The sequence below is a fragment of the Bacillus sp. G16 genome (assembly GCF_021282335.1).
In the GTDB taxonomy this organism is placed as follows: Bacteria; Bacillota; Bacilli; order Bacillales; family Bacillaceae; genus Bacillus; species Bacillus inaquosorum.
The window spans coordinates 170307-227114 of record NZ_JAJSOZ010000006.1 but is presented as its reverse complement, the minus strand read 5'-3'; the positions used below and the strand labels follow the sequence as shown (position 1 = coordinate 227114).

Sequence of the window (56808 nt, the reverse complement as noted above, 5' to 3'; positions counted from 1 at the left end):
GCCATTAGAAGAAAGCGCCAGCCTTCAAGCCGAATGCAAAAACCATGAGGTGACGTATATTTCTTTGGTTGCGCCGACAAGCGAAAGCCGTTTGAAAACCATTATTGAACAAGCCGAGGGCTTCGTCTACTGTGTATCTTCTCTAGGTGTGACCGGTGTCCGCAATGAGTTCAATCCATCTGTGTATCCGTTCATCCGGACAGTGAAGGATCTTAGCGCTGTGCCGGTTGCTGTAGGGTTCGGTATATCAAACCGCGAACAAGTCATGAAGATGAATGAAATTTGTGACGGTGTCGTAGTGGGAAGTGCGCTCGTCAGAAAAATAGAAGAATTAAAGGACCGGCTCATCAGCGCTGAAACGAGAGATCAAGCGCTGCAGGAGTTTGAAGATTACGCAACGGCGTTTGGCGGCTTGTACAGTTTAAAATGAGGTGACTGGATTTGCGTATCAAAGAACATTTAAAACAGCTGAAGCCTTATCAGCCTGGTAAGCCGATTGAAGCAGTGAAATCAGAATATGGCTTGGATAAAGTTGTGAAGCTTGCTTCAAACGAGAATCCGTACGGCTGTTCAGAAGCTGCAAAAGAGGCGCTTCATCATGAAATTCAACAGCTTGCGCTTTATCCGGACGGATATAGCGCCGCTTTGCGCACAAGGCTCAGTGAGCACCTCAATGTCAGCGAAACATCACTTATTTTCGGAAATGGTTCAGATGAAATCATTCAGATCATCTGCCGGGCATTTTTAAACGATAAGACGAACACGATTACTGCTGCTCCGACTTTCCCGCAATATAAACATAATGCGGTCATTGAAGGTGCTGAAGTTCGTGAAATCGCACTTCGGCCCGACGGCTCACATAATTTAGACGCCATGCTTGAAGCGATTGACGAACAGACACAAGTCGTTTGGATATGCAGCCCAAATAACCCGACAGGCACTTATACATCAGAAGGGGAATTACTCGCATTTCTGGAGCGCGTTCCATCTCGTGTCCTCGTTGTTCTAGACGAAGCATATTATGAATATGTAACAGCAGAGGATTACCCGGAGACTGTGCCGCTCTTAAACAAGTACTCCAATTTGATGATATTACGGACATTTTCAAAGGCTTACGGTCTGGCTGCGCTCAGAGTCGGATACGGAATTGCTGACGAGAACCTGATTCGCCAGATTGAGCCGGCAAGAGAGCCGTTTAACACGAGCCGTCTAGGCCAGGCTGCTGCGATCGCAGCGCTTGATGATCAAGTGTTTATTGCTTCCTGTGTCGAGCAAAATAAAGCAGGCCTTCAGCAATATTATGATTTTGCGAAGACTCATGGTTTAAAGTGCTACCCTTCACAGACAAACTTTGTGTTAATTGACTTTAACCGTCCGGCCGATGAACTGTTTCAGGCTCTGCTGGAAAAAGGTTATATTGTCCGGTCGGGAAATGCATTAGGTTTCCCGACATCACTCCGGATTACGATCGGAACAAAAGAGCAAAATGAAGAAATTCTTGCAATTTTAGCTGAAATTTTGTAAGAGGTGATCAAATATCACCTCTTTAGTCTATAAATCAGGTGATGACATATGAACCAAATCAAAGATACAATATTGCTCGCCGGTCTCGGATTGATAGGCGGTTCGATTGCGTTAGCGATCAAAAAAAAGCATCCCGGCAAACGGATTATCGGAATCGACATCTCTGATGAACAGGTGGTTGCCGCTTTAAAATTAGGTGTGATAGACGAGCGTGCTGATTCGTTTATTAGCGGTGCGAAAGAGGCGGCTACAGTAATCATTGCGACGCCTGTCGCGCAAACGATGCTTATGCTTGATGAGCTGGCTCATTCAGGAATTGAACATAAGCTTTTGATTACCGACGTAGGAAGCACAAAGCAAAAAGTGGTTCATTACGCAGACAAAGTGCTGCCTAGCCGCTATCAATTTGTCGGAGGGCATCCGATGGCAGGTTCACACAAATCAGGAGTGGCCGCTGCGAAGGAGTTCCTGTTTGAAAATGCATTTTATATTTTAACGCCAGGCCATAAAACGGACAGACAAGCGGTAGAGCAGTTAAAAAGCCTGCTGAAGGGGACGAATGCCCATTTTGTGGAAATGTCGCCAGAAGAGCATGATGGCGTTACAAGCGTGATCAGTCATTTTCCGCATATTGTCGCAGCAAGCCTTGTTCACCAAACCCATCATTCGGAAGAGATTTATCCGCTTGTTAAGCGTTTTGCTGCCGGCGGGTTCAGGGATATTACAAGGATTGCATCAAGCAGCCCGGCAATGTGGCGGGATATTCTATTACATAATAAAGATAAAATTTTGGACCGTTTTGATGAGTGGATTCGTGAAATCGAGAAGATCCGGACATATGTAGAACAAGAAGATTCGGAAAATCTATTTCGTTATTTTAAAACGGCCAAGGATTATCGCGACGGGCTGCCGCTTCGGCAGAAGGGCGCGATACCTGCATTTTATGATTTATACGTGGATGTTCCCGATCATCCGGGTGTGATTTCCGAGATAACGGCTATCTTAGCTGCGGAGCGCATCAGTATCACGAATATCCGTATTATTGAAACACGAGAAGATATTAACGGGATTCTAAGAATCAGTTTTCAGTCTGATGACGACCGCAAACGGGCTGAACAATGCATTGAAGCCCGGGCGGAATATGAAACTTTTTATGCTGATTGAGGTGGAAAATAATGAAAAGAGAAAAGGTGCAGGCCTTAAACGGAGAAATACACATTCCTGGTGATAAATCCATTTCACACCGCTCCGTCATGTTCGGTGCATTAGCGAAAGGCACAACAACTGTTAAAAACTTTCTGCCGGGAGCGGATTGTCTGAGCACGATTGATTGCTTTAGAAAAATGGGTGTTGAAATTGAGCAAAACGGAAGCGATGTAGTGATTCACGGAAAAGGAATCGATTCCTTGAGCGAGCCAGAAAGCCTTTTAGATGTCGGAAATTCAGGTACAACGATTCGCCTGATGCTCGGCATTTTGGCGGGCCGTCCATTTTACAGCGCGGTAGCTGGAGATGAGAGCATTGCGAAGCGCCCGATGAAACGTGTCACTGAGCCTTTGAAACAAATGGGGGCTAAAATCGACGGCAGAGCCGGCGGAGAATTTACACCGCTGTCAGTGAGCGGCTCTTCATTAAAAGGAATTGATTATGTATCACCTGTTGCAAGCGCGCAAATTAAATCTGCTGTTTTACTGGCCGGATTACAGGCTGAGGGCACAACAACCGTCACAGAGCCTCATAAATCTCGGGACCATACTGAGCGGATGCTTTCTGCATTTGGCGTTAAACTTTCTGAAGATCAAACGAGTGTTTCCATTGCAGGAGGCCAGAAACTGACAGCTGCAGATGTTTTTGTTCCTGGAGACATTTCTTCAGCGGCTTTTTTCCTTGCTGCGGGCGCAATTGTTCCAAACAGCAAGATTGTATTGAAAAACGTAGGTTTAAATTCGACTCGGACAGGTATCATTGACGTCCTTCAAAACATGGGGGCAAAACTTGAAGTCAAACCGTCTGCTGCCGACAGTGCAGAGCCTTATGGAGATTTGGTCATAGAAACGTCATCTCTAAAAGCGGTTGAAATCGGAGGAGATATCATTCCGCGTTTAATTGATGAAATCCCTATCATCGCGCTTCTTGCAACTCAGGCGGAAGGAACTACCGTTATTAAGGATGCGGCAGAGCTTAAAGTAAAAGAAACAAACCGCATTGACACCGTGGTTTCCGAGCTTCGTAAGCTGGGTGCTGAGATTGAACCGACAGCAGATGGAATGAAGGTTTATGGCAAACAAACACTGAAAGGCGGCGCAACAGTGTCCAGCCATGGAGATCATCGGATCGGAATGATGCTTGGTATCGCTTCCTGTATAACGGAGGAGCCAATTGAAATCGAGCAGACAGATGCCATTCATGTTTCTTATCCAACCTTCTTCGAGCATTTAAATAAGCTTTCAAACAAATCCTGAAGTTCTTGCTTCAGGATTTGTTGTGCAGATTGAATGTGAGAATCATAATGCGAGGGAAAAAAACATAGCTTGTCTTAAGAGGGAAAAGAAAAACGAAAAGGGGGGGGATGCGCTTTACTTACAAGCCGGCAGGTCATAGAGCTGCTTTACTGTACAGAGGGCGATCTTCCTTTTTTCATTTTCTATCTCAAGATCTTTTGGTAAACTAATAAGACTCAATAATTCCCTGCCGTACAGCAAGCATCTTATTTGCCGGGGACATTCGTCTGAATTATGATAAGATTAACCCGAACAAATAAAGCTTTTTTGTATGGTTGATGTTGTATAGGAAAAGAAAGGACCGGTCCGATTTGAATACATTGATTCAAGAAGCCATAAAATTAGTTGAAGCAGGTGAAACAGAAAAAGGCCTCAACACTCTCTCGAAGGCTGAAAAACAGCTCCATGATGAAGATAAAGCCATCGCTGCCCAGCTTTATTACGAGTGGGGCAATGTAGAAAAAGCAATTTCACTGATCAGTGATTTACATGATTTATATCCAAATGAAACAGAACTGACGAATTTTTACGCTGAACTTTTAATAGATATTGACGAAGAAGAAAAAGCCCTTGCTGTGCTGGAAACCATTCCGGAAACAGATCCATCATACCCGGAAAGTTTGCTGCTTATGGCGGATCTTTATCAAATGCAGGGGTTATTCGAAGTCAGTGAGCAAAAGCTTTTACAGGCAAAGTCCATTCTGGACAATGAACCCGTTATTGATTTTGCGCTGGGCGAACTTTATTTTACTCAGGGAGCTTATGCAAAAGCGGTTCAATATTTTAAAACAACGGCTGAGGAGCAGAGTGAGATCGGAGGCGTTAATGTCCATCAAAGACTGGCAGAATCGTTAAGTGCCTCAGGTGAATTTGAGGATGCCATTCCGTGGTACGAGAAAGCTGTTGATGAGAATCCTGATCCTAATACGATTTTCGGCTATGGGTTTACAGCCCTACAGGCGGGGCTTGTTAAAACAGCTATTAAGCAGCTGTCTGATTTAAAGGAGCTTGATCCATCTTATTCTTCACTTTATATGCCGCTATCGAAAAGTTATGAAGCTGAAGGAATGTATGAAGAGGCATTAAAAACGGCAAAAGAGGGTATCAGATATGATGAATATAACAAAGAACTTTTCCTCTATGCCGCAAAAATGGCCTTGAAAATCGGGAAGTCAGAAGATGGGAAAAAGCTGCTTCAGGAGGCGCTTGCGCTTGATCCGGGCTTTGTTGAGGCACTTCATACACTTCTTGCCGTGTATCATAATGAAGAGGATTATGAACAGATCATTGATCTTATTCAAGAGGTGCGCGGCTACGGGGAAGAAGATCCGAAATACAATTGGTATCTTGCGAGCGCATATACCGAATTAGAGCAATACGAGGAAGCAAAACAATCCTTTGAGGCTGCCTTTCTTCACTACCGTGAGGACAGAGATTTCTTATATGAATACGCAAGCTTCCTATTAGAAGAAGGACTTCAAAAAGAAGCACTGCCGCTTTTGAAAAAGGTTCTCGAGATTGACGGAGCCAATGAAGAGCTGGAAGAAACGATTTTGCGAATCGAGGATGAATTTTCTAGATAAGCAGGAATATTCACCATTCGTGTGGAACATATAAGTATATAGATTATACGAACGATAGAGGAGGGAATTACATGCAGACCCCTGTTTCTGTCAATGAGAAAAAGGATTTTATCCGTTGGTTTTTAAACCATTATCAGTTAAAGCGCCGAGAGTGCGTTTGGATCTTGAACTACTTAATGAGCCATGATTCTCTCATGGAGAAGGTTCATTTTGTGGAGCAGGCAGAATTTTGCCCGAGAGGCATTATAATGTCAACACATTGTGTTGAAGAAGTTCCGTTTCGGTTCTATAAAGAGAATGTCATGACAACCGACGCGGAAAAATCTTTTCATGATATTAGATTAAATAAACAGCAGGATTTGTTTATCCAGCTTAATTTCCGTTCAGCTTACAGCTCACCTGAGTATGCGGCGGTGCTGGAGTCTAACCCTCATATTCCGAAGGATCTGTTTGAGAACAAAAAAGATCAGGGGTTGGCTGAACAAATTTTAGAGCACGCTATTTCCACATTCCAAAGAGAAAAATTATTAAAAGACATTGACGACGCGCTAGATCGTCATGATAAAGAAGCATTTGAACAATTATCGCGCCAATTGAATCAGCTCACATAATATGACCAGCCTTGCAGCGTATTGCAAGGCTTGTGGTCGTAAAGGGGGAGAACGATGAGGTGGAGAATCACTGATGCCAAGGACTATTTACAAGCTAAAGATTACATTGATACCGCTGTCATTCCATTAATTAACATAAAAGTAGGTGCGCATTTCAAAATAACGGCAGAGAAAGGAGAATTCACACAGCTTCTGTCAGATGAACTAGAAAGGCAGTTAAAGGGACGGGTATATTTACTGCCCCCTTATACATATGTTGATAGAAATGAAAAAACCGTTCAAGGACTTAAGGACCTGCGGGAAGAGCTTATATCAGAATTTCCGCATGTTGTACTGCTCACGTCTGACGAAAATTGGAATAGTGAGGATGCGTTAGGCAAAATCATTGTGACACCGTCTGTTCCGTTAGAGCATTTAAATGACTCTTTAAAAAGAAAAATATTAGATGAACGTACTGCTGAAATTTTGAACGTTTTGTTACAGTTGTGGAGCACCTCGTAAAAACACTTACATTTCCTTATGAACAATATTTTGGCTATATTGACCTTGCTGAGAGATTCATATATTATGAGGGTGTCTAGAGTTATTGCAATATTTTCTATTTTAGTCAGTTTGCAGGGGTGACCTAGAGGGGGGAGAAGAGATGGGCGGAAAACATGATATATCCAGACGTCAATTTTTGAATTATACGCTCACAGGCGTAGGGGGTTTTATGGCGGCTAGTATGCTCATGCCTATGGTTCGCTTTGCACTCGACCCGGTATTAAAATCGACAGGAAAGCAGGACATGGTTCAGGTTGTCAGCGTAGATGAGCTGACAAAAGAGCCGCAGCGTTTTGATTTCAAAATTAATCAAGTCGATGCCTGGTATGAGTCAGAAGAGTCAAGATCAGCCTGGGTCTTCAAAAACGGGGATGAAATTGTAGCACTTTCGCCAATTTGTAAGCATTTAGGGTGTACGGTGAACTGGAATAGTGATCCTAAAAACCCGAATAAATTCTTTTGTCCATGCCATTACGGACTCTATGAAAAGGACGGCACCAATGTCCCGGGCACGCCGCCGCTTTCGCCTCTTGATCATTATGAGCAAGAAGTAAAAGACGGCTTCCTGTATCTTGGAAAAGCAAAGCCTAAGGGGGAAGGGTGACATGCTGAACAAAATTTATGACTGGGTAGATGAGCGGCTTGATATTACACCGATGTGGAGGGATATTGCCGATCACGAAGTACCGGAACATGTGAATCCCGCCCATCATTTCTCTGCGTTTGTGTATTGCTTTGGGGGACTGACGTTTTTTGTAACCGTTATCCAAGTGTTATCTGGAATGTTTTTAACGATGTACTATGTGCCTGATATCAAAAATGCCTGGGAATCGGTATATTATTTGCAAAATGAAGTGGCATTCGGCCAGATCGTCAGGGGAATGCACCACTGGGGTGCGAGCCTGGTCATTGTGATGATGTTTTTACATACACTGAGGGTCTTTTTCCAAGGGGCGTATAAAAAGCCGCGCGAGCTGAACTGGATTGTCGGTGTGCTGATCTTTTTTGTCATGCTCGGGCTTGGCTTTACAGGCTACTTGCTTCCTTGGGACATGAAGGCTCTGTTTGCAACAAAAGTCGGGCTGCAGATCGCTGAAGCCACGCCTTTGATCGGGACGCAAGTCAAAACACTCCTTGCGGGGCACCCGGATATTGTAGGCGCCCAAACGCTGACTAGGTTTTTTGCGATCCATGTATTCTTTCTTCCTGCCGCATTGTTCGGGCTGATGGCTGCACATTTTATTATGATCCGGAAGCAGGGGATTTCAGGACCGCTTTAAACTCTTGATCTGCGAATAAAAGGGAGGGGATGACATGCACCGGGGCAAAGGGATGAAATTTGTAGGCGACTCAAGGATACCGGCTGAAAAAAAGCCGAATATACCGAAGGATTATTCGGAGTATCCCGGTAAAACAGAGGCTTTCTGGCCGAATTTCTTGTTGAAGGAATGGATGGTTGGAGCTGTCTTTCTGATCGGTTTTCTTGTTTTGACGATTGTGCATCAGCCGCCTTTGGAGCGGATGGCGGACCCGACTGATACAGGTTATATTCCGCTGCCGGATTGGTATTTTCTTTTCTTATACCAGCTGTTGAAGTATGAATACGCCGCCGGGAGTTTTACAGTCGTCGGCGCCATGATTATGCCGGGACTCGCTTTTGGCGCCCTGCTTTTGGCGCCATTCCTTGACAGAGGAACAGAAAGAAGGCCGTGGAAGCGCCCTGTTGCTGTCGGTATGATGCTTCTGGCCATTTCTGCTGCTGTGTTTTTGACGTGGCAGTCAGTTGCTACTCATGACTGGGCCAAGGCAGAAGAACAGGGGAAAATCACAAAAGAAGCTGACATTGACACCAATGCAGAGGGATATAAGGTATTTAAGGAGCAGGGCTGTATTTCTTGCCATGGGGATAACCTCCAAGGGGGAGCGGCCGGGCCTTCATTGGTTGACAGCGGACTGAAACCGGAAGAAATCAAAAAAATCGCTGTTGAAGGGAAAGGCAAAATGCCGGCGGGTGTGTTTAAAGGGAATGATAAGCAGCTCGAAGAACTTGCGAAATTCATTTCTGAAACAACCGCAAAATAACGTATTGTGAATTGCGAAATGGAAGGATATACTTTTATTATCAAAAGCTGACCCGGCGTCAGCTTTTTTATATGGACATATTATTTTTTACAGACTGAGAGTTGATATGATGTGAAATGGTTTCAATATGTATTAGGACAGCGGACGGTGCTTATTCTGGTCTTAGCCATCAATTTTCTGGGAACGGTTTACGGATACTACTGGTATTTGCCGCAGCTTCTGGAGACACCGGCCCGTTTCCTCGTTTTTGTTCCGGACAGTCCGACAGCAACGTTTTTCTTTCTATTTGTGCTGCTCGCCTTTATCATGAAACGGAACGCCCCGCTCTTTGAGGCGCTTGCGCTAGTCACCCTCGTAAAGTATGGCCTATGGGCGGTCGTTATGAATTTTCTTGTACTAGCTGTAACAGGTGACTTGCCGTGGGAGGGCTATATGCTGATTGTCTCGCATTTTGCAATGGCAGTCCAAGGCGTATTGTACAGTCCGTATTTTCGTTTTTCTTTTTGGCATCTTGCAATTGCTGCCGTCTGGACGCTGCATAACGATGTCATTGATTACTTGTTTGAAATGATGCCGAAGTACTCTATGCTTTCTGATTATATGACTGATATAGGGTACGGAACATTTTGGCTGAGCATCTTTTCAATCGGGCTGGCTTACTTTCTTGTGGTCTCGAAAAAGCAATCAAAGCTTGAGCTGATGTAAAGACAATGTTGGTCTATCCTTGTCCCTTTCTTCATATTCTGTAAGGAGAGAGAGTGGGAGGGACCTGCATGAAACGAAAGCTTACGATCTGTTTGTTGCTTGCTCTTATTTTTTATAATGGAAATGCCAAGGCTGCAGAGCGGGGAAGCCTCGAAGAATTGAACGATTTATCCGATACGGTCTTTCAAATGACCCGCCAGTCGAAATATGAAGAGGCGCTGCAAGTCCTTGCTTACTTTGAAAAAACACTAAAATCCGCTGAAAAAAAACAGCAAGACCCCATGCTAACCGGAGCCCAAATCCGTCAAATCACACTGGGCTATAACGATATGGTACGGAGTTTAAAGCAGGCTGATACATCTGATACACAAAAACTCAGAGCAGCCGCGCAGTTCAGAATGCTGATGGATGCGGTGGAGAATCGGTCTGATCCGCTTTGGGGATCACTGGAAAAACCGATTATGGAAGCCTTTGCTGAACTGAAGCAGGATGTCCAAAAGAATGAAAGTACGAGCTTTCATGAAAAATGGAATGAATTTATCAGTTTATATGATTTGATTTATCCAAGTCTTACAATCGATGTATCAGAGGATCAGCTTGAAACAGTGGGAAAACATATAGACGTCATTGAGCAAGAGGAATTTCAGCAAATGACTGAGAGCACGAAGCTTGAACGGCTTTCTCTTCTTCAGCATGATCTGAAAAATGTATTTGACAGGGTGGAGGAGGATGATGCCGATCCGTCTTTACTCTGGGTGATCATCACAACCGGCAGTATTATCATTACGGCTCTCACCTATGTCGGCTACAGAAAGTACAAAGCGGAGAAAAACAAGCTGAAAAAACGGGACTACCCTAAATGAGCATGAGGGGCGGCGGCAGCCGCCTTTTTTCTATTAAATGTCAGCGGGGAAGCGGATTTTTATTTTCATCAAGCGTAAATCCTTCTCCGAGTACATCGTGGACATCACTTACTGCCACAAAGGCATGAGGATCAACGGAGTTAATCACACTTTTCAGCATCACCAATTCGTTTTTCGGCACCACACAATAAAGTACATCTATATCCTCTTTTGTATAGGAACCTTGTCCTTTCAAAATGGTGACGCCTCGTTCCATTTCTTCAAGAATCTTTTTCTGGATCAGGTCGTTTTTCGAAGAGATGATGGTCGCCCCTTTAGCAGCGTATCCGCCTTCCTGAATAAAATCAATTAATCTTGCCGCTACAAATACAGCCACCAGGGTATACATCGCTTCTTTATAGGAGAGGTAAGTAAGCAAAGACAAAATGATGACGCAGGCATCGAAAGCGAACATCGTTCTGCCCATCGGAATCCCAAAATACTTATTGACCAAACGGGCAATGATATCAACTCCGCCTGTCGTACCGCCGAACTTAAAAATAATGCCTAATCCGGCTCCGATAAACACGCCGGCAAATAAAGCAGCGAGCGCTAAGTCATGCTGAAGAGGCATATGTATTTCATATCGCTGAAAAATGCTGAGGAACAGAGACAATGCTACAGTGCCTACAAGGGTGTAAACAAACATTGTCCTGCCAAGCAAACGCCAGCCGATAAAAAAGATCGGAATATTCAAAACCAGGTTCGAGATAGAGGGACTGATGTGGAAAAGGGCATAAAGCAAAAGTGTAATACCTGTAAAACCGCCCTCAGCCAGATTGTTCTGCATATTGAAATGAACCAAGCCAAATGAAAAAATCGCCGCTCCGATTAAAATAAAAAATATGTTTTTTAATCTAATTTCTCCAAGCATCACACAAAACCCCTTTTCCTTCCATTAGATAGCGTTTATATTATAGTGGATGAAAAAGAAAACAGCAAACGTGCTTAAACATTTGTCAAACGTATCTGAATTAGCTAACATGTAAGAGGATGATAGGAGGTTTCGTGCAGTGAGTGATAAAACAATGAAAGACATACAGGCTGAAGTGGACCGTTACATCGGCCAATTTAAAGAAGGATATTTCAGCCCGCTTGCCATGATGGCGAGGCTGACCGAAGAACTGGGCGAGCTTGCCAGAGAAGTCAATCATCGTTATGGAGAAAAACCAAAAAAAGCGACTGAAGATGATAAAAGCATGGAAGAGGAAATGGGCGATGTGCTGTTTGTATTGGTTTGTTTAGCCAACTCTTTAGATATCTCTTTAGAGGAAGCCCACGACCGAGTCATGCATAAATTTAATACGAGAGATAAAGATCGCTGGACCAGAAAAGAAGAAGGAAAGTAGAGGAGATTAAGATGTCAAACGAAACAATTAAAGTAGTCATTGCAGGACCGCGTGGAAGAATGGGGCAGGAAGCTGTTAAATTGGCGGAACGAACACCTCATTTTGACCTTGTCGGGGCCATAGACCATACATACGACCAGCAAAAATTATCTGATGTGATGTCTGTTGAGTCAGATGCCCTGATTTACACAGATATCCATGCCTGTTTTACAGAAACACAGCCGGATGTCTTAATTGATTTGACTACGCCTGAAATCGGAAAAGTACATACAAAAATTGCATTAGAGCACGGAGTTCGTCCGGTTGTCGGAACAACCGGATTCTCAGAAGCTGATTTAAAAGAGCTCACATCTTTAACAGAAGAGAAGGGAATTGGAGCCATCATCGCTCCAAATTTTGCGCTTGGTGCGGTACTGATGATGAAATTTTCGAAAATGGCTGCAAACTACTTTGAGGATGTTGAGATTATTGAGCTTCACCATGACCGGAAGCTTGACGCACCAAGCGGAACGGCGCTTAAAACAGCAGAAATGATTTCAGAGGTTCGTAAAGAAAAGCAGCAAGGACATCCGGATGAAAAAGAAATTCTTCCAGGAGCAAGAGGAGCGGAGCAAAACGGTATCCGCTTGCACAGCGTCCGTCTTCCGGGACTGATTGCACACCAGGAAGTCATGTTCGGCATGGATGGTCAAACGCTTCAGATCCGCCACGATTCCTATAACCGCGCTTCTTTCATGTCAGGTGTTAAATTGTCAGTCGAACAAGTCATGAAGATTGATCAGCTTGTGTACGGACTGGAAAATATCATTGATTAGACAGGGGGAGAAATGATGAAAATTGCTTTGATCGCGCATGACAAGAAAAAACAGGATATGGTTCAATTCACGACTGCCTATCGGGATATTTTGAGTCATCATGATCTATACGCAACCGGAACAACAGGGTTGAAAATTCAAGAGGCGACAGATCTTCACATTGAACGTTTCCAATCCGGCCCTTTAGGGGGAGACCAGCAAATCGGTGCGCTGATCGCAGCCAATGCACTCGATCTTGTCATCTTTTTGCGCGACCCGCTGACCGCGCAGCCGCATGAACCGGATGTCTCGGCATTAATCCGTTTATGTGATGTGTATTCCATCCCGCTCGCCACAAATATGGGTACTGCGGAAATTCTTGTCCGCACACTTGATGAAGGTGTTTTTGAATTCCGCAATCTTCTTCGGGGAGAAGAGCCGAATGTATAATGCTGACGTTCTTGCTTTTGGCGCCCACAGTGATGATGTCGAGATCGGAATGGGCGGCACAATAGCGAAGTTTGTCAAACAGGGGAAAAAAGTTATTATATGCGACTTGACCGAAGCGGAACTCTCTTCAAACGGAACGGTTAGCTTACGTAAAGAGGAAGCAGCGGAAGCAGCCCGAATATTAGGTGCAGAAAAAAGAATTCAGCTGACGCTTCCAGACCGCGGCCTGATGATGAGTGATCAGGCAATTCGGGCGTTAGTCAGTGTCATCAGGACCTGCCGGCCAAAAGCAGTCTTTATGCCGTATAAAAAGGATCGCCATCCCGATCACGGCAATGCGGCAGCACTGGTGGAAGAAGCAATCTTTTCCGCCGGAATCCATAAATATAAAGACGAAAAAAGCCTTCCCGCGCATAAAGTTAGCAAGGTTTACTATTATATGATAAATGGTTTTCATCAGCCGGATTTTGTTATTGATATCTCGGATACAATAGAGGCCAAGAAACAAAGCCTTAATGCCTACAAAAGCCAGTTTATACCGTCAAAGGATTCAGTTTCAACACCTCTGACAAATGGTTATATCGAGATCGTTGAAGCGAGAGAAAAGCTTTACGGTAAAGAAGCGGGAGTGGGGTATGCCGAAGGTTTCTTTTCCAAACGGATGCTGATGCTTGATCATGATGTGCTTGGGGGCGAACAATGAAAAAACTAAAAATAGGGATCACATGCTATCCGAGCGTCGGAGGCTCAGGTATCATTGCGACAGAACTGGGGAAGCAGCTTGCTGAAAAAGGACATGAAATCCATTTTATCACGTCAAGCATTCCGTTTAGACTGAATACATATCATCCCAATATTCATTTTCATGAAGTTGAGGTTAATCAATATGCTGTTTTTAAGTATCCGCCGTATGATTTGACATTGGCAAGCAAAATCGCCGAGGTGGCGGAACGGGAGAATTTAGACATTATCCATGCTCACTACGCTCTCCCGCATGCGGTTTGCGCCTATCTTGCAAAGCAGATGCTAAAACGCAATATTGGCATTGTGACCACTTTGCATGGTACGGATATCACGGTGTTAGGGTATGACCCGTCTCTAAAAGATCTGATCCGTTTTGCCATTGAGGCATCAGACAGGGTGACAGCTGTCTCCTCAGCGCTTGCAGCTGAAACATACGATTTAATTAAACCGGAGAAAAAAATCGAAACGATTTATAACTTTATAGACGAGCGCGTGTATCTGAAGAAAAACACAGCGGTGATTAAAGAGAAACATGGTATTTTACCAGACGAAAAAGTCGTCATCCACGTGTCTAACTTCAGAAAGGTCAAACGTGTGCAGGATGTCATCCGTGTGTTCCGGAATATCGCCGGCAAAACGAAAGCAAAATTGCTTTTAGTCGGAGACGGCCCGGAGAAATCGACAGCCTGTGAGCTTGTCAGAAAATATGGATTGGAAAACCAAGTCTTAATGCTTGGAAATCAAGATCGTGTTGAGGAGCTTTATTCCATTAGCGATTTGAAGCTGCTGCTGTCTGAAAAAGAAAGCTTTGGCCTTGTCCTGCTTGAAGCGATGGCTTGCGGGGTGCCTTGTATCGGAACAAACATTGGCGGTATCCCGGAGGTTATTAAGAATAATGTGAGCGGATTTTTGGTGGATGTCGGCGATGTTGCAGCCGCAACAGCCAGCGCGATGCGTATTTTAGAAGATGAACAGCTAAGCAAGCGGTTTACAGAGGCGGCAATGGAAATGCTCAAAAATGAATTTTCTTCACAAAAAATTGTCAGCCAGTATGAACAGATTTATGCCGATTTAGCAGAACCGGAGTGATCACATGGAACAAGTTTTTATCAAAGCGCTTCCCGTGCTCCGCACCTTAATCGAAGCGGGCCACCAGGCTTATTTTGTCGGAGGCGCAGTTCGTGACAGCTATATGAAACGAACGATCGGAGATGTCGATATCGCGACTGATGCGGCTCCTGATCAAGTAGAACGGCTGTTTCAGCGAACAGTTGATGTAGGAAAAGAGCACGGGACCATTATTGTGCTCTGGGAAGATGAAACCTATGAAGTCACTACATTCCGGACTGAATCAGAGTATGAAGATTATAGAAGGCCATCAGATGTGCAATTTATCACATCTTTAGAAGAGGATTTAAAACGCAGAGATTTGACGATTAATGCGATGGCCATGACAGCTGACGGGCAGGTGCTTGATTATTTTGGCGGTAAGAAAGATATTGATCAGAGGCTGATTCGAACCGTCGGAAAGCCTGAGGACAGATTTCAAGAGGATGCGCTTCGCATGCTGAGAGCCGTACGCTTTATGAGTCAGCTTGGCTTTACGCTTTCACTTGAAACAGAAGAAGCGATCACGAAGGAAAAAACACTCCTATCCCATGTTTCAGTAGAGCGAAAAACTATAGAGTTCGAAAAGCTGCTGCAGGGAAGAGCGTCCCGCCAAGCGCTTCAAACGCTCATTCAAACGGGGCTGTATGAGGAACTTCCTGGTTTTTACCATAAACGAGAGAACCTGATTGCGGCGAGTAACTTTCCATTTTTCTTTTTAACATCCCGTGAGGAGCTTTGGGCTGCGCTTTTAATTGACCTTGACATAGACTTGAAAGATGCGCCGCTTTTCCTGAAAGCCTGGAAGCTCCCGGGAAAGGTGATGAAGGAAGCCATTCACATTGCCCATACGTTTGGCCAGAGCCTTGACGATATGTCAATGTACAAGGCTGGGGAAAAGGCACTGCTTTCAGCAGCCAAAATAGCGCAGCTTCGGGAAAATGAAAAACTGGATGAAGAAAAACTGAAAGACATTCAAAACGCTTATCAAAGCCTGCCGATCAAAAGCCTCAAGGATCTTGATTTCACGGGTAAGGATTTGCTTGCGCTTCGAAACCGGCCTGCTGGAAAATGGGTGTCGGAAGAATTACAGCAGATCGAGCAGGCAGTTGTGACGGGAAAGCTCTCCAATCAAAAGAACCACATAGAGGAGTGGCTGAAGACATGCGGTCAACATTAAGAAAAGATCTTATTGAATTATTTTCTCAGGCCGGAAATGAATTTATTTCCGGCCAAAAAATCAGTGATGCCCTCGGCTGTTCCAGAACTGCTGTGTGGAAGCATATTGAAGAGCTTCGGAAAGAGGGCTATGAAGTAGAAGCCGTCAGAAGAAAAGGATATCGGCTCATCAAAAAGCCCGGGAAACTCAGTGAAAGCGAAATTCGCTTCGGACTGAAAACGGATGTGATGGGCCAGCATCTTATTTATCATGACGTTCTTTCGAGCACGCAAAAAACGGCGCATGAGCTTGCGAATGATAACGCACCGGAAGGCACCCTCGTGGTGGCTGACAAACAAACAGCCGGAAGGGGTCGAATGTCTAGGGTGTGGCATTCTCAAGAGGGAAACGGCATTTGGATGAGCCTGATTTTGCGGCCAGACATTCCGCTCCAAAAAACACCGCAGCTTACACTGCTTGCTGCAATAGCTGTTGTGCAGGGAATAGAAGAGGCAGCAGGCATCCAGACGGACATTAAATGGCCTAATGATATTTTGATTAACGGAAAAAAAACAGTCGGCATCTTAACAGAAATGCAGGCCGAGGAAGACCGCGTACGTTCAGTCATCATCGGGATGGGCATTAATGTTAACCAGCAGCCGGACGATTTTCCAGATGAACTGAAGGACATCGCGACAAGCCTCAGCCAAGCTGCCGGAGAAAAAATTGACCGGGCCGGCGTCATCCAGCATATTTTACTTTGCTTTGAAAAACGGTACCGGGATTATATGAATCACGGTTTTACACCGATTAAGCTTTTATGGGAAAGCTATGCGCTGGGAATCGGCGCTAATATGAGGGCCAGAACGTTAAACGGAACATTTTACGGGAAGGCGCTAGGTATAGATGATGAAGGCGTTCTTTTGCTAGAAACGAACGAAGGCATTAAAAAAATCTATTCTGCCGATATTGAATTGGGTTAATGTGTTGGTACAAGCCCGTTGATTTTGGTATACTTCCATTGGGCAGTATCGCCTGCGAACTGCACCTATTATAAAAATAGATAGACATTGCAGCAGTCTGCCTTGATCCAAAAAAGGACTGGGACAGAGGGATGAAACTCGCCGAACTTTAGAAAGTGAAGAATCCTTCTCGTTGTAACGGAAGGTTTTTTGGCTTGTAGAAGAAAACGGCAGCTCATCTCCTCTAAACATGAGGAGGAGAAAACATGATGAAAACAAAATTGGATTTTCTAAAAATGAAGGAGTCTGAAGAACCGATTGTGATGATGACCGCTTATGATTATCCAGCGGCTAAGCTGGCTGAACAAGCGGGAGTCGACATGATTTTAGTCGGTGATTCACTCGGAATGGTCGTCCTCGGCCTTGATTCAACTGTCGGTGTGACAGTTGCGGACATGATCCATCATACAAAAGCGGTTAAAAGGGGCGCGCCGAATACATTTATCGTAACGGATATGCCGTTTATGTCTTATCACCTGTCTAAGGAAGATACGCTGAAAAATGCGGCGGCGATCGTTCAGGAAAGCGGAGCTGACGCGCTGAAGCTTGAGGGCGGAGAAGGCGTGTTTGAATCCATTCGCGCATTGACGCTCGGAGGCATTCCGGTAGTCAGTCACTTAGGCCTGACACCGCAGTCAGTCGGTGTATTGGGCGGATATAAAGTACAGGGCAAAGACGAACAAAGCGCTAAAAAATTAATAGAAGACAGTATAAAATGCGAAGAAGCAGGGGCTATGATGCTTGTGCTGGAATGTGTTCCTGCAGAACTCACAGCCAAAATTGCCGAAATGCTAAGCATACCGGTCATCGGAATCGGGGCTGGTGTGAAAGCGGACGGACAAGTTCTCGTTTATCATGATATTATCGGCCACGGTGTTGAGAGAACACCTAAATTTGTAAAACAATATACGCGAATTGACGAAACAATCGAAACAGCAATCAGCGGATATGTCCATGATGTAAGACATCGTGCTTTCCCTGAACAAAAGCATTCCTTTCAAATGAACCAGACAGTGCTTGACGGCTTGTATGGAGGAAAATAAGATGAGACAGATTACAGATATTTCACAGCTGAAAGAAGCCATAAGACAATATCAATCAGAGGGGAAGTCAGTCGGATTTGTTCCGACGATGGGGTTTTTGCATGAGGGGCATTTAACCTTGGCAGACAAAGCAAGACAAGAAAATGACGCCGTCGTTATGAGTATCTTTGTGAATCCTGCGCAATTCGGTCCTAATGAAGATTTTGAAGCATATCCGCGCAATATTGAGCGGGATGTGGCCCTTGCAGAAAACGCCGGAGTCGATATTCTTTTTACGCCTGATACTCATGACATGTATCCTGGTGAAAAGAATGTCACAATTCAAGTTGAAAGACGCACAGACGTTTTATGCGGTCGCTCAAGAGAAGGCCATTTTGACGGGGTTGCAATCGTACTTACGAAGCTGTTCAACCTTGTGCAGCCGACCCGCGCCTATTTCGGTTTAAAGGATGCACAGCAGGTGGCTGTTGTTGATGGCTTAATCAGCGATTTCTTCATGAATATTGAATTGGTTGCTGTCGATACGGTCAGAGAGGAAGACGGCTTAGCCAAAAGCTCCCGCAATGTATACTTAACAGCTGAGGAAAGAAAAGAAGCGCCTAAGCTCTATCAGGCACTTCAAACAAGTGCGGAGCTGATCAGAGCAGGTGAAAGAAATCCTGAAGCGGTGATAAAAGCTGCGAAAGAAATCATTGAAACGACAAGCGGCACCATTGACTATGTAGAGCTTTATTCCTATCCGGAACTCGAGCCTGTGAACAACATAGAAGGAAAGATGATTCTGGCTGTTGCAGTTGCTTTTTCAAAAGCGCGTTTAATAGATAATATCATTATTGATATTCGAGAAATGGAGAGAATATAATATGTATCGCACGATGATGAGCGGAAAGCTTCACAGGGCAACCGTTACGGAAGCAAACCTAAACTATGTGGGAAGCATTACAATTGATGAAGACCTCATTGATGCAGTGGGAATGCTTCCTAATGAAAAAGTGCAAATTGTAAATAATAATAATGGAGCACGTCTGGAAACGTATATTATCCCTGGTAAACGCGGAAGCGGCGTCATCTGCTTAAACGGTGCAGCCGCACGTCTTGTGCAGGAAGGCGATAAGGTCATTATTATTTCCTACAAAATGATGTCTGATCAAGAAGCGGCAAGCCACCAGCCGAAAGTGGCTGTTCTGAATGATCAAAACAAAATTGAACAAATGCTGGGGAATGAACCAGCCCACACAATTTTGTAGAAGAAAAGCCCCCTTTATCGGGGGTTTTCTTTTAAGATTTTGAGAGTAAAACGGTTTTGCCGCTCCATTTCCGCACAAAACGTGTTACACTTTTGTCGTATGCAAGAATTGAGGTGTCCATTTTAATGAATAAGCAACGGTTCGTTGTTATAGATGTAGAAACAACAGGGAATTCGCCGAAGAAAGGCGATAAAATCATACAAATCGCAGCGGTTGTAATCGAAAATGGACAAATTACTGAGCGGTTTTCAAAATACATTAATCCAAATAAATCCATTCCTGCTTTTATTGAGCAGCTTACTGGAATCTCCAATCAAATGGTAGAGCATGAACAGCCGTTTGAAGCTGTGGCTGAAGAAGTGTTCCATTTGCTTGATGGCGCTTATTTTGTCGCCCACAATATCCATTTCGACCTTGGATTTGTCAAGTATGAGTTACATAAGGCGGGCTTTCAGCTTCCGGATTGTGAAGTGCTGGATACTGTCGAGCTCTCCCGGATTGTTTTTCCAGGGTTTGAGGGATATAAGCTGACCGAATTAAGCGAGGAGCTTCAGCTGCGGCACGATCAGCCGCATCGGGCTGACAGCGACGCTGAAGTCACAGGGCTTATTTTTTTGGAAATCCTTGAAAAGCTGCGGCAGCTTCCTTATCCGACATTAAAACAGTTAAGAAGGCTTTCGCAGCATTTTATCAGTGATCTGACGCATTTGTTGGATATGTTCATTTATGAAAACAGACATACCGAAATAACGGGCTATGCGCGCTTTTCTTCCTTTTCTGTCAGAGAACCTGAATCTATCGATGGACGTGTCAATGAAGACGGGAACTTCTCATTTGAGATCGAAAATTGGGAAGCGGGAAATGAAAAAGCGCTGTCTGAGTTAATGCCTGGGTATGAAAAAAGAGACGGCCAAATGATGATGATGAAAGAGGTGGCTGAAGCGTTTGCTAATCGTGAGCATGCGCTGATTGAAGCTCCTCCGGGAATTGGAAAAACGATTGGCTACCTTATTCCGGCTGCGCTTTTTGCCAAAAAATCAAAAAAGCCGGTTATTATCAGCACGTATTCAACTCTTTTGCAGCAGCAGATTTTGACCAAGGATTTGCCGATTGTCCAAGACCTGTTTCCATTTCCGGTAACAGCGGCAATTTTAAAAGGGCAATCGCATTATTTATGCCTGTATAAATTCGAGCAGGTCCTTCATGAAGACGATGATAATTATGATGCCGTATTGACAAAGGCACAGCTCCTCGTTTGGCTGACAGAGACAAACACAGGAGATGTAGCGGAACTAAATTTGCCTTCAGGCGGAAAATTGCTGTGGGACAGATTGGCTTATGACGATGACTCCTACAAAAGAAGTCGCAATGAGAGTGTAACCGGCTTTTATGAGCGGGCCAAACAGATTGCCATGCGTTCCGATTTGGTGATCACCAACCACTCTCTTTTGCTGACCGATGAAGGCAGCCAGAAAAAAAGGCTACCGGAAAGCGGTACATTTATTATCGATGAAGCACATCATTTTGAACGGGCTGCAAGCGAACATTTAGGGAAAAGAGCCACGTACATAGAATTGCATTCTAAATTGAGCAGAATCGGCACTCTGAAGGAGCAGGGACTTCTAAAAAAGATGAGACAGCTATTTCAGCGAAACAGCCTGCCGGTTGATTCATTTTTCGAATTGGAAGAGTGGATTCAGCACATTCAAGCAGAAAGTGATGCTTTCTTCAGCTCGGTGCATTCTTTTGTCAAACGAAGAAAACCTAAAGAAGACTTAAACCGTCTAGTCTTTAAGGTGAACAAAGAAAGCCAAGATAAAAGCTGGCCGATTTTAACGGATGGAGCGGAGAGGCTTTGTTCCATGCTGACACATTTGCAGCAGCTTTTTGAGGCACAGTCTGCCCTGATGGAAAAACACCTCACTAGTATGAAGAACAAAACCGTCTTTTTAGCCGATGAATATCAAAGAAGCATGAAAGGTTTGCAGCGTTACTGTCAAACGTTGCAGAAGCTGTTCTTTGAGTCTGATGACAATGAAGCGGTTTGGATTGAAATAGACGCAAAGGGAGCAAAAAATGCGGTGGCCATTTACGCACAGCCGCTTGAACCTGGTGAACTTCTGGCTGATCAGTTTTTCGCGCGCAAAAATAGTGTGGTGCTAACATCTGCAACTCTTACTGTCGAAGGTTCTTTTCAATTTATGATTGAACGACTGGGACTGGGTGACTTTTTCCCGCGGACCATGAGAATTGAGTCGCCTTTTTCTTACGATGAGCGTATGCGTGTGATGATTCCAAAAGAAATGAAATCAATTCAAGATACGGGGCAAACTGAATTTATACAGGATACGGCCCGTTATATCGAATTAATGGCAAAGGAAAAACAGCCCAAAATCCTTGTGCTGTTTACATCCCATGATATGCTGAAAAAGGTTCATCAGGTGCTTAAGCAAGCGATAAGTGCTTCCGGAATTCAGCTCTTGGCACAAGGAATTACAGGCGGAAGTCCCGGCAAGCTGATGAAAACTTTTAAAACATCCAGTCAGGCGATCCTGCTTGGCACAAATCACTTTTGGGAAGGCGTTGATTTCCCTGGTGATGAGCTGACAACAGTAATGATCGTGAGGCTTCCATTCCGGTCCCCTGATCATCCGCTTCATGCTGCGAAATGTGAGCTTGCCCGCAAAAAAGGGCTGAATCCGTTTCAAACAGTATCACTTCCGGAAGCTGTGTTGACCTTTAGGCAAGGAATCGGCCGTTTGCTGCGGACAGCGGGGGACAAAGGGACGATTGTCATATTGGACAGACGGATTAAAACGGCTGGTTACGGCCGGCTGTTTCTTGATGCCCTGCCGACAACCTCCGTATCTGAAATGACAGACAGCGAGCTTGAGGCTTATGTTGCAGGGAAAAATGAATAAAAGCCGCATAAAGCGGCTTTCCGGTGTGGGAGTAGGATGGTGTTTTATTTAAAAGCGGTTTTGCCGCTCTGTGATACTAGTATGGCGTGTCCTGAAATGGAGTATGACTAACAATATTTGTTCAAACTGGAGGATGAAATAATGGAAAGCAAAATCGAAATTCTTTCAACAATTAATGTAGAGCATTCTGATGACCTGTATAAAATTGTAGACACACTGAATCGGACACTGAAAAGAGACAATCTGATGTTCGGCCTTGCGCTGGATGAAGAAAACAAAAACCAAGCCGTTTTTACCATTTATCGTACGTAGGTGAGAAGATGAGAAAAAAAGCATTAATATTTACCGTCATTTTTGGTATTATTTTTTTAGCAGTACTTCTTGTCTCGGCAAGCATTTATAAATCGGCCATGGCACAAAAGGAAGAGGGGCACGAAGCAGCAGCTGCTGAAGCTAAAAAAGAAACCGATCTCACCAGCGTTGATCAAGTCGAAACATTTGTCGGAAAAGAAAAATATTATGTCGTAAAGGGAACGGACAAAAAAGGCAGCAAATTATATGTCTGGGTTCCTGCTGATAAAAAAGCAAAAATTCTCTCAAAAGAAGCAAAAGAGGGAATCTCGGAAGACAAAGCGGCGAAAATCATACAGGATGAAGGGCTGGTTTCAAAGCAAAAAGAGGTTCACCTGGCAAGAGAAGGAAATGTCCTGCTTTGGGAAGTAACGTACTTAGACAAAGAAGGTCAATACAGTTTAAGTTATGTGGACTTTACAACTGGAAAGATTCTCAAAAATATCACGCCTTAAGACGAATTAGGGGGAGTTCAAGTTGAAACTGGCAAAAAGAGTATCCGCATTAACACCATCTACCACACTGGCAATCACAGCAAAAGCGAAAGAACTGAAAGCGGCAGGCCATGATGTCATCGGCCTAGGGGCCGGCGAACCAGACTTCAATACACCGCAGCACATTATTGATGCGGCTGTGCGTTCAATGAACGAAGGTCATACGAAGTACACGCCATCAGGTGGTCTGGCTGAACTAAAAAACAGCATTGCAGAGAAATTTAAACGTGACCAGAATATTGAATACAAACCGTCTCAAATTATTGTCTGCACTGGTGCCAAACATGCTCTGTACACCCTTTTCCAAGTGATTTTGGATGAAGGAGATGAAGTCATTATTCCAACGCCTTACTGGGTAAGCTATCCGGAGCAGGTGAAACTCGCTGGCGGAAATCCTGTTTATGTAGAAGGGCTTGAGGAAAATCATTTCAAAATTTCTCCTGAACAGCTGAAAAATGCGATTACAGAAAAAACAAAAGCGATCGTCATTAACTCTCCAAGCAACCCGACTGGTGTCATGTATACGGAAGAAGAGCTGTCTGCGCTTGGTGAAGTGTGCCTTGAACATGACATCCTGATTGTGTCTGACGAAATTTATGAAAAACTTACATACGGCGGAAAGAAACACGTTTCCATAGCACAGCTGTCTGACAGACTGAAAGAGCAAACGGTTATTATTAACGGCGTGTCGAAGTCACACAGTATGACGGGCTGGAGAATCGGTTATGCGGCTGGGTCTGAAGACATTATTAAAGCAATGACTAACCTAGCAAGCCATAGCACGTCAAACCCGACATCAATCGCCCAGTACGGAGCAATTGCTGCCTATAACGGGCCTTCTGAGCCGCTGGAAGAAATGAGAGAAGCATTTGAACATAGATTAAACACAATCTATACAAAGATCATAGAAATCCCTGGGTTCAGCTGTGTGAAGCCGGAAGGCGCTTTTTACTTGTTCCCGAATGCAAAAGAAGCAGCTCAATCTTGCGGTTTCAAAGATGTAGATGAGTTTGTTAAAGCGCTTCTTGAGGAGGAAAAAGTTGCGATTGTTCCTGGATCCGGATTCGGCTCTCCTGATAATGTCCGTCTTTCTTACGCAACATCGTTAGAACTTCTTGAAAAAGCAGTTGAAAGAATCAAACGATTTGTAGAAAAACATAGCTAACAGATCAAAAAGCGGCTGACAGAAAAGCCGCTTTTTATCTGCATTGACCCGGTTAGTTAAGAGCGGGTATAATAAAGTGATGATAATAGAGTTCGGGGCAATGAGCTTCCGAATGTCTTTCTTGTTTTGGAGGGAAATATGTTGAAAACAACAATCAACCAGGTGTACAAGCACGTAGGTGAGGAAGTAACGATCGGAGCTTGGGTCGCTAATAAGCGTTCAAGCGGGAAAATCGCATTTTTACAGCTGCGGGACGGTACTGGCTTTATTCAAGGTGTCGTAGTAAAAGCGGAAGTGGAAGAAAGCATTTTCCAAACAGCTAAATCAGTGACGCAGGAAACGTCACTCTATATAAAAGGGATTGTCAAAGAGGACGAGCGTTCTCCGCTTGGTTATGAACTAGCTGTGACAGGTATTGAAGTCATTCACGAAGCTACTGATTATCCAATTACGCCAAAAGAACACGGTACGGAATTTTTGATGGATCACAGACATTTATGGCTGCGTTCAAAACGCCAGCATGCGATCATGAAAATCCGTAATGAAATCATTCGCGCGACTTACGAATTCTTTAATAACGAAGGCTTCGTAAAAGTGGATCCGCCGATTCTGACTGGAAGCGCACCTGAAGGAACAACAGAGCTCTTTGCGACAAAATATTTTGATGAAGATGCTTACCTGTCTCAAAGCGGTCAGCTCTACATGGAAGCAGCGGCAATGGCTTTAGGAAAAGTATTCTCCTTCGGGCCGACTTTCAGAGCGGAAAAGTCTAAAACAAAGCGCCACTTGATCGAATTCTGGATGATCGAACCGGAAATGGCGTTTGTAGAATTTGAAGAAAACCTTCAAGTACAGGAAAATTACGTTTCTTTCATTGTGCAATCTGTTCTTAAGAATTGCAAAATTGAATTAAACACATTAGGAAGAGACACATCAAAACTTGAGCAAATTAAAGCTCCGTTCCCAAGAATTACGTATGATGAAGCGATTGATTTTCTGAAAGAAAAAGGCTTTGACGATATCGAGTGGGGAGACGACTTCGGAGCGCCTCATGAAACAGCGATTGCCGAACACTATGACAAACCGGTTTTCATCACTCGCTACCCGACTTCCTTAAAACCGTTTTATATGCAGCCGGCTTCTGACCGCGAGGATGTCGTGCTTTGTGCTGACCTGATTGCGCCGGAAGGCTATGGTGAAATTATCGGCGGATCTGAACGGATTCACGATATGGAACTTTTGGAAGCGCGTCTTAAAGAACATGGACTGGATTCTGACGCGTATAAATGGTATGCTGAACTTAGAAAATATGGATCAGTTCCTCATTCCGGCTTCGGCCTTGGATTAGAGCGGACAGTAGCTTGGATCAGCGGAGCGCCTCACGTTCGTGAAACCATTCCGTTCCCAAGACTATTAAACCGTCTGTATCCGTAATACATTCAAATGAAACAAAAAAAGAGTCTCCTGCAAGGGAGACTTTTTACAGTAAAGGGGATATCGCGATCCTTTACAGTAAGAGGTGTAACGATGAAAAAACATCAATTTATTGATATGCAGGAACAGGGGACGTCAACAATTCCCAATCTTCTGCTCACGCATTATAAACAGCTCGGGCTTAATGAAACAGAACTTATTCTGCTGCTAAAAATTAAAATGCATTTAGAAAAAGGATCTTATTTTCCTACACCGAATCAGCTGCAGGAAGGTATGTCAATTTCTGTTGAGGAATGCACAAACAGATTACGGATGTTTATTCAAAAAGGTTTTCTGTTCATTGAAGAATGCGAAGACCAAAACGGCATCAAATTTGAGAAGTATTCGCTTCAGCCTTTATGGGGGAAGCTGTACGAGTTTATACAGCTTGCACAGAATCAAACACAGGAAAGAAAAGCAGAAGGGGAACAAAAAAGCCTTTATACCATTTTTGAGGAAGAGTTCGCCAGACCACTATCACCTTTAGAGTGTGAAACACTGGCTATCTGGCAGGACCAGGACCAGCATGACGCACAGCTGATTAAACACGCGTTAAAAGAGGCTGTACTATCAGGAAAACTCAGTTTCCGCTACATTGACCGGATTTTGTTTGAGTGGAAGAAAAACGGGCTGAAAACTGTGGAGCAGGCAAAAATCCACAGCCAAAAATTCCGGCGGGTACAAGCAAAGCAGAATGAACCGCAAAAAGAGTATAAAAGGCAGGTTCCTTTTTACAATTGGCTTGAACAATAAAGTGAAAAGGTGACAATCGTGTTAAATCTAAAACAAATTGAATTCTGTTTAGACAAAATAGGCGACATGTTTCCCCACGCGGAGTGTGAACTGGTTCATTCCAATCCTTTTGAATTAGTGGTGGCAGTCGCTTTATCTGCGCAATGTACAGATGCACTTGTAAACAGAGTGACCAAAACATTATTTCAAAAATATAAACGGCCGGAAGACTATTTGGCTGTTTCACTGGAAGAGCTTCAGCAGGATATTAAATCAATCGGTTTGTACCGTAATAAAGCGAAAAATATTCAAAAACTGAGCAAAATGATTATTGAAGATTACGGCGGAGAAGTGCCGAGAGACCGTGATGAGCTTGTCAAACTGCCAGGTGTCGGAAGAAAGACCGCCAACGTCGTGGTATCCGTTGCCTTTGGCGTGCCGGCCATCGCCGTGGATACCCATGTGGAGAGAGTCAGCAAGCGTTTGGGAATCTGCCGGTGGAAGGACTCGGTGCTGGAAGTTGAAAAGACGCTGATGCGCAAGGTGCCAAAAGAAGACTGGTCCGTTACGCATCACCGGCTTATTTTCTTCGGCAGATATCATTGTAAGGCGCAGTCTCCGCGCTGTGCGGAATGTCCGCTGCTTTCTCTGTGCAGAGAGGGGAAGAAGAGAGATAAAAAAGGACTGGTGAAACGATGACGCAAGCAAAAGAAGTGTTGGCTTCCTATGAGCAATACTTGCGCAGTCTTGGCCAGATGAGCTCCTCGGATATGAAAGAAGCCTTGCGAATCAACCCCGTGTATATTGATTTCTGCACGGAATTTAAAGGCGTTTTGCCATGGGAGGACAGCGGCAAGTACGTTCCGCATTTATTTGAAGTGTGGGATGACATCAAAGCATCACTTCTCCCAGTCTTTCAAACACGAAAATCGAGATGTGACCAAAACGAAATGCTAAAGGGCATTGTGTGTTTGCTGGCTTCGTTTCACTGGACAGCAGGCGAGCGGGTGAAGTCGCTCGATTGGTTAGAACTGACGAAGAAATCATTTCCCGTAAAGCCGATCAATTGGGCTGAACGGGTGGAGTTTATTCTCCTAAAGCCGACTCAATACCATTGCTTTATTCAGCTTGATGAGCTGTTTACTGAAATGAAGAAGCATTTTTATAAATATCATGCGATGAATCGATAAAAACCTCCCCTTAAAAGGGGAGGTTTTTTCTAAAAGAAAAAAGCCATCACCCTAAAGGTGATGGCTTTTTGTTTAATTTGTTTTTTCAGTTGTTGATGATGAGTTCGTTTGTGTTTTGTCGGTAGTGTCTGTTTTGTTTTTATTTGGATCAGACCCTGATGAATCATTTGTATCTGGGTTCGAATTATCATCCGACGTATCCTGATTGTTGCTATTGTTGTTGCTGTTATCGTTAGATTGGTCTTGGTTACTGTTGTCGGACGGATTGGTGTTCGTGTTGTCTTGTTTTTTGTCTTGATCGTTTGTTGAATCATCTGTCTGATCTTGATCCGTCTGGCTGTCATCTGTTTGAGAATCGTCAGTTTGTGTGTCATCCTGAGTCTTCTCATCATCTTGATTTTCATCATCCGTTTGTTGCTGATCTTCTTTATCTTCGTCGTCTTCAGCTTTCGGCACTTCATAGGATGTGGAAGCTGTACTTTTGCCATCATCACTGACGGCTGTCACTTCGAATTTGTATACAGATCCTGGCTGCACGCCTGAAATGACTGCCTCTTTTGCAGAGCTGTTTTGAATTTCTGAGTAGCTGCCGCCATCAACAGATTGCTTAACAGCAAAGGTCGCATCTCCGTCGTAATTCCAGCTTAATGTCAATGATTGATTGTCTTTATCATATTTCACACTTAAACCAGACAGTTTTTCTGTTTCTTCTTTTTCTTCTTTCTCATATGTTTTAGAAACAGTAGAAGGAGCTGTGCCTTTTACAAAGTACTCTGTGAGCTTTTTATCGCTTGGCGTATTAGGTCCTGCCAGTTTTGCAGGGTTAGAGCCTTTTTCTACAGTGGCTTCCACTACGCTGTCAGGCTTCTCGAATGATCCGCTTCCGTCATCGACATCGGCGATGAGTTGGGCGAATAGACGTTTTGCAACTTGCTGTTCTGTATGATTTAAAGATTTTTTTCCTATCTTATTTTGAGAATCTACACCTGTCCATACAGCAGCGGTATATTGAGGTGTATATCCTACAAACCATGAATCTGGTACACCGCCTGATGCGATATTGTATTTTTGTATAGTCGCTTCATCAAAGTTTGTTGTACCTGTTTTACCTGCGACTTCCACTCCCGGTACTTGAGCAAGCTGTCCAGTACCGGTCTTAACAGCTGTTTTCAGCATATCTGTAATCATAAAGGCTGTATAGTCACTCATCGCTGACTTTGACTTAGGTGTTAAATCAAGCTTTGTTCCATCGTTGAATTCAATTGACTTCACAAAATGCGGTTCATTATAAGTTCCGTTATTTCCGAATGCACTGTATGCTCCTGCCATAGTCAGCGAAGAGACACCTGGGTTGTCGTCGCCGAATCCTCCGATAGAATACGATTCATACACTTTTTCTTTATTTAATCCGAGCCCCAATCCATTAGCAAAATCAACTGCCGCATCTTTTCCAACTGCTTGGAATGCTTTTAAAGCCGGAATGTTACGAGATTGGGCAAGTGCTTCACGCATAGACATGAGTCCTTTATACGAGCGGTCAAAGTCACGGATAGGTGTTCCATCTGAATACGTGTAAGCCGAGTCGTCTATTTGCTCGTAAGTAGACCATTTTTTGTTTTCAATAACTGGCCCATAGTCTAAAATTGGTTTAATAGTAGAACCAGGCTGAGTTTTTCCTTGAGTAGCATAGTTGAAGCCGCCAACCGTAGAATCTCTTCCGGCACCAATCGCACGGACTTCTCCGGTTTTTGTATCGAGAAGCGTCACGCCGCCCTGCATGCCTTCAGTAAATCCGGCAGTGTCTCCGTCCATTAATTCATCTAGTTTGTCTTGTGCTTTTGTATCTAATGTCGTATAAATCTTTAATCCGTCAGCAGATGGATCGACATCAGATTTTTCATCAATTTCTTTCATGACTTCTTCAACAAACGCGCTGTATTTGTTTGAACTTGCTTTTTCATATTCCTTCTGTGACACAACGCCTTCGTCTTTCATCGCCACATTTTTCGCTTTGTTATATTGAGAATCAGAAATAAATCCTTGCTTTTTCATCAGACTGAGTACGATGTTCCGTCTTTTTTCCGCTTTATCCGGGTTTTTAACGGGATTGTACGCTGTCGGGCTTTGCGGCATACCCGCAAGTGTCGCAGCTTGTTCTACAGTCAATTTGCTTAAATCTGTGACGCCGAAAAATTCTTCCGCCGCTTTTCCGATTCCGTATGCTCTAGGAGAAAAATAAATCCGGTTTAAATACATTTCTAAAATTTCATCTTTAGAGTAATTGCGCTCCAGCTGAATTGAAAGCCATACTTCCTGCACCTTCCGTTTCAGTGTCTTCTGATGTGAAAGAAGGGAGTTCTTGACGACCTGCTGGGTGATCGTACTTCCGCCTTCAGCTCCGAAGCCGTCTTTAAAGTTGGCAACTAAGGCGCCTCCGATACGGACAGGATCAATCCCGTGGTGCTCATAAAAACGCGCGTCCTCTGTCGCGATAAAGGCTTCTTTTACAACATCGGGAATTTCATCTATCGAGACGTAGGTCCGTTTTTCGGCACCGACTTCAGCGATTTCTTTTCCATTTTTATCGTATATTGTTGATGAATAAGGCGTCTTCAATTTGCTTTCGTCTAGTGAAGGCGCATCTGAAACCATGACGGCAAATGTAACGGCACCGCCGACTACGCCTAAAACAAACAGAATGAGTAAAGTGAAAAGAGTCTTTTTAAACAATCCGCCTTTTTTTCGTTTCTTGCCTTTTTTCGGTGAAGGACTCGATTTGCTGTTCGCTTTTCGTCGAGCTTCACGGCTGTTAAATTGATCTGACATAAACATCTCAACCTTTCGTTAATCAACCTTTCGCACTAGATGAAGGCGAAAAATAAAGCTGTTCAATAATACTAATATAATCAATTCTAGGTGCGTATCCAAGAGAAATCGGATACGCAGCTTCCTCTAACTCATCTTTTCGAATTGATTTTCTGCCGTTTTTTTCTTTTCTGTCCCAGAAATAAAACAGCTTATCGGCTTCCAAGAAATAAACCTGGTCGAAAGCGGATATAATAACAAAACAAATACCGTCTTGAGCCTTTACCTGCTTCATATGCTCGATTTGATGGTCATGGAAATTCTGCAGGGGGAAAGAGGTCTTGTTTTTCGTTTCTTTCGCCTCAAAATCAATATACCGCCCTTTGTAAATCCCGTTATAATCTGTTGTCGATGATTGTTTAAAGTAAGCTTCTTTAATCACTGCGGCGCTTCTTTTTGGATAATGGACATTTACAATTTGAACAGGTGTCGGCTTTTTGTGTATGACGGCAATTTGGTTTGTCAGATAATACTTATTCGTTTCGTTTAAGTCATCTTCGAGGGTCATTCCGCGATTACTGTAAGACGGGGCCCTTTTCTGACTGTTTTGGGATGAAACCGAATGTTTCGGCTGAAACGTTTTTCCGTTAGGATACCGAATCACTTTCTCATCCTCCTTATTAAACTATTCATGACGGAAGTGAATGAACGTGCAAGAGCAACAGACCATCAGAAAGCTTTTGAGCCGGATTGAGCGGCAGACAAAAGCAAAAAACGCAGATAACATTTCAAGAACGAACGCGTATAAAGCATTTTATGACCGTCATCCGGAAATCAAATGGTCGCTCTTGGCATCTTTCGTTTCTCGCAATGCCGGCTGGTCAATGACTGACTTAAAAGGCAGTCTGTTTCAGCTTGGACTCCGTGAGAGACAGCAAAGGTGGTTCTTTTTAGCCTATGAAAGAGCGAACTGGCTCATTTTTTCCGATGCCTATCCGCAGCTTCTTTTGTATCACTGGTCAAAAAAAATTGGGAAACCGCTGTTTCATCATCTGCATGTGTTTGGCGTCTCACAATTTATGACGGAAGAATGGGCCCGTTTTTGGCATGAGCGAAACACGGAGCGGCTGATGTATGCCCTCATTATAAATGAACAAAACACTATCCAAACACCTATTATACAAAATCCTTCGTTTAAAAAGAACGTTTTTGACACGATTCCTTTTTATTTAAGTGACTGGTTTCATTTCAACACCGTTATTTTTCCAGCTGCAGACGGGTTTCTTTACGGCATTTCAGTGAAACGTTTCTCAAAGACAGAGGAAAGGATAAGACTGGGAAAGCAGCTGTCTCAATTGCTGTTCAGTCCGGAATTGTTCTCCTCTTTTTATCACTTTCTGCACACAGTGCCGCATACAGGCTCCCGTTTTGATATGGAAAAAATGATCGGGATTACAAAAAGAACATCTCCTATGCTAAGGACATGCTACCCTGAGTTAATCCACTCATTAGACGGAAAGAAAACAGATTGGTTTCATGGAAAGATAAAGAAAACGTTCTTTAGGCGGGAGGAATTACCGAAGCAGATTGAATTGACAGAATGGTATTTACATAAAAAACGCCAGCTTCATGCGCTTTTTGCGGTTCAGCATTGGCTGAAAAAATAAAGAAGCAAGGGATATCCTTGCTTCTTACGTAGAAGGGCGGTTCGGGCCGCCTAGTTTTTTATCTAAAGAATCGATTGCTTTTGATTCAGTCTTTTTTTGCTGGCCGGCTTTTTTCGGTCTTGTTTTCATACGGCACCTCCTCACAAGTATCGTTTGCATTAAGGGAGAGGATCATACAATTTTTGCGGGTGTTTTTGTCGAAAACTTCAGCTTTTCGTGGAATACGTGTTTGTTTGGCGATTTGCTTCTAGTTTTGTCATGAGGAAGGAAAGAGCCTGAAGAGCAAAGAATGTTAACCAGGAGAGACGAGGAAAGGGAGGTACACGAATGTCCGGTTACGTAAGCAAGACAGATATTCTCCGTTTGCTTTCTGATATAGAAGACGAATTAACCCGAGCTGAGCAGAGCCTGAATTATTCTTTAAACGCATTTGAGGCTGAGATGCGGGAAACGGAAAACGAGCGCCTGAGTGTGCTGGAAGAAGAAATCATGGACCTTCATATTTGTATAAATGAGCTGTATCACTCGCCTGAACACAGGTATGCATTTAAAAAGGTATACCGCATCGGCTGAATTTGCGAGCGAAATTTGGTACGATATGCATTGAGGTGAAGGGTGTTGCAATCACAAATATTGCTGGAAATGACCGAGCAAATGATTGAAGCTGCTGAAAAAGGCGCTGATCGATATCAGGAAGGAAAAGACAGTGATCTTTCTTATGATTTTTTTGAGACGATAAAGCCTGCAGTTGAAGAGAATGATGTTCTGGCAGCTCGCTGGGCGCAAGGGGCGCTTGAACTGATAAAAGCCCGCCGCCCGAAATATGTGCATAGAGAGCAGATCGAGACCGCAAAGGATAATTTTCAGGAATTGGTCCTTCAATCATATGTTCATCATATTCATAAAAAACGATTCAAGGATATCACTGAGTCAGTCCTTTACACATTGCACGCAGTAAAGGATGAAATTGCAAGAGAAGACAGCCGGTAAAGGCTGTCTTCTTTTCGTTTGTTATAGGGGGCCGGACGTTAATTCAGCTCATATGCCGGGCTTTCTGCTCCATTTGCTTCGAGAACCTTCATACTGTTACGAAACTCAGTTGTGCTGAGATGTCCTTGAATATAGAGGAACTTGGCAAAGTCCATCAGTTTATTCATACAGTCTGTTTCATATTTCTTCATTTCTGCAAAACGTTTGCTTAAGTATGATACGTTCATTATGGTGCATCCCCTCTCATCTGTATTGAAGAAATGGTACCATAATGATTCGACTTTTTTCTGTTTTTAAAAAATTTAAACTTTCGACACAATTTGACAAACACGGATCAGGACCTGTGACACAAACAATAGACTTCATTCATACATATATAGAAGAGAAACATGTTGAGTTTGGGGGGAATCGCAATGAACTGGAGTTCTCAAAGCTATCCTCGGCAAATGGGCTATTATTATCCTCAACAAATGCAGGGATATTATCAGCAGGCTGCACCTGGGCAATACTTGCCGCAGCAGCATTATGGGCAGCAGGATTATAATCAGCCGTATGCTCCGATCCATTCTATGCCAATGCAGCCGCCTGTATTTTCCAACCCTTATCCAATCCCAAGGCCAAATCAGCAGCAGCCCTCACAATTTCAAAGTATTATGTCGCAGTTCAAAAAAGCCAACGGGCAGTTTGATTTTAATAAAATGATGGATACGACAGGTCAAGTGATGAGTGCAATGAATCAGGTCGGATCTTTAATAAAGGGATTTACTAGCTTTTTCAAATGATAGAAGCATGAATGAATCGCTCATTCATGCTTATTTTTTGGAAAGAAAAGCGTCATTGTCTGCTCGTTCCAAGATGTTTCCATATCTTCCTGGCGAACTTCATAAGGCAGCTGCACCGTTCTCGTCATGGTTGTCAAAGTGGCCTCATATTGCTGTTGCTGTTTTTCTTGAAGTGTGACATGAAGATACCTAGATTTAATATCAACGACGATGTCGCCGTCTCGAAACGTCGACGGAATTGTGATATCGACATACAGCCCTGTATCTCTTTCTCTGAGCTGTATGGTCGTCTGCACATCTTTTAAACTCGAGTTGATCAGGTTCTGAAATCCGTTTAAAAGGTTGCCGAACGCTGAGGATTGAAAAAGATGGTCTATTGCCTGTGTAATGATTTCTTCTTTCTTTTGCAGTTCGTTCTTTTTGTCATCAAAGAATTCCAAATCTGCCACCGCCTTTTTTAACCAGATTATGCGCCTGTGCCAGATGTTGTTATAAATTGAAGCAAAATTGAAAGTGTGGTTAAATAGTGATGAATGAAGGGATAGCGGTTGAAGTGAATGAGAAGGGAGAAAACACATTGCTGAAAAAATTATTCGGAATGGGCAAAACTCAGGAAAAAGTGACAGAAGAGGTTATTTATTCTCCGGCAGACGGTACGGTAATGGACTTGACGGATGTGCCAGACCCTGTTTTTTCACAGAAAATGATGGGTGAAGGAATAGCGGTGGAACCCTCAAACGGTGAAATCGTTTCACCTGCTGAAGGTGAAGTGATTCAGATTTTCCACACCAAACACGCCGTTGGCATTCGGACTCGCTCGGGAATAGAACTGTTAATTCATGTCGGGCTGGAAACGGTCAATATGAACGGAGAAGGGTTTACTGCCCACATTAAAGAAGGGGACAAAGTGAAGGTCGGTGACCCGCTGATTACGTGTGATTTGGAATTAATAAAAGAAAAAGCGAGCAGTACAGTCATCCCGATCGTTATAATGAATGGTGAAGCTGTAGGATCAATTGTGCCGGCAGGCGAAAAAGCTGCGCATAAAGGTGAAACAAAGCTCCTCACAATAAAAGCGAAATAAGCAGGGCATATGCCTTGCTTTTTTTGTTTGATTGTATAAAATTTGCACCTAGCCATGCAAACAAATATTCGGTAAACTGTATTTGACAAAGAGGTGTAAAGAATGAAAAAGAAATCACTAACTGAGCTCATTTCTGAGTTAAAAGGAAATGAAAACGTTGTGAATTGGCATGAAATTGAGCCTCGTGAAGCAAGAACAAGGCCGATGCCTGAAAGTATAGACGAGAGAATAAAGACAGCCCTTTCGAATAGGGGCATTGATGAACTATATACCCACCAATATTCCGCTTTTCAATGTGTGCAAAAAGGAGAGAGCATCGTTACCGTAACGCCAACCGCATCAGGAAAAACGTTATGCTATAACCTCCCAGTCCTGCAGTCCATCGCCCAAGACGAAACAAACCGGGCGCTATATTTATTTCCGACTAAAGCGCTGGCACAGGACCAAAAGAGCGAGCTAAATGAAATCATTGATGAAATGGGCATTGATATTAAAAGCTTTACATATGACGGGGATACGTCTCCGGCAATCAGACAAAAAGTGAGAAAAGCAGGTCATATTGTCATTACAAACCCCGATATGCTGCATTCTGCCATTCTTCCGCATCATACGAAATGGGTCAGTTTGTTTGAAAACCTTAAGTATATCGTCATCGATGAGCTTCATACGTATCGCGGTGTTTTCGGGAGCCATGTGGCGAATGTGATCCGGCGGCTGAAGCGTATCTGCCGATTTTACGGAAGTGATCCAATTTTTATTTGCACTTCCGCTACGATTGCCAACCCGAAGGAATTGGGGGAGCAGCTGACGGGCAAACCGATGCGGCTGGTCGATGACAACGGTGCCCCGAGCGGACGGAAGCACTTTGTGTTTTATAATCCGCCAATTGTGAACAAACCGCTGAATATCAGAAAGAGTGCAACAGCAGAAGTGAATGAACTGGCGAAAGAGTTTCTGAAAAACAAAGTGCAGACCATTGTTTTTGCCAGAAGCAGAGTTCGGGTGGAAATTATTTTAAGCCATATTCAAGAGCTTGTGAAAAAAGAGATCGGGACAAAGTCAATCAGAGGCTATCGGGGAGGCTATCTTCCGAAAGAGCGAAGAGAAATCGAAAGAGGGTTAAGAGAAGGCGAGATTTTAGGAGTTGTCAGTACGAATGCCTTAGAGCTCGGTGTTGATATTGGACAGCTGCAAGTGTGTGTGATGACGGGGTATCCTGGAAGTGTGGCAAGTGCATGGCAGCAGGCGGGACGAGCCGGCAGAAGACACGGTGAGTCTTTGATTATCATGGTCGCCAATTCAACGCCGATTGATCAATATATTGTGCGCCATCCAGAATACTTCTTTAACCGTTCGCCGGAATCTGCAAGAATCAATCCTGAGAATTTGATTATTTTAGTAGACCACTTAAAGTGTGCGGCTTATGAGCTTCCTTTTAGAGCTGATGAAGAGTTTGGACCGATGGATGTCAGTGACATTCTTGAGTACCTTCAGGAAGAGGCTGTTCTTCACCGCAATGGCGAACGGTATCATTGGGCAAGTGAATCGTTCCCTGCTTCAAATATCAGTTTGCGCTCCGCATCACAAGAAAATGTCGTCATTGTTGATCAGTCAGATATTGCAAATGTAAGGATTATCGGTGAAATGGATCGATTTAGCGCGATGACGCTTTTGCATGATGAAGCGATTTATTTGCATGAAGGGGTCCAATACCAAGTAGAGAAGCTCGATTGGGACCATAAAAAGGCTTATGTCAGGAAAGTCGATGTTGAATATTATACGGATGCCAACCTGGCAGTTCAGCTAAAAGTATTAGAAGTTGATAAAACGACAGAAAACAGCCGTACGTCACTGCACTATGGTGACGTCACTGTCAATGCCCTGCCGACCATTTTTAAAAAAATAAAAATGACCACTTTCGAAAATATTGGCTCTGGTCCTATTCATTTGCCGGAAGAAGAACTGCATACAAGTGCAGCTTGGCTCGAAATCAAAACAGCAGACGAAGACATCGGGGAAAAGACGCTGGAACAGCTGCTTCTTGGCATTTCGAATGTGCTGCAGCATATTGTTCCTGTGTATATCATGTGTGACCGAAACGATGTGCATGTCGTTTCTCAAATCAAAGCAGCCCATACCGGATTGCCGACCATATTTTTATATGATCATTATCCGGGCGGTATCGGTTTGGCGGAGGAAGTCTTCAAACGATTTGCAGATATTAATGAAGCTGCGAAACAGCTGATTAAACAATGTCCCTGCCATGACGGCTGTCCGTCTTGTATAGGTACCGAAATAGACGGGATAAAAGCAAAGGAAAGAATTTTGCAGCTGTTGGATCAAATGTCGTAAGGAGGGAGGTCAGATATGTCATTAAAAGGGAAACTCCAGCGAATGAAAAAGCATATGATGCTTGATGAAGGGGAACATAAAATAGAAGCGGGTAAACAAGAAAACAAACGCGTTGAAAACCATGCTGAAATTCCGTTTTTAGAAGAGTGGGAGGCTTTTGGCATGAAGCCTTTTTTCTTCGAAGATGAATATTGCCTCACCAGGGAAGTAGAATATCCGCTTTCTCACCGCCATGGGTTGTACAGTTTTTCTCAGCTAGATGAAGTGATCACATTGTGGAATCAAAGCAGCCTGTCGCATACGTTGTCAGCAAAAGGGTATAAGAAAAACAGCCTCTTTTTCTTTGATACAGAAACAACCGGTCTTGGAGGCGGAGCCGGAAATACTATTTTTTTGCTTGGTCATGCGAGAGTATATGAAGACCGAGTGACAGTCAAACAGCATCTTTTGCCCAAACCGGGGAATGAAGTCGCCTTGTATCAAAGCTTTTTAAGCGAGGTTGACATTACATCACTTGTTACGTACAACGGAAAAGCCTTCGATTGGCCGCAGGTGAAAACAAGGCACACATTGATCCGCGACAGACTTCCTAAGCTCCCGGAGTTCGGCCACTTTGACCTTCTGCATGGGGCAAGACGCCTGTGGAAACACAAAATGGACCGTGTATCACTTGGCACGGTTGAAAAAGAGGAGCTCGGCATCCGCAGACAAGAAGATACACCGGGCTATTTGGCGCCAATGCTTTACTTTCATTTTATCAAGGCGCAAGAGCCGGATCTTCTAAAAGGTGTCCTGCATCATAATGAAATGGATGTGCTATCGCTCATTTCATTGTACATTCATATGTCTAAAAAAATTCTTTCAGAATCACATTCGCCAAAAGAGCACAGAGAAGCTTATGCAATGGCGAAATGGTTTATGGCCCATAAAGAAACGGATCAGGCGGTCAAACAGCTTGAAACGCTTAAAGAAAAGCCGTTTGAGGATCAGGACAGAGCGCTGCTCGATTTATCGCTCCTGTACAAGAAACAAAACCGGTTGGCAGAAGCAGTGCCGCTTTGGGAAAAGCTGTCCCGCTCCCAAAATCAGAAGTGCAGATATGATGCTGTGATAGAGCTTGCGAAATATTTTGAGCATAAGGAAAAAGCGTTCGGGAAAGCATTGCATATAACTGAACAATTACTTAGCGATGTGGCATTCTTATCAGAAAAAGAAACAGAAAAACTGCATGTGAGAATCGCCCGGCTGAAGAGGAAATATTCCTCTTAAATATTCCCCGGGAAAGCGCAAAAGACGACTTGTTTCGCCATGAATTTTTTTTGCTGAATTCACATCGATTTTGTTGTAGAATAGCGGCGAATCCTGTAAAATGACGTTAGTTATTTTTAAAGGGAGAGTTGGTATGTATAAGGGTGTTTTTTACTTGTTCTTTGTTGTGGTATTTTTGATTGCTTTTGTGTTTTCAAACTTTAAAGACAGCTTAATTGCACACTTTTAAAATAGGTCTTTGTATTAGAACATGTACCCCTAATTTTTCATAGCTTAGTATTGTAATAAAGTTTATGGAAAGGGGATTTTATCATGCATCACTGCAGACCGCATATGGTGGCGCCAATTGTCCATCCTACTCATTGCTGTGAACACCATACGTTTTCGAAGACTATCGTGCCGCACATTCATCCACAGCATACAACAAACGTAAACCACCAGCATTTTCAGCACGTTCACTACTTTCCACACACTTTCTCAAATGTTGATCCGGCTACGCATCAGCATTTTCAAGCAGGAAAACCTTGCTGCGACTACTAGTATGGAAAACGTGCAGCTTGATGGTGTAAACAATGCAGCACATCAAATGGGGCCCAACGGGAGCCCCATTTTTTAAAGCAGGTGAAATGATGAAAGTATTGGCAATAACGGGCTATAAACCGTTTGAACTCGGGATATTTAAACAGGATGACAAGGCGCTGTATTACATAAAAAAAGCCATTAAGAACCGGCTGATTGCTTTTTTGGATGAGGGATTAGAATGGATTTTAATTTCAGGTCAGCTTGGGACTGAACTATGGGCTGCCGAAGCTGCATATGATTTGCAGGAAGAATACCCTGACTTAAAGGTAGCTGTCATTACGCCATTTTACGAGCAGGAAAAGAACTGGAAAGAACCGAATAAGGAACTGTATGAAGCAGTTCTGGCTCAGGCAGACTATGAAGCAAGCCTGACTCACCGTCCGTATGAAAGCCCGCTTCAATTTAAACAAAAAAATCAGTTCTTCATTGATAAGTCCGACGGGCTTCTGCTTTTATATGATCCGGAAAAGGAAGGCTCCCCTAAGTATATGCTTGGGACAGCGGAAAAAAGGCGCGAACAGGATGGCTATCCCATCTACTTTATTACAATGGATGATCTGAGAGTGACAGTAGAGGAAGACAGCTACTTGTAACAAAGAAAGAGAAATTTGACAACCGTACAGATTTCTGAAAAAATATAAGGTGATGATTCACGATACGAGGTGAAAAAGATGCTTGCTGATAAAGTAAAGCTTTCTGCGAAAGAAATTTTGGAAAAAGAATTTAAAACAGGCGTTAGAGGCTACAAGCAAGAAGACGTTGACAAATTTTTAGATATGATTATTAAGGATTATGAAACCTTCCATCAAGAAATCGAAGAACTGCAGCAGGAAAATCTGCAGCTGAAAAAGCAGCTTGAAGAAGCCAGCAAAAAACAGCCTGTGCAATCTAACACAACGAACTTTGATATTTTAAAACGGCTGTCTAACTTAGAAAAACACGTGTTTGGCAGCAAGCTTTATGATTGATTGCCCTTGAAAAAAATGGCGCTTGTAAATTGCAATCAGTTGTTATATAATAATTCATGTTCTTAACGTTCGGGTAATCGCTGCAGATCTTGAATCTGTAGAGGAAAGTCCATGCTCGCACGGTGCTGAGATGCCCGTAGTGTTCGTGCCTAGCGAAGTCATAAGCTAGGGCAGCCTTGATAGGCTGACGGCAGGAAAAAAGCCTACGTCCTTTGGATATGGCTGAGTATCCTTGAAAGTGCCACAGTGACGAAGTCTCACTAGAAATGGTGAGAGTGGAACGCGGTAAACCCCTCGAGCGAGAAACCCAAATTTTGGTAGGGGAACCTTCTTGACGGAATTCAACGGAGAGAAGGACAGAATGCTTTCTGTAGATAGATGATTGCCGCCTGAGTACGAGGTGATGAGCCGTTTGCAGTACGACGGAACAAAACATGGCTTACAGAACGTTAGACCACTTACATTTAAAATGATGAAAACAAGCTCTCCCGTATAAGGAGAGCTTTTATCTTGAGAAAAGAAAAGTTTTAAAAGACAGGGTGATACGATGAAGAAGTATACACTAATTGCAACGGCGCCGATGGGCATTGAAGCTGTTGTCGCAAAGGAAGTACGAGATTTAGGATACGAATGTAAGGTTGATAACGGAAAAGTTATTTTTGAAGGTGATGCGCTTGCCATTTGCCGCGCGAACCTTTGGCTTAGAACAGCCGACCGCATAAAGGTTCAGGTTGCTTCTTTTAAAGTGAAAACATTTGATGAACTATTTGAAAAAACGAAAGCGATTAACTGGCGCTCATTTATACCTGAAAACGGGAAATTCCCTGTCATCGGGAAATCGGTGAAATCAACACTAGCAAGCGTTCCTGACTGTCAGCGGATCGTCAAAAAAGCAATTGTCGAAAAGCTCAAGCTCCAGTCAGGCAAAGCCAATGACTGGATTGAAGAAATAGGTGCCGAGTATAAGGTGGAAATTTCTTTATTAAAAGATCAAGCAATTATTACATTGGATTCGTCGGGGACAGGCCTCCACAAACGAGGATATCGTGTCGATCAGGGCGGCGCGCCGATTAAAGAAACACTTGCTGCCGCTTTAGTGCAATTAACCAATTGGACCCCGGACCGTCCATTTGTCGATCCTTTCTGTGGTTCCGGAACGATTGCGATTGAAGCCGCGTTAATCGGTCAAAACATCGCCCCTGGATTTAACCGCGATTTTGTCTCAGAGGATTGGGAATGGATCGGTAAAGATCTGTGGGACAAAGCACGGCTTGAAGTCGAAGAAAAGGCCAACTATGACCAGCCGCTTACGATTTTCGCAAGCGACATAGACCACCGCATGGTTCAAATCGCAAAAGAGAATGCAGAGGAAGCAGGCTTGGGAGATTTAATCGAATTTAAGCAGATGCAGGTCAAGGACTTTACGACAAATCTGGAGTTTGGCGTAATTGTCGGTAACCCGCCATACGGAGAGCGTCTCGGCGAGAAAAAAGCCGTTGAGCAGATGTACAAAGAAATGGGACAGGCGTTCGAACCGCTTGATACCTGGTCTGTGTATATGCTGACATCAAACGAGAATTTTGAGGAAGCTTACGGCAGAAAAGCGACGAAGAAACGAAAGCTCTTTAACGGATTTATTAAAACGGATTATTATCAATACTGGTCAAAAGTAAGACCGCAGCGCAAGAAAACAGAAAACGCATAAAAAAGAAGACGCTCTGCATGCGCCTTCTTTCATCTTTCAGCCATATTCTATCGTTACCAACGGTGAGCTTTCGCGTTGCTTCTCAATATAATGTTGGTTTGGGACATTTCAGTGTGACCGTTTACTTGAGACTTAGAACGTTTAGGCCGCGTCCAATTGTGATGAAACAGTTCAGAATGCTGATCTAATCGATTTCTATAACTCATGTCAACATCACTCCCTGATAGAATATTGTTGATAAGACGGATAATCCGGGTACGGAATATCGAATGTAGTTTGTGCATGTTTCGGTAATAACATGCGGAAAGCATGTATATAAAATGAAAAGTTCGCATACAATGATGATTATTTCCATCAGAGGTGATCTCATGCTAAACAGCGAACATTTTAATCTTATTCAAAGGGCGCTTGACGCAACAGCAAATGAGCTGAAGGAGCTCGGGGCTGATTCGTCTCCGTCTGTGATGTCGCATGCGCAAAATGATTTAGAAAAAGCGGTGGAACATATTTATTCAACAGACCATCCTTTTTTATCGTCGCATGTGATCAATCGAAAGTAAGCTGCAAAAAAACTTGGCATTGCCAAGTTTTTTTATTGTATTCATCAGTAGGAAATGATATTATTGGTGGTCTGAATGTCGAATAGTTGGGGGTTGGAACTAGGTGACAACATCACGTTTGCCTTTTTCTTTAACGAAAACAAAGAATTTTTATGAAGAATTGAACAATTGGATTGGTGACGTGTTTTACGATATCCTTCCCGAAAAAGGGTTTGATCTTCGGGATGAGCAAGTATTTATGGCTTTTCAGCTGGAGCGGGCGTTTAAAGAGAAAAAAGTCATGTTTGCCGAAGCTGGAGTGGGAACGGGGAAAACGCTGGTTTATCTTCTTTTCGCGATCAGCTATGCAAGATATGTCGGCAAACCCGCCATTATTGCTTGTGCTGATGAAACATTAATCGAACAGCTTGTGAAAAAAGAGGGCGATATTTCGAAGCTGGCGGAACATTTGGATCTGAAAATAGATACAAGGCTGTCGAAGTCACATGAGCAATATTTATGCTTGAAGAAGCTTGAAAAAACAATGCAGCGCTCTGATGATGATAAATGGCTGGATCTTTATGAGTCATTACCGTCATTTGTCCATGAATCACAGGCGATGCAGCGCTTTTATCCGTATGGCGACCGTAAGCAGTACGCAAATCTATCGAATGAACAATGGTCTGAAGTAAGCTACGACTCGTTTCAGGATTGTCTGACTTGTGATATGAGACACAGATGCGGTTTGACGCTTTCCAGAGATTATTACCGAAAGTCTACAGACTTGATCATTTGTTCCCATGATTTTTATATGGAGCATGTGTGGACGGAAGAGTCACGCAAACGAGAGGGCCAGCTGCCGCTGCTGCCTGATCATAGTGCGGTTGTATTTGATGAAGGGCATCTGTTAGAGTTTGCCGCACAAAAAGCGTTAACCTACAGAGTGAAGCAGTCTACTCTTGAATTGTTTTTAGAACGTTTGCTTCAAAATGACATCAGAGAAGAGTTTGCTGAACTGATTGAAGATGCGCTTGCTGCGAACGACGAATTTTTCTATGTTCTTTCTGAAGAATCAAAAGAAGTAGCCGGTTCACACCGTCTAGAAATAAAAAATGACCAGCGTGTCAAAAAGGCGGCGTACGAGCTTTGCCGTTTGCTCGATAAAATCGGGGAGGCTCTCGTGTTCGAGTCTGAGATGTACACGATTGATCAATACGAGCTGTCAGTTGTGGAAGAATATGTTGAACAAATGGCGTATTCATTATCTCTATATCAAAAGGATGCGATCAGCTGGCTGGAGAAAAAGGAAGCAGAATCAACCTTTGTTGTAATGCCGAGAACGGTGGCAGAAGTGCTTGGCGAAAAAGTGTTTTCTAAGAAAATTCCTTATATCTTCTCTTCTGCTACGCTATCAGAAGGCGGTTCATTTGATTATATTGCCGACAGTCTCGGGATTCATGATTATTTGTCGTTAACCGTTGATTCTCCTTATGATTATGACGAGCAAATGACCGTTAATCTATATGCAAAAACAGAAATGACCGCTGAACAAAAAACAGCTGAAACGATTGAAACGATCAAGCGTTATAAAGGCAGAACGCTGGTGCTTTTCCCTTCTTTTGAGGAATTAAAGGAGTTTAAGCAGCTGTCGGCGGCCTGGGAGCTGCCGTATCCGATTTTCTTTGAAGGTGATGAAGAAATCAGCAGCTTAGTGGAGAAATTCCAAGAGGAAGAGGAAACAGTGCTTTGTTCGGTTCACTTATGGGAAGGACTCGATATTCCTGGACACGCATTGAAGAATGTTACCATTTGGTCATTGCCATTCCCGCCTCATGATCCTGTATTTACAGCGAAACGCAACGGGGCGAAAAAAGATCCGTTCGAAGAAGTTGATCTGCCATATATGTTATTACGCGTGCGGCAGGGCATCGGGCGTCTGATTCGTTCGAATCAAGACAGCGGCTCGATTCACATTTACGCTGGCGGAGAAAATCAACGCATCATTGATGAGGTCAAAAAGGTACTTCCTGTTGAACCGCATATGATGTAATAGAAAAAAGCTGACGATCGTGTTCGTCAGCTTTTTTATTTGTCAGCGGGATAGCCATCCGCCGTCTACTGCTAAAATATGTCCATTTACATAATCTGAAGCACGTGATGCCAAAAAGACTGCAGTCCCGCCGATGTCATCCGCTTTGCCCCACCGTCCGGCAGGGATTCTCTTTAAAATGTCTTCATTTCGCTTTTCATCGTCCTGAATAGGCTTTGTATTGGCTGTAGAAATATAGCCCGGGGCGATTGCGTTCACCTGAACGCCGGACGCTGCCCACTCATTTGCAAATGATTTAGTCAAACCGGCAACAGCGTGTTTGCTCGCTGTATATGCGGGAACAAGGATACCGCCTTGAAAAGACAGAAGAGAGGCGATATTAATAATCTTTCCATAACCTCTTTTCAGCATGTGTCCGCCTGCCAGCTGTGTCAGAATAAACAAGCTGTTTAGGTTGACATTCAGTACGTGATGCCAGTTCTCTTCTGGGAAATGTTCCGCTTTTTCCCGGTGAATAATGCCGGCATTATTGACAAGGATGTCGACCTGCCGGTTTTCGAACAGTTCAGCTGCAGTGTCCTTTATCGCTTCAGGCTTGCTCATATCCATTGTAAAAGACGTAAACGTTCGGCCTTCCTGTTCGACAAGCTGCTGTGTTTCAGACAGGCTGCTTTTATGTGATGTGCCGATAATATCAGCGCCAGCCCCGGCAAGTGCTTTGGCAATTCCTTGACCGATTCCCGTTCCCGGTCCCGTTACCAGCGCTGTTTTTCCTTCTAATGAAAAGGCATCATGTAGATAACTCATCTTATTTCAGCCCATCCATCGGAACGACATCCATGTCCGTGAATGTGTAGTTTTCTCCGGCCATTGCCCACACAAAGCTGTAGTTTGATGTTCCTGCGCCAGAGTGAATAGACCAGGCAGGAGAAAGGACAGCCTGCTCATTTCCGACAACAAGATGGCGTGTTTCGTCCGGCTGGCCCATGAAGTGAAACACCTTCGAATCCTTCTCAAGATCAAGGTAAAGATAAGCCTCCATCCGGCGATCATGGACGTGTGCCGGCATGGTGTTCCAGTTGTTGTTTTGATCAAGCATCGTAATTCCCATCATAAGCTGACAGCTTTTAATGCCATCTTGATGAATGACTTTGTACAGGCTTCTAACATTAGACGCTGCATCATCACCAAGGCGGTCCGGTGTCAGTTCAGAAAGAGCGGCTTTTTGCGTCGGATAGCTTTGATGAGCACAAGCCGAGATAAAGTAAAACTTAGCTTTTTCTCCGTTCAGGCTTGTAAACGCTACATCCTGATTGCCCATTCCAATATAGAGAAAATCCTTTGTTTGAAGTACATACTCATCATCGCCGACTCTGACAGCACCAGGCTGGCCAACATTAATAATCCCAATTTCACGCCGTTCCAAGAAGAAGTCAGTTTTAAGGAAATCCCCGGCATCAAGCTTCAGTTCACTTTGCCCCGGAGCTGCTCCTCCGATGACAACCCGGTCTTCATGTGAGTAATACATCGTTAATTTATTTTCCGTAAATAAAGTATCCATTAAGAAATGGCTGCGAAGCTCCTCTGTTGTAAAGCGTTTAACTTGTTCAGGGTGTACAGAATAACGATTTTCCATTATATTTCCCCCTTGGTTAGGATTTCGGCTCACTTGAATGAAAATATTTTGGTAACGGTTTCAAAGAAAATTTTAGGATAAATAGTGAAAAGAGTCAACGGAAAAATTGTGAATAAGCACATTATTAAAAAAACTCTTTTCAAATTTTAAAAATATGGTATTCTTTTGTTGTAACGGTTTTGAAATCGGTTTCAAATATATGAGATACAGGAGCACTTGAATGAAAAAGAAAACAACAGGCCATACGACCATCAAAGACGTAGCTGAATGTGCAGGAGTTTCGAAATCAACAGTTTCCCGCTATATCAACGGAAAAATTGATGCGATTTCTCCTGAAAAAGTGAAAAATATTAAAAAGGCAATTGCAGAATTGAATTATCGGCCAAGTAAAATGGCGCAAGGTTTGAAAATAAAAAAAAGCAAATTAATCGGATTTGTTGTAGCTGACATTACAAATCCTTTTTCGGTCGCGGCTTTCAGGGGAGTCGAAGAGGTTTGTGATCAATATGGCTACAGCATTATGGTGTGCAACACAGATAACAGTCCTGAAAAAGAGCGGGAAATGCTCTTAAAGCTTGAAGCCCATTCGGTTGAGGGGCTGATCTTAAACGCAACCGGAGAAAATAAGGATCTACTGAACGCCTTTGCCGAACAGCACATTCCAACGATATTAATTGACCGGAAACTTCCAGATCTGAAACTGGATACGGTAACGACTGACAACAGAAGGATCACAAAAGAGATTCTTCAGAAGATTTATAGCAAAGGGTACACTGATGTCGCGCTGTTTACCGAACCGATTTCATCTATCAGCCCTCGTGCAGAAAGAGCAGCTGTGTATCAAGAAATGGCTTCGGCTCAAAATGTGAACGGGCTTGTCAGAATGTATGAAATTGACGTGAAAAACAAGGAGCAGCTTAAGGCGGCGCTTCGGTCTTTTTACAAGGATATGCCAGAGCAAAAAAAAGCGATTCTGGCTTTGAACGGCTTAATTATGCTGAAAATCATCAGCTGTATGGAAGAGCTTGGACTGCACATCCCCCAAGATATAGGGATTGCAGGGTTCGACGATACGGAATGGTACAAACTGATCGGTCCGGGCATTACAACGATCGCCCAGCCGTCACATGATATGGGCAGGACGGCGATGGAACGTGTATTAAAAAGGATTAAAGGTGACAAGGGAGCGCCTCAAACCATTGAATTAGAGGCAGAAGTCATCATGAGAAAGTCACTTTAATCCTAGGTGCCCTCAACTAAGAGGAGGTTGGGAAAAGATGAAGCTTGATGCGGTGACATTCGGGGAATCGATGGCCATGTTTTACGCAAATGAGTACGGGGGCCTTCATGAAGCATCCACTTTTTCTAAAGGGCTGGCCGGGGCAGAAAGCAATGTTGCTTGCGGCCTGGCCAGACTCGGATTTCAGATGGGATGGATGAGCAAGGTCGGCAATGATCAGCTCGGAACATTTATTTTAGAGGCGCTTAAAAAAGAGGGAGTGGATGTGTCCCGCGTGATCCGATCGCAGGACGGAAATCCCACCGGTCTTCTGCTGAAGTCAAAAGTGAAAGAAGGCGATCCGCAAGTTACCTATTACAGGAAAAACTCAGCTGCAAGCACACTAACTTCTGCTGAATATCCGAGAGAGTATTTTCAAGGCGCAGGCCATTTGCATGTGACAGGCATTCCGCCGGCCTTATCTGCTGAAATGAAAGATTTTACCTACCACGTAATGAAGGATATGAAACATACTGGGAAAACGGTATCGTTAGATCCCAATTTAAGGCCTTCGCTTTGGCCTGATCAAGCAACGATGGCCCATACCATTAATGATCTGGCTGGTCTTGCAGATTGGTTTTTCCCGGGGATCGCAGAGGGGGAGCTATTGACCGGAGAAAAAACACCTGAAGGCATTGCCGACTATTATCTGAAAAAAGGGGTCAGCTTTGTCGCTATTAAACTCGGAAAAGAAGGCGCTTACTTTAAAACGAGGGAAAGTGAAGGATTTGCAGAAGGCTTCCGTGTCGATCGGGTGGTTGATACAGTCGGTGCCGGAGACGGATTTGCAGTCGGTGTGATCAGCGGCATCCTTGACGGTTTGTCATACAAGGATGCGGTGCAAAGGGGAAATGCGATTGGCGCTTTGCAAGTTCAGGCACCGGGGGATATGGACGGACTGCCGACCAGGGAGAAATTAGCTGCATTTTTATCTGCTCAAAGAACGGTTTACCAAAAGAAAGGGGATTATTAATATGGAGTCCAAAATCGTTGAAAACCGTCTGAAAGAAGCAAGGCTGATTGCAGTCATTCGCTCAAAGGATAAACAGGAGGCCTGTCAGCAGATTGAGAGTTTACTTGATAAAGGGGTTCGTGCGGTTGAAGTGACTTATACGACGCCTGGGGCATCAGATATTATCGAATCCTTCCGTAATAGAGAAGATATTTTAATCGGGGCGGGCACGGTCATCACTGCGCAGCAAGCGGGAGAAGCTGCTGAGGCTGGCGCGCAGTTTATTGTCAGTCCGGGTTTTTCAGCAGACCTTGCTGAACATCTTTCTTTTTTAAAGACACATTATATCCCCGGCGTATTGACTCCGAGCGAAATTATGGAAGCGCTGACATGCGGTTTTACTACATTGAAGCTGTTCCCTAGCGGTGTGTTTGGCATCCCGTTTATGAAAAATTTAGCGAGCCCTTTCCCGCAGGTGACCTTTATTCCGACAGGCGGGATACATCCGTCTGAAGTGCCGGATTGGCTCAAAGCCGGAGCTGGCGCCGTCGGTGTCGGCAGCCAGCTGGGCAGCTGTTCAAAAGAAGATTTGCAGGCTGTTTTCCAAGTGTAAGGGGTATTGTTTTTTTCATAACCGGAGGATGGGAGAATCCACATATGAAAATCAAAGCGACAATTGAACGGGTACCTGGCGGAATGATGATTATTCCGCTGTTTCTGGGAGCGGCGCTCAATACGTTTGCGCCTGGAACAGCGGAGTTCTTTGGAGGGTTTACGGGTGCTTTGATTACCGGAACGCTGCCGATACTGGGTGTTTTTATTTTTTGCGTAGGAGCGACGATTGATTTTCGTTCTTCAGGCTATATCGCAAGGAAAGGAATCACATTATTATTGGGAAAGGTCGGATTTGCGGCGCTGCTCGGCGTGATCGCAGCGCAATTTATACCTGATGAAGGCATACAATCCGGCTTTTTTGCAGGTCTTTCTGTTTTAGCAATTGTCGCGGTAATGAATGAAACGAACGGCGGCCTGTATTTGGCGCTTATGAACCATATGGGAAGAAAAGAGGATGCGGGCGCTTTCGCGTTTATCAGTACAGAATCAGGTCCTTTTATGACCATGGTGACGTTTGGTGTGACGGGACTTGCGGCATTCCCGTGGGAAACACTGGCAGCGACTGTCATCCCGTTTTTACTGGGCTGTATACTTGGAAATCTTGATCATGATCTCAGAGACTTATTCAGCAAGGTTGTACCGGCGATCATCCCGTTTTTTGCCTTTTCGCTCGGCAACACCTTGAATTTTGGAATGCTGATCCAATCAGGGCTGCTCGGCATTTTTATCGGTGTTTCTGTCGTTACTTTATCGGGTGGCTCCTTGTTTTTGCTTGATCGTTTTGTCGCGCGGGGAGACGGCGTCGCGGGAGTGGCAGCTTCTTCTACGGCGGGGGCGGCTGTAGCCGTGCCATACGCATTAGCGGAAGCGAATGCTTCGTTTGCGCCAGTTGCTGAATCAGCAACGGCAATCATAGCGACAAGCGTTATTGTCACCTCGCTGCTAACCCCGCTGGCAACAGTGTGGGTGGATAAAAAAATCAATGAGAAAAAGCGGAAAACACCGCCGCCAAAAAATCAAATGACGATCAACTGAACAAAGAAGGCTGCCGCCAAAAATACCGGCAGCCTCTTATACAAACAATTTGACTTTCATACCCCCTTCCATTAGCCTGTAATGGAACGGCTAGAATAGGGAGGGAATGGATATGGAGATACATACATATGAAAAGGAATTTTTTGATCTTTTAAAAAGAATCTCACATTACAGCGAAGCAGTTGCGTTAATGCACTGGGACTCCAGAACAGGTGCGCCAAAAAACGGCTCAGAGGACCGTGCCGAAAGTATCGGACAGCTTTCAACAGATATATTCAATATCCAAACTTCAGATCGGATGAAGGAGCTTATTGATGCCCTGTATGAACGATTTGATGACTTATCTGAAGATACGAAAAAGGCAGTGGAGCTGGCGAAAAAAGAGTATGAAGAGAATAAAAAAATCCCTGAGGCTGAATACAAGGAATACGTGATTCTGTGTTCAAAGGCAGAAACCGCGTGGGAAGAAGCGAAAGGGAAATCTGATTTCAGCTTGTTTTCCCCATATTTAGAGCAGCTGATTGAATTCAATAAACGTTTTATTACATATTGGGGTTATCAAGAGCATCCTTATGATGCATTGCTTGATTTGTTTGAGCCGGGTGTCACGGTAAAGGTGCTTGATCAGCTGTTTTCCGAGCTCAAGGAAGCAATTATTCCTCTTGTTACACAGGTGACAGCTTCCGGAAATAAACCAGATACAAGCTTTATCACAAGAGAGTTCCCTAAAGGAAAGCAAAAAGAGCTCAGCCTGTATTTTTTACAGGAGCTTGGCTACGATTTTGATGGCGGACGGCTAGATGAAACTGTTCATCCGTTTGCGACCACGATGAACCGCGGAGACGTTAGGGTCACGACGAGATATGATGAAAAAGATTTCCGTACGGCGATCTTTGGCACCATTCATGAGTGCGGTCACGCGATATACGAGCAAAATATTGACGAAGCACTGAGCGGCACGAACTTGTCAGACGGTGCATCAATGGGAATCCATGAATCTCAATCATTATTTTATGAGAATTTTATCGGCCGCAACAAGCATTTTTGGACACCGTACTATAAGAAGATTCAAAAAGCATCACCTAAACAGTTTAAGGACATCTCGCTGGTTGATTTTGTCCGTGCAATCAATGAATCAAAACCTTCCTTCATCAGGGTTGAAGCGGATGAATTAACGTATCCTCTTCATATTATCATCCGATATGAAATTGAAAAAGCGATCTTCAGCAATGAAGTGTCTGTTGAAGAACTGCCGTCGCTTTGGAATCAAAAATACCAGGATTACTTAGGGATTACACCACAGACGGACGCAGAGGGGATTTTACAGGACGTCCATTGGGCAGGAGGAGATTTCGGCTACTTCCCATCCTATGCGCTTGGCTACATGTATGCGGCTCAGCTGAAACAAAAAATGCTCGAGGATCTGCCTGAGTTTGACACTCTTTTGGAAAGAGGGGAATTTCATCCGATAAAACAATGGCTGACGGAAAAGGTACACATTCACGGAAAACGGAAAAAGCCGTTAGACATTATTAAAGATGCAACAGGAGAAGAGCTGAATGTACGTTATTTGATTGACTATTTGTCAAACAAATATTCAAATCTCTATCTGTCGTAATCAAAAGCCTGGCGGTGTGGCCGTCAGGCTTTTTTAGAATCAAAATACTAAAAGACGAATGATTATCAAGAAAATAAAAATAAAGTTCGGAAATTTTGTTTTTTTGTCTATGCAAGAGATTAGAATCTTGATATAATTTATTACAATATCATAGGAACACTCATATAATCGCGTGGATATGGCACGCAAGTTTCTACCGGACACCGTAAATGTTCGACTATGAGTGAGCAATGAGACCGCACGTGTACGGTTTTTTGTTATATCAGCATTGCTTGCTCTTTTTTTGAGCGGGCAATGCTTTTTTTATTCTCATAACGGAGGTAAGACAGGATGGAAGCACTGAAACGGAAAATAGAGGAAGAAGGCGTCGTATTATCTGATCAGGTATTGAAAGTGGATTCTTTTTTGAATCACCAAATTGATCCGCTGCTTATGCAGAAAATCGGTGACGAATTTGCCGCCAGATTTGCAAAAGACGGTATTACTAAAATTGTGACAATCGAATCATCTGGAATCGCTCCTGCTGTGATGACGGGTTTGCAGTTGGGTGTGCCGGTTGTCTTCGCGAGAAAACATAAATCTTTAACACTCACCGACAACTTGCTGACAGCGTCTGTTTATTCCTTTACGAAGCAAACAGAAAGCCAAATTGCGGTCTCAGGAACCCACCTGTCGGATCAGGATCATGTTCTGATTATCGATGATTTTTTGGCAAATGGACAAGCAGCGCACGGGCTCGTGTCGATTGTGAAGCAGGCGGGAGCCTCTATTGCGGGACTTGGCATTGTCATCGAAAAGTCATTTCAGCCGGGAAGAGATGAACTTGTGAAGCTAGGCTACCGGGTGGAATCTTTGGCAAGAATTCAATCATTAGAAGAAGGAAAAGTGTCCTTCGTACAGGAGGTTCATTCATGAAAAACGGATTTGGCAAAACGCTGTCTTTAGGGATACAGCATGTGCTCGCCATGTATGCCGGTGCCATTGTCGTTCCTCTGATTGTCGGAAAAGCAATGGGCCTGACTGTCGAACAGCTGACCTACTTAGTATCGATTGATATTTTTATGTGCGGCGTGGCTACACTTTTGCAAGTGTGGAGCAACCGATTTTTCGGGATCGGGCTTCCGGTTGTGCTTGGCTGTACATTTACAGCAGTATCGCCGATGATTGCGATTGGGTCTGAGTACGGGGTTTCAGCGGTTTACGGAAGTATTATCTCGTCAGGTATTCTTGTCATTCTCATTTCATTTTTCTTTGGGAAGCTCGTATCTTTTTTCCCGCCCGTCGTGACAGGCTCAGTTGTTACGATTATCGGAATTACACTTATGCCGGTAGCCATGAATAACATGGCCGGCGGAGAAGGAAGTGCAGATTTCGGAGATCTCTCCAATCTTGCTCTCGCTTTTATCGTTTTGAGTATTATTGTGCTTCTATACCGTTTTACGACGGGCTTTATCAAATCCATCTCGATTTTGATCGGTATTTTGATCGGCACCTTCATTGCTTTTTTTATGGGGAAAGTTCAATTTGATAACGTTTCGGACGCGGCAGTTGTTCAAATGATTCAGCCGTTTTACTTCGGAGCGCCGTCTTTTCACACAGCGCCTATCATTACGATGTCCATTGTTGCAATTGTCAGCCTTGTAGAATCAACTGGTGTTTACTTTGCCTTAGGTGACCTGACGAACCGCCGTCTGACAGAGAAAGATTTATCAAAGGGCTATCGCGCTGAAGGGGTGGCTGTGCTGCTGGGCGGTATTTTTAACGCTTTTCCTTACACGGCATTCTCTCAAAATGTCGGGCTCGTACAGCTCACAGGAATCAAGAAAAATGCCGTAATTGTTGTCACGGGTGTGATCTTAATGGCATTTGGGCTGTTTCCGAAGATCGCTGCTTTCACAACCATTATTCCATCTGCTGTTTTGGGCGGGGCAATGGTGGCGATGTTTGGAATGGTGATCGCTTATGGAATCAAAATGCTCAGCCGCATTGATTTTGCGAAACAGGAAAATCTGCTGATCGTTGCCTGCTCAGTAGGACTGGGTCTCGGTGTGACAGTTGTGCCGGATATTTTTAAGCAGCTTCCGAGCGCCTTAACGCTCCTTACAACAAACGGCATTGTCGCCGGCAGCTTCACTGCAGTAGTTCTGAATATTGTATATAACGTATTTTCTAAAGCCAAAAAAACAGAACAAACAGCTGACATCACTGAGCAAAAAACAGCAGTCTAAACTCCGCCGCGGCGGAGTTTTTTGCATATAAAAAAGATCGTTGCGGAACAATGTATGCATAGAGGTGATCGCATGGCGTTTATTTTATCCATCGGAACAAGTCTTCCTGCATACGATGTAAACCAAGAGAAAGCGGCTGAGTTTGCCCGGTATATGTTTCAGCATTCCTTTAAAGATATTGACCGGCTGTTAACCTCCTTTAAAAACGGGCAAATTCAATCGAGACAATTTGTCAAGCCGATTGAATGGTATAAAGAGGGTCACAGCTTCGAAGAAAAAAATCAAATATACATAGAAGAAACACTTAAGCACAGTATAGAGGCTGTTCGCGAGTGCCTCTCTCATCCTGGATTTTTTCAAGAAGCCATCCCTTATGAGAAAGTGGACGCTGTTTTTTTCGTCTCCAGCACGGGCCTTTCCACACCGAGTATCGAGGCGCGGCTCATGAATGAACTTCCATTTTCTCCATATACGAAGCGGATTCCGATTTGGGGCCTAGGCTGCGCAGGAGGGGCCAGCGGACTTGCGCGCGCAGCCGAATACTGCAAAGCATATCCTGAGGCTTTCGTGCTCGTCATTGCTGCTGAGCTATGCAGCCTGACATTCCAGCCGGAAGATAAAACGAAAAGCAATCTTATTGGCACCTCGCTTTTTGGCGATGGCATTGCTGCAGCCTTATTATGCGGGGAGAAGGCAGACCGCAGGATGTCAAAACTGAAGCTTGCGCCAAAGGTAACAGATTCCCAATCTGTTTTGATGAAACAATCAGAAGATGTCATGGGCTGGGACTTTACAGATCAAGGATTCAAAGTCATTTTCTCAAGAGATATTCCGACTTTAGTAGAAAAATGGCTCAAAACAAATGTACAGGTTTTTTTAGACAAACATCAGCTGTCATTCACTGATATCAGTGTTTTTTTTGCACATCCTGGCGGAAAAAAAGTGATTGAAGCATACATCAAAAGTCTCGAGCTGTCACCGGAAAAGCTTTCATCTGCACAAAGCATTTTGCAAAAGCACGGAAATATGTCTTCAGCCACAATATTGTATGTGATCAAAGACCATCTGCTGTACGGACATAAAAAGGAAGCAGAACGGGGACTGATTGGCGCATTAGGGCCGGGATTTTCATCAGAGCTGCTGTTATTCAGCTGGGAAAAGGGGGCTTGACTCATGTTTTGGTTGTTAATCGCCATTCTCATTGCTCAAAGAGCAGCTGAAATGGCAGTGGCCAGACAAAATGAACAAAAGGTAAAGAAGCAAGGGGCGATCGAATTCGGCGAGAGCCACTATCCGTATATCATCATCATGCACATCCTTTTTTTCCTGTCTTTAATTGCGGAAGTGCTGCTGATGAACAAACAGCCGTCAAGCTGGTGGATCGGTATCGCTGCGGTTATTTTAATCGTGCAGGCAGTGCGGTATTGGGCGCTTTGTTCCTTAGGAGCATATTGGAATACGAAAATCCTTGTCGTTCCAGGTGTGGAGCTTGTAAAAAAAGGCCCTTATAAATGGATGAAGCATCCAAACTATACCGTTGTTATACTAGAAATCTTATTGATTCCGCTGCTATATCAAGCGTACGTCACCATGTGTCTGTTTTCCATTTTAAATGCCGTTTTGTTAACCGTCAGAATTCGTGCAGAAGACAAAGCATTAGAGGAATACAGCATAAAATAGCGATTGAAAATCATTCTCAGCCATGTTAAAATGAATTTGAAAAAGATTCTCAATCAGGATGGTGAAGCAAATGACAATGCTGTTTTTGCTTGGGGCGGTTTGTACATATAGTGTATTAATTGGTTTTGTATTAAAAGGAATCTCTAATAAATCTGTTTAATGAATCTGGAACTTGTCAAAGTTGCAGATTTTCTTTTATAGAAGCTGCCGTAATGGCGGCTTTTTTCTATTCTCTTAAAGAAATTTGGCTCATTCTTGTGTAAAATGAAAGGGAATGTATTCAGATCTTTCGAAAAAGATTCACAATTGAAACGGCACAAAGGGGTTCAGATTTATGACAGAACATAACAGAAAAGAGCTTTTGCACAAAACAGGTGAAATTTATAAGCGATTCATCGAGAATCAAGATGAACAAAGGGCTGCTAAACTGGCAGCAGTCATGAAAAAAGCGGCTGATGAAGAGGTTTATATCGCATTTACCGGGCATTATTCAGCGGGGAAATCGTCACTGCTGAACTGCCTGTTAATGGAAAATATTTTGCCGACAAGCCCGATTCCGACAAGTGCTAACCTTGTTGTGATCAGAAACGGGGAAAAGCGTGTTCGGCTTCATACAACAGACGGAGCATACGCTGAGCTGAAGGGGGCTTATCAGAAAGACAAGGTGCAGCAATATTGCAAAGACGGCGAGCAAATTGAAAGCGTTGAAATTTTTGACCGGTATACTGAGATCGACTCCGGAGTTGCGTATATTGACACCCCCGGGATTGACTCAACAGATGATGCACATTTTCTGTCGGCGGCGTCTATACTCCATCAGGCGGATGCGCTGTTTTACGTCGTTCACTATAATCACGTACACTCTGAGGAAAATGTTAAGTTTCTCAGGTCGATAAAAGAAAGCATTCCGAATGTGTATTTTATCGTTAATCAAATTGACCGGCATGATGAGAAGGAGACACACTTTGAAGACTATAAAGCACAGGTAGAGGAGATGCTTTGCAATGAAGGCATTTCAAAGGAATCACTTTATTTTACGTCAGTAACAGAACCAAATCACCCGTTCAATCAGATTGGGAGCCTGAGAGAAGAATTAAAAAGAATAAAACAGCAATCAAAAAGCAATTTGCAGGCTTTAACAGAACAAAAAGTCCGCAATCTGCTGAAGGAACATACCGAAATGCTTTTGAAAGACGAAACAGACGGTCCAAGCTTTGCTGAACAGCTTGATACACAAACCGATCTGGTCCAATCGCTGGGTAATCAATTGGATGAGGCGG

The 56808-nt window shown here is 43.8% G+C and carries 64 protein-coding genes, 1 other RNA gene and 1 riboswitch (2 of these 66 running past the window's edge); of the genes, 56 read left to right on the top strand and 9 right to left on the bottom strand.

Annotated elements, in window-relative coordinates; translation table 11 throughout:
• From trpA to ypjB, 12 genes are all read left to right on the top strand, one after another.
• Positions 1 to 430, top strand: partial view of a tryptophan synthase subunit alpha gene (gene trpA / locus LWH95_RS09975; protein WP_148983077.1) — the 3' portion only. Its footprint begins 374 nt before the window's first position; 430 of the gene's 804 nt are visible here — the last part of the coding sequence; its start codon lies beyond the left edge, outside the window; its stop codon occupies positions 428 to 430.
• Positions 431 to 441: 11 nt separating this feature from the next.
• Positions 442 to 1524: a histidinol-phosphate transaminase gene (hisC, locus tag LWH95_RS09970; RefSeq protein ID WP_148983078.1), complete on the top strand. Its 1083-nt coding sequence runs from the start codon at positions 442 to 444 to the stop codon at positions 1522 to 1524.
• 48 nt (positions 1525 to 1572) lie between these two features.
• Complete coding sequence (locus tag LWH95_RS09965) at positions 1573 to 2688, top strand: prephenate dehydrogenase (RefSeq protein WP_148983079.1); 1116 nt, start codon at positions 1573 to 1575, stop codon at positions 2686 to 2688.
• 11 nt (positions 2689 to 2699) lie between these two features.
• The gene (gene aroA, locus LWH95_RS09960) at positions 2700 to 3986 is read left to right on the top strand and encodes a 3-phosphoshikimate 1-carboxyvinyltransferase (RefSeq protein WP_004398069.1); all 1287 of its coding nucleotides are present in this window, start codon (positions 2700 to 2702) and stop codon (positions 3984 to 3986) included.
• 350 nt (positions 3987 to 4336) lie between these two features.
• Positions 4337 to 5608, top strand: a complete 1272-nt coding sequence (locus LWH95_RS09955; RefSeq protein ID WP_232919441.1) for a tetratricopeptide repeat protein — start codon at positions 4337 to 4339, stop codon at positions 5606 to 5608.
• 71 nt (positions 5609 to 5679) lie between these two features.
• Positions 5680 to 6219, top strand: a complete 540-nt coding sequence (locus LWH95_RS09950; RefSeq protein ID WP_003225551.1) for a ReoY family proteolytic degradation factor — start codon at positions 5680 to 5682, stop codon at positions 6217 to 6219.
• Positions 6220 to 6273: 54 nt separating this feature from the next.
• The gene (locus LWH95_RS09945; protein ID WP_119913961.1) at positions 6274 to 6720 is read left to right on the top strand and encodes a YpiF family protein; all 447 of its coding nucleotides are present in this window, start codon (positions 6274 to 6276) and stop codon (positions 6718 to 6720) included.
• Between the two features lie 142 nt (positions 6721 to 6862).
• Positions 6863 to 7366 carry a ubiquinol-cytochrome c reductase iron-sulfur subunit gene (locus LWH95_RS09940; RefSeq protein WP_004398062.1) on the top strand — a complete coding sequence of 168 codons (504 nt, stop codon included), beginning with the start codon at positions 6863 to 6865 and terminating at the stop codon, positions 7364 to 7366.
• 1 nt (position 7367) lies between these two features.
• Entirely contained in the window at positions 7368 to 8042 is a 675-nt protein-coding gene (qcrB, locus tag LWH95_RS09935; protein ID WP_003225560.1) for a menaquinol-cytochrome c reductase cytochrome b subunit, read from the top strand.
• Between the two features lie 34 nt (positions 8043 to 8076).
• Positions 8077 to 8844, top strand: coding sequence for a menaquinol-cytochrome c reductase cytochrome b/c subunit (locus LWH95_RS09930; RefSeq protein WP_004398051.1), 768 nt, complete (start codon positions 8077 to 8079; stop codon positions 8842 to 8844).
• Positions 8845 to 8955: 111 nt separating this feature from the next.
• Entirely contained in the window at positions 8956 to 9549 is a 594-nt protein-coding gene (locus LWH95_RS09925; RefSeq protein ID WP_004398049.1) for a DUF1405 domain-containing protein, read from the top strand.
• Between the two features lie 68 nt (positions 9550 to 9617).
• Entirely contained in the window at positions 9618 to 10412 is a 795-nt protein-coding gene (gene ypjB / locus LWH95_RS09920) for a sporulation protein YpjB (RefSeq protein ID WP_004398047.1), read from the top strand.
• A 40-nt stretch (positions 10413 to 10452) separates the two neighbouring features.
• Here the strand turns inward: ypjB and LWH95_RS09915 are convergent, their stop codons facing one another.
• Positions 10453 to 11325 (bottom strand): YitT family protein, encoded by an 873-nt coding sequence (locus LWH95_RS09915; protein ID WP_004398045.1) that lies wholly within the window; start codon positions 11323 to 11325, stop codon positions 10453 to 10455.
• Between the two features lie 139 nt (positions 11326 to 11464).
• Between LWH95_RS09915 and LWH95_RS09910 the strand changes: the two genes are divergently transcribed.
• The 18 genes from LWH95_RS09910 to LWH95_RS09825 all read left to right on the top strand — a co-directional run bounded on the left by LWH95_RS09910 (position 11465) and on the right by LWH95_RS09825 (position 27692).
• A complete protein-coding gene (locus LWH95_RS09910; RefSeq protein ID WP_004398044.1) occupies positions 11465 to 11800 on the top strand; it encodes a nucleotide pyrophosphohydrolase in 336 nt (111 codons plus the stop codon).
• An 11-nt stretch (positions 11801 to 11811) separates the two neighbouring features.
• Positions 11812 to 12615 carry a 4-hydroxy-tetrahydrodipicolinate reductase gene (dapB, locus tag LWH95_RS09905; protein WP_004398043.1) on the top strand — a complete coding sequence of 268 codons (804 nt, stop codon included), beginning with the start codon at positions 11812 to 11814 and terminating at the stop codon, positions 12613 to 12615.
• 15 nt (positions 12616 to 12630) lie between these two features.
• Positions 12631 to 13044, top strand: coding sequence for a methylglyoxal synthase (gene mgsA / locus LWH95_RS09900; RefSeq protein ID WP_148983081.1), 414 nt, complete (start codon positions 12631 to 12633; stop codon positions 13042 to 13044).
• Positions 13037 to 13747: a bacillithiol biosynthesis deacetylase BshB1 gene (gene bshB1 / locus LWH95_RS09895; protein ID WP_232919439.1), complete on the top strand. Its 711-nt coding sequence runs from the start codon at positions 13037 to 13039 to the stop codon at positions 13745 to 13747. Before mgsA ends, bshB1 begins: the two co-directional genes overlap by 8 nt.
• The gene (gene bshA, locus LWH95_RS09890) at positions 13744 to 14877 is read left to right on the top strand and encodes an N-acetyl-alpha-D-glucosaminyl L-malate synthase BshA (protein ID WP_019258741.1); all 1134 of its coding nucleotides are present in this window, start codon (positions 13744 to 13746) and stop codon (positions 14875 to 14877) included. The genes bshB1 and bshA overlap by 4 nt, the downstream gene beginning before the upstream one ends.
• A gap of 4 nt (positions 14878 to 14881) precedes the next feature.
• Positions 14882 to 16075 (top strand): CCA tRNA nucleotidyltransferase, encoded by a 1194-nt coding sequence (locus tag LWH95_RS09885; RefSeq protein ID WP_232919438.1) that lies wholly within the window; start codon positions 14882 to 14884, stop codon positions 16073 to 16075.
• On the top strand, positions 16060 to 17037 hold the full coding sequence (locus tag LWH95_RS09880; protein WP_232919437.1) for a biotin--[acetyl-CoA-carboxylase] ligase: 978 nt from the start codon (positions 16060 to 16062) through the stop codon (positions 17035 to 17037). Before LWH95_RS09885 ends, LWH95_RS09880 begins: the two co-directional genes overlap by 16 nt.
• Positions 17038 to 17285: 248 nt before the next feature.
• On the top strand, positions 17286 to 18119 hold the full coding sequence (gene panB, locus LWH95_RS09875; RefSeq protein WP_029316847.1) for a 3-methyl-2-oxobutanoate hydroxymethyltransferase: 834 nt from the start codon (positions 17286 to 17288) through the stop codon (positions 18117 to 18119).
• A gap of 1 nt (position 18120) precedes the next feature.
• Entirely contained in the window at positions 18121 to 18981 is an 861-nt protein-coding gene (panC, locus tag LWH95_RS09870) for a pantoate--beta-alanine ligase (RefSeq protein ID WP_232919435.1), read from the top strand.
• A gap of 1 nt (position 18982) precedes the next feature.
• A complete protein-coding gene (panD, locus tag LWH95_RS09865) occupies positions 18983 to 19366 on the top strand; it encodes an aspartate 1-decarboxylase (protein ID WP_019258737.1) in 384 nt (127 codons plus the stop codon).
• A 125-nt stretch (positions 19367 to 19491) separates the two neighbouring features.
• Entirely contained in the window at positions 19492 to 22287 is a 2796-nt protein-coding gene (gene dinG, locus LWH95_RS09860; protein ID WP_232919434.1) for an ATP-dependent DNA helicase DinG, read from the top strand.
• A 141-nt stretch (positions 22288 to 22428) separates the two neighbouring features.
• Entirely contained in the window at positions 22429 to 22599 is a 171-nt protein-coding gene (locus LWH95_RS09855) for a YpmA family protein (protein ID WP_003225588.1), read from the top strand.
• 8 nt (positions 22600 to 22607) lie between these two features.
• Positions 22608 to 23093 (top strand): cell wall elongation/penicillin-binding protein regulator TseB, encoded by a 486-nt coding sequence (tseB, locus tag LWH95_RS09850; protein WP_019258735.1) that lies wholly within the window; start codon positions 22608 to 22610, stop codon positions 23091 to 23093.
• A 22-nt stretch (positions 23094 to 23115) separates the two neighbouring features.
• A complete protein-coding gene (gene aspB, locus LWH95_RS09845) occupies positions 23116 to 24297 on the top strand; it encodes an aspartate transaminase AspB (RefSeq protein WP_148983085.1) in 1182 nt (393 codons plus the stop codon).
• Between the two features lie 141 nt (positions 24298 to 24438).
• Positions 24439 to 25731: an asparagine--tRNA ligase gene (gene asnS / locus LWH95_RS09840; RefSeq protein WP_029316846.1), complete on the top strand. Its 1293-nt coding sequence runs from the start codon at positions 24439 to 24441 to the stop codon at positions 25729 to 25731.
• Positions 25732 to 25824: 93 nt separating this feature from the next.
• Positions 25825 to 26523, top strand: a complete 699-nt coding sequence (gene dnaD / locus LWH95_RS09835; protein WP_004398016.1) for a DNA replication protein DnaD — start codon at positions 25825 to 25827, stop codon at positions 26521 to 26523.
• 18 nt (positions 26524 to 26541) lie between these two features.
• The gene (gene nth / locus LWH95_RS09830; protein ID WP_004398013.1) at positions 26542 to 27201 is read left to right on the top strand and encodes an endonuclease III; all 660 of its coding nucleotides are present in this window, start codon (positions 26542 to 26544) and stop codon (positions 27199 to 27201) included.
• Entirely contained in the window at positions 27198 to 27692 is a 495-nt protein-coding gene (locus LWH95_RS09825) for a YpoC family protein (RefSeq protein WP_148983086.1), read from the top strand. Before nth ends, LWH95_RS09825 begins: the two co-directional genes overlap by 4 nt.
• A 72-nt stretch (positions 27693 to 27764) precedes the next feature.
• On the opposite strand, the gene LWH95_RS09820 is transcribed toward LWH95_RS09825, so the two are convergent.
• The gene (locus LWH95_RS09820) at positions 27765 to 30518 is read right to left on the bottom strand and encodes a transglycosylase domain-containing protein (RefSeq protein WP_060398890.1); all 2754 of its coding nucleotides are present in this window, start codon (positions 30516 to 30518) and stop codon (positions 27765 to 27767) included.
• A gap of 22 nt (positions 30519 to 30540) precedes the next feature.
• A complete protein-coding gene (gene recU, locus LWH95_RS09815; RefSeq protein WP_004398007.1) occupies positions 30541 to 31161 on the bottom strand; it encodes a Holliday junction resolvase RecU in 621 nt (206 codons plus the stop codon).
• 40 nt (positions 31162 to 31201) lie between these two features.
• On the opposite strand from recU, the gene LWH95_RS09810 reads away from it, so the two are divergent.
• Complete coding sequence (locus LWH95_RS09810) at positions 31202 to 32164, top strand: DUF2515 domain-containing protein (RefSeq protein WP_033878805.1); 963 nt, start codon at positions 31202 to 31204, stop codon at positions 32162 to 32164.
• Between the two features lie 24 nt (positions 32165 to 32188).
• Here the strand turns inward: LWH95_RS09810 and sspM are convergent, their stop codons facing one another.
• On the bottom strand, positions 32189 to 32293 hold the full coding sequence (gene sspM / locus LWH95_RS09805; protein WP_003225606.1) for an acid-soluble spore protein SspM: 105 nt from the start codon (positions 32291 to 32293) through the stop codon (positions 32189 to 32191).
• Between the two features lie 198 nt (positions 32294 to 32491).
• On the opposite strand from sspM, the gene LWH95_RS09800 reads away from it, so the two are divergent.
• The gene (locus LWH95_RS09800) at positions 32492 to 32737 is read left to right on the top strand and encodes a DUF5446 family protein (RefSeq protein WP_232919432.1); all 246 of its coding nucleotides are present in this window, start codon (positions 32492 to 32494) and stop codon (positions 32735 to 32737) included.
• Positions 32738 to 32782: 45 nt separating this feature from the next.
• The gene (locus LWH95_RS09795) at positions 32783 to 33154 is read left to right on the top strand and encodes a YppE family protein (RefSeq protein ID WP_019258731.1); all 372 of its coding nucleotides are present in this window, start codon (positions 32783 to 32785) and stop codon (positions 33152 to 33154) included.
• A 38-nt stretch (positions 33155 to 33192) separates the two neighbouring features.
• On the opposite strand, the gene LWH95_RS09790 is transcribed toward LWH95_RS09795, so the two are convergent.
• The gene (locus LWH95_RS09790) at positions 33193 to 33381 is read right to left on the bottom strand and encodes a YppF family protein (RefSeq protein WP_003225611.1); all 189 of its coding nucleotides are present in this window, start codon (positions 33379 to 33381) and stop codon (positions 33193 to 33195) included.
• Between the two features lie 186 nt (positions 33382 to 33567).
• Between LWH95_RS09790 and LWH95_RS09785 the strand changes: the two genes are divergently transcribed.
• On the top strand, positions 33568 to 33936 hold the full coding sequence (locus tag LWH95_RS09785; protein WP_232919430.1) for a YppG family protein: 369 nt from the start codon (positions 33568 to 33570) through the stop codon (positions 33934 to 33936).
• Positions 33937 to 33956: 20 nt separating this feature from the next.
• Here the strand turns inward: LWH95_RS09785 and LWH95_RS09780 are convergent, their stop codons facing one another.
• On the bottom strand, positions 33957 to 34376 hold the full coding sequence (locus LWH95_RS09780) for an Hsp20/alpha crystallin family protein (protein ID WP_019258729.1): 420 nt from the start codon (positions 34374 to 34376) through the stop codon (positions 33957 to 33959).
• Between the two features lie 137 nt (positions 34377 to 34513).
• Between LWH95_RS09780 and LWH95_RS09775 the strand changes: the two genes are divergently transcribed.
• From LWH95_RS09775 to LWH95_RS09735, 9 genes are all read left to right on the top strand, one after another.
• A complete protein-coding gene (locus LWH95_RS09775; protein ID WP_029316845.1) occupies positions 34514 to 35020 on the top strand; it encodes a PTS sugar transporter subunit IIA in 507 nt (168 codons plus the stop codon).
• A 102-nt stretch (positions 35021 to 35122) separates the two neighbouring features.
• Positions 35123 to 37372, top strand: a complete 2250-nt coding sequence (mrfA, locus tag LWH95_RS09770; RefSeq protein ID WP_119913958.1) for an ATP-dependent helicase MrfA — start codon at positions 35123 to 35125, stop codon at positions 37370 to 37372.
• Between the two features lie 15 nt (positions 37373 to 37387).
• Positions 37388 to 38641, top strand: a complete 1254-nt coding sequence (locus LWH95_RS09765) for a ribonuclease H-like domain-containing protein (protein ID WP_060398883.1) — start codon at positions 37388 to 37390, stop codon at positions 38639 to 38641.
• Positions 38642 to 38741: 100 nt separating this feature from the next.
• Positions 38742 to 38870, top strand: a complete 129-nt coding sequence (locus LWH95_RS09760) for a hypothetical protein (RefSeq protein ID WP_003230707.1) — start codon at positions 38742 to 38744, stop codon at positions 38868 to 38870.
• Between the two features lie 83 nt (positions 38871 to 38953).
• Positions 38954 to 39181: a spore coat protein CotD gene (cotD, locus tag LWH95_RS09755; protein WP_080010830.1), complete on the top strand. Its 228-nt coding sequence runs from the start codon at positions 38954 to 38956 to the stop codon at positions 39179 to 39181.
• Between the two features lie 89 nt (positions 39182 to 39270).
• On the top strand, positions 39271 to 39816 hold the full coding sequence (locus LWH95_RS09750) for a DUF1273 domain-containing protein (protein WP_032732355.1): 546 nt from the start codon (positions 39271 to 39273) through the stop codon (positions 39814 to 39816).
• A gap of 78 nt (positions 39817 to 39894) precedes the next feature.
• Complete coding sequence (gpsB, locus tag LWH95_RS09745; RefSeq protein WP_003225629.1) at positions 39895 to 40191, top strand: cell division regulator GpsB; 297 nt, start codon at positions 39895 to 39897, stop codon at positions 40189 to 40191.
• A gap of 65 nt (positions 40192 to 40256) precedes the next feature.
• Positions 40257 to 40638: RNase P RNA component class B (gene rnpB / locus LWH95_RS09740), an RNA gene on the top strand.
• Positions 40639 to 40738: 100 nt separating this feature from the next.
• The gene (locus LWH95_RS09735; RefSeq protein WP_232919429.1) at positions 40739 to 41896 is read left to right on the top strand and encodes a THUMP domain-containing class I SAM-dependent RNA methyltransferase; all 1158 of its coding nucleotides are present in this window, start codon (positions 40739 to 40741) and stop codon (positions 41894 to 41896) included.
• A 53-nt stretch (positions 41897 to 41949) separates the two neighbouring features.
• On the opposite strand, the gene LWH95_RS09730 is transcribed toward LWH95_RS09735, so the two are convergent.
• On the bottom strand, positions 41950 to 42102 hold the full coding sequence (locus tag LWH95_RS09730; protein WP_010327933.1) for a YpzG family protein: 153 nt from the start codon (positions 42100 to 42102) through the stop codon (positions 41950 to 41952).
• Between the two features lie 162 nt (positions 42103 to 42264).
• On the opposite strand from LWH95_RS09730, the gene LWH95_RS09725 reads away from it, so the two are divergent.
• Positions 42265 to 42456: a hypothetical protein gene (locus LWH95_RS09725; protein WP_004397973.1), complete on the top strand. Its 192-nt coding sequence runs from the start codon at positions 42265 to 42267 to the stop codon at positions 42454 to 42456.
• A 103-nt stretch (positions 42457 to 42559) separates the two neighbouring features.
• On the top strand, positions 42560 to 44485 hold the full coding sequence (locus LWH95_RS09720) for an ATP-dependent DNA helicase (RefSeq protein ID WP_232919428.1): 1926 nt from the start codon (positions 42560 to 42562) through the stop codon (positions 44483 to 44485).
• A gap of 42 nt (positions 44486 to 44527) precedes the next feature.
• Here the strand turns inward: LWH95_RS09720 and kduD are convergent, their stop codons facing one another.
• Both kduD and kduI read right to left on the bottom strand, forming a co-directional pair.
• Positions 44528 to 45292, bottom strand: coding sequence for a 2-dehydro-3-deoxy-D-gluconate 5-dehydrogenase KduD (gene kduD / locus LWH95_RS09715; protein ID WP_004397971.1), 765 nt, complete (start codon positions 45290 to 45292; stop codon positions 44528 to 44530).
• A 1-nt stretch (position 45293) separates the two neighbouring features.
• The gene (kduI, locus tag LWH95_RS09710) at positions 45294 to 46121 is read right to left on the bottom strand and encodes a 5-dehydro-4-deoxy-D-glucuronate isomerase (RefSeq protein WP_004397970.1); all 828 of its coding nucleotides are present in this window, start codon (positions 46119 to 46121) and stop codon (positions 45294 to 45296) included.
• A 220-nt stretch (positions 46122 to 46341) separates the two neighbouring features.
• Here kduI and kdgR point away from each other — a divergent pair, with 220 nt between their 5' ends.
• The 11 genes from kdgR to LWH95_RS09655 all read left to right on the top strand — a co-directional run.
• On the top strand, positions 46342 to 47361 hold the full coding sequence (gene kdgR / locus LWH95_RS09705; protein ID WP_232919427.1) for a pectin utilization transcriptional regulator KdgR: 1020 nt from the start codon (positions 46342 to 46344) through the stop codon (positions 47359 to 47361).
• A 37-nt stretch (positions 47362 to 47398) separates the two neighbouring features.
• Entirely contained in the window at positions 47399 to 48373 is a 975-nt protein-coding gene (kdgK, locus tag LWH95_RS09700; RefSeq protein ID WP_004397968.1) for a 2-dehydro-3-deoxygluconokinase, read from the top strand.
• 1 nt (position 48374) lies between these two features.
• On the top strand, positions 48375 to 48965 hold the full coding sequence (eda, locus tag LWH95_RS09695) for a bifunctional 4-hydroxy-2-oxoglutarate aldolase/2-dehydro-3-deoxy-phosphogluconate aldolase (protein ID WP_232919423.1): 591 nt from the start codon (positions 48375 to 48377) through the stop codon (positions 48963 to 48965).
• Positions 48966 to 49009: 44 nt separating this feature from the next.
• Positions 49010 to 50002, top strand: a complete 993-nt coding sequence (gene kdgT, locus LWH95_RS09690) for a 2-keto-3-deoxygluconate transporter (RefSeq protein WP_232919422.1) — start codon at positions 49010 to 49012, stop codon at positions 50000 to 50002.
• Between the two features lie 112 nt (positions 50003 to 50114).
• Complete coding sequence (ypwA, locus tag LWH95_RS09685; RefSeq protein ID WP_232919421.1) at positions 50115 to 51620, top strand: carboxypeptidase M32; 1506 nt, start codon at positions 50115 to 50117, stop codon at positions 51618 to 51620.
• Positions 51621 to 51760: 140 nt separating this feature from the next.
• Positions 51761 to 51860, top strand: a riboswitch (purine riboswitch).
• 90 nt (positions 51861 to 51950) lie between these two features.
• Complete coding sequence (xpt, locus tag LWH95_RS09680; protein WP_004397964.1) at positions 51951 to 52535, top strand: xanthine phosphoribosyltransferase; 585 nt, start codon at positions 51951 to 51953, stop codon at positions 52533 to 52535.
• The gene (pbuX, locus tag LWH95_RS09675; RefSeq protein ID WP_232919420.1) at positions 52532 to 53848 is read left to right on the top strand and encodes a xanthine permease PbuX; all 1317 of its coding nucleotides are present in this window, start codon (positions 52532 to 52534) and stop codon (positions 53846 to 53848) included. Before xpt ends, pbuX begins: the two co-directional genes overlap by 4 nt.
• 72 nt (positions 53849 to 53920) lie before the next feature.
• Entirely contained in the window at positions 53921 to 55018 is a 1098-nt protein-coding gene (gene bpsA, locus LWH95_RS09670; protein ID WP_232919419.1) for a type III polyketide synthase, read from the top strand.
• 3 nt (positions 55019 to 55021) lie between these two features.
• Complete coding sequence (bpsB, locus tag LWH95_RS09665; protein WP_004397961.1) at positions 55022 to 55528, top strand: alkylpyrone methyltransferase; 507 nt, start codon at positions 55022 to 55024, stop codon at positions 55526 to 55528.
• Positions 55529 to 55598: 70 nt separating this feature from the next.
• Positions 55599 to 55688 carry a Fur-regulated basic protein FbpC gene (gene fbpC, locus LWH95_RS09660; protein ID WP_100069434.1) on the top strand — a complete coding sequence of 30 codons (90 nt, stop codon included), beginning with the start codon at positions 55599 to 55601 and terminating at the stop codon, positions 55686 to 55688.
• A gap of 174 nt (positions 55689 to 55862) precedes the next feature.
• Positions 55863 to 56808: the start of a dynamin family protein gene (locus tag LWH95_RS09655; RefSeq protein ID WP_232919418.1), read on the top strand. 2636 nt of this gene lie beyond the right edge of the window; only the first 946 of its 3582 coding nucleotides appear in the window; it begins with the start codon at positions 55863 to 55865; its stop codon lies off the right edge, out of view.

What these genes read in the sequence shown, in the direction of transcription:
- LWH95_RS09965 (WP_148983079.1), top strand. Translation starts at nt 1,573, where the DNA reads ATGAACCAAATCAAAGATACAATATTGCTCGCCGGTCTCGGATTGATA.
- aroA (WP_004398069.1), top strand. Translation starts at nt 2,700, where the DNA reads ATGAAAAGAGAAAAGGTGCAGGCCTTAAACGGAGAAATACACATTCCT.
- LWH95_RS09950 (WP_003225551.1), top strand. Translation starts at nt 5,680, where the DNA reads ATGCAGACCCCTGTTTCTGTCAATGAGAAAAAGGATTTTATCCGTTGG.
- LWH95_RS09945 (WP_119913961.1), top strand. Translation starts at nt 6,274, where the DNA reads ATGAGGTGGAGAATCACTGATGCCAAGGACTATTTACAAGCTAAAGAT.
- LWH95_RS09940 (WP_004398062.1), top strand. Translation starts at nt 6,863, where the DNA reads ATGGGCGGAAAACATGATATATCCAGACGTCAATTTTTGAATTATACG.
- qcrB (WP_003225560.1), top strand. Translation starts at nt 7,368, where the DNA reads ATGCTGAACAAAATTTATGACTGGGTAGATGAGCGGCTTGATATTACA.
- LWH95_RS09930 (WP_004398051.1), top strand. Translation starts at nt 8,077, where the DNA reads ATGCACCGGGGCAAAGGGATGAAATTTGTAGGCGACTCAAGGATACCG.
- ypjB (WP_004398047.1), top strand. Translation starts at nt 9,618, where the DNA reads ATGAAACGAAAGCTTACGATCTGTTTGTTGCTTGCTCTTATTTTTTAT.
- LWH95_RS09915 (WP_004398045.1), bottom strand. Translation starts at nt 11,325, where the DNA reads ATGCTTGGAGAAATTAGATTAAAAAACATATTTTTTATTTTAATCGGA.
- dapB (WP_004398043.1), top strand. Translation starts at nt 11,812, where the DNA reads ATGTCAAACGAAACAATTAAAGTAGTCATTGCAGGACCGCGTGGAAGA.
- mgsA (WP_148983081.1), top strand. Translation starts at nt 12,631, where the DNA reads ATGAAAATTGCTTTGATCGCGCATGACAAGAAAAAACAGGATATGGTT.
- bshB1 (WP_232919439.1), top strand. Translation starts at nt 13,037, where the DNA reads ATGTATAATGCTGACGTTCTTGCTTTTGGCGCCCACAGTGATGATGTC.
- bshA (WP_019258741.1), top strand. Translation starts at nt 13,744, where the DNA reads ATGAAAAAACTAAAAATAGGGATCACATGCTATCCGAGCGTCGGAGGC.
- LWH95_RS09885 (WP_232919438.1), top strand. Translation starts at nt 14,882, where the DNA reads ATGGAACAAGTTTTTATCAAAGCGCTTCCCGTGCTCCGCACCTTAATC.
- LWH95_RS09880 (WP_232919437.1), top strand. Translation starts at nt 16,060, where the DNA reads ATGCGGTCAACATTAAGAAAAGATCTTATTGAATTATTTTCTCAGGCC.
- panB (WP_029316847.1), top strand. Translation starts at nt 17,286, where the DNA reads ATGAAAACAAAATTGGATTTTCTAAAAATGAAGGAGTCTGAAGAACCG.
- panC (WP_232919435.1), top strand. Translation starts at nt 18,121, where the DNA reads ATGAGACAGATTACAGATATTTCACAGCTGAAAGAAGCCATAAGACAA.
- panD (WP_019258737.1), top strand. Translation starts at nt 18,983, where the DNA reads ATGTATCGCACGATGATGAGCGGAAAGCTTCACAGGGCAACCGTTACG.
- dinG (WP_232919434.1), top strand. Translation starts at nt 19,492, where the DNA reads ATGAATAAGCAACGGTTCGTTGTTATAGATGTAGAAACAACAGGGAAT.
- LWH95_RS09855 (WP_003225588.1), top strand. Translation starts at nt 22,429, where the DNA reads ATGGAAAGCAAAATCGAAATTCTTTCAACAATTAATGTAGAGCATTCT.
- tseB (WP_019258735.1), top strand. Translation starts at nt 22,608, where the DNA reads ATGAGAAAAAAAGCATTAATATTTACCGTCATTTTTGGTATTATTTTT.
- dnaD (WP_004398016.1), top strand. Translation starts at nt 25,825, where the DNA reads ATGAAAAAACATCAATTTATTGATATGCAGGAACAGGGGACGTCAACA.
- LWH95_RS09825 (WP_148983086.1), top strand. Translation starts at nt 27,198, where the DNA reads ATGACGCAAGCAAAAGAAGTGTTGGCTTCCTATGAGCAATACTTGCGC.
- LWH95_RS09820 (WP_060398890.1), bottom strand. Translation starts at nt 30,518, where the DNA reads ATGTCAGATCAATTTAACAGCCGTGAAGCTCGACGAAAAGCGAACAGC.
- LWH95_RS09810 (WP_033878805.1), top strand. Translation starts at nt 31,202, where the DNA reads ATGAACGTGCAAGAGCAACAGACCATCAGAAAGCTTTTGAGCCGGATT.
- sspM (WP_003225606.1), bottom strand. Translation starts at nt 32,293, where the DNA reads ATGAAAACAAGACCGAAAAAAGCCGGCCAGCAAAAAAAGACTGAATCA.
- LWH95_RS09800 (WP_232919432.1), top strand. Translation starts at nt 32,492, where the DNA reads ATGTCCGGTTACGTAAGCAAGACAGATATTCTCCGTTTGCTTTCTGAT.
- LWH95_RS09790 (WP_003225611.1), bottom strand. Translation starts at nt 33,381, where the DNA reads ATGAACGTATCATACTTAAGCAAACGTTTTGCAGAAATGAAGAAATAT.
- LWH95_RS09785 (WP_232919430.1), top strand. Translation starts at nt 33,568, where the DNA reads ATGAACTGGAGTTCTCAAAGCTATCCTCGGCAAATGGGCTATTATTAT.
- mrfA (WP_119913958.1), top strand. Translation starts at nt 35,123, where the DNA reads ATGAAAAAGAAATCACTAACTGAGCTCATTTCTGAGTTAAAAGGAAAT.
- LWH95_RS09765 (WP_060398883.1), top strand. Translation starts at nt 37,388, where the DNA reads ATGTCATTAAAAGGGAAACTCCAGCGAATGAAAAAGCATATGATGCTT.
- LWH95_RS09760 (WP_003230707.1), top strand. Translation starts at nt 38,742, where the DNA reads ATGACGTTAGTTATTTTTAAAGGGAGAGTTGGTATGTATAAGGGTGTT.
- cotD (WP_080010830.1), top strand. Translation starts at nt 38,954, where the DNA reads ATGCATCACTGCAGACCGCATATGGTGGCGCCAATTGTCCATCCTACT.
- LWH95_RS09750 (WP_032732355.1), top strand. Translation starts at nt 39,271, where the DNA reads ATGAAAGTATTGGCAATAACGGGCTATAAACCGTTTGAACTCGGGATA.
- gpsB (WP_003225629.1), top strand. Translation starts at nt 39,895, where the DNA reads ATGCTTGCTGATAAAGTAAAGCTTTCTGCGAAAGAAATTTTGGAAAAA.
- LWH95_RS09735 (WP_232919429.1), top strand. Translation starts at nt 40,739, where the DNA reads ATGAAGAAGTATACACTAATTGCAACGGCGCCGATGGGCATTGAAGCT.
- LWH95_RS09730 (WP_010327933.1), bottom strand. Translation starts at nt 42,102, where the DNA reads ATGAGTTATAGAAATCGATTAGATCAGCATTCTGAACTGTTTCATCAC.
- LWH95_RS09725 (WP_004397973.1), top strand. Translation starts at nt 42,265, where the DNA reads ATGCTAAACAGCGAACATTTTAATCTTATTCAAAGGGCGCTTGACGCA.
- kduD (WP_004397971.1), bottom strand. Translation starts at nt 45,292, where the DNA reads ATGAGTTATCTACATGATGCCTTTTCATTAGAAGGAAAAACAGCGCTG.
- kduI (WP_004397970.1), bottom strand. Translation starts at nt 46,121, where the DNA reads ATGGAAAATCGTTATTCTGTACACCCTGAACAAGTTAAACGCTTTACA.
- kdgR (WP_232919427.1), top strand. Translation starts at nt 46,342, where the DNA reads ATGAAAAAGAAAACAACAGGCCATACGACCATCAAAGACGTAGCTGAA.
- kdgK (WP_004397968.1), top strand. Translation starts at nt 47,399, where the DNA reads ATGAAGCTTGATGCGGTGACATTCGGGGAATCGATGGCCATGTTTTAC.
- eda (WP_232919423.1), top strand. Translation starts at nt 48,375, where the DNA reads ATGGAGTCCAAAATCGTTGAAAACCGTCTGAAAGAAGCAAGGCTGATT.
- kdgT (WP_232919422.1), top strand. Translation starts at nt 49,010, where the DNA reads ATGAAAATCAAAGCGACAATTGAACGGGTACCTGGCGGAATGATGATT.
- ypwA (WP_232919421.1), top strand. Translation starts at nt 50,115, where the DNA reads ATGGAGATACATACATATGAAAAGGAATTTTTTGATCTTTTAAAAAGA.
- xpt (WP_004397964.1), top strand. Translation starts at nt 51,951, where the DNA reads ATGGAAGCACTGAAACGGAAAATAGAGGAAGAAGGCGTCGTATTATCT.
- pbuX (WP_232919420.1), top strand. Translation starts at nt 52,532, where the DNA reads ATGAAAAACGGATTTGGCAAAACGCTGTCTTTAGGGATACAGCATGTG.
- bpsA (WP_232919419.1), top strand. Translation starts at nt 53,921, where the DNA reads ATGGCGTTTATTTTATCCATCGGAACAAGTCTTCCTGCATACGATGTA.
- bpsB (WP_004397961.1), top strand. Translation starts at nt 55,022, where the DNA reads ATGTTTTGGTTGTTAATCGCCATTCTCATTGCTCAAAGAGCAGCTGAA.
- fbpC (WP_100069434.1), top strand. Translation starts at nt 55,599, where the DNA reads ATGACAATGCTGTTTTTGCTTGGGGCGGTTTGTACATATAGTGTATTA.